Here is a 57671-nt window from a genome sequence, read left to right as displayed (position 1 = left end):
CCACCGCCGGGTACAAGGGCATCCACCAGGACGGCGCCTGGCCCTCCGCGGAGTTCCTGGCCGCCCTCGACCCGCGCTTCGCCGGCTTCGTCCGGGACAAGCTCGCCCACCCCCTCTCCCAGCTGGGCGGGCGCGCGGGCGGCCTCACCGCCCGGGCCGCGGCCTGGACGGGCCTGCCCGAGGGGCTGCCCGTCGCGGTCGGCAACATCGACGCGCACGTCACCGCGGCCACGGCCCGGACGACCGGCAACGGCCGGATGCTCGCCATCATGGGCACCAGCACCTGCCACGTCATGAACTCCGACGTCCTCGCCGAGGTCCCCGGCATGTGCGGGCTGGCGCTCGGCGGCATCACCCCCGGCGCCTGGGGCTACGAGGCGGGCCAGAGCGGCGTCGGCGACATCTTCGCCTGGTTCGCCGACTCCCTCGTGCCGCCCGACTACCACGAGGAGGCCCGCGAACGGGGCCTCTCCGTCCACGACCTGCTCTCCGAGCGGGCCTCGGGGGCTCCTGTCGGGGGCCACGGCCTCGTCGCCCTGGACTGGCACAGCGGCAACCGCTCGGTCCTGGTCGACCACGACCTGTCCGGCGTGCTCGTCGGGATGACCCTGGCCACCAGGCCGGAGGAGGTCTACCGGGCCCTGGTCGAGGCCACGGCCTTCGGCACGCGCACGATCATCGGGGCCTTCGAGGCCGCCGGGGTCCCGGTCGAGGACTTCACGGTGGGCGGCGGCATGGTCCGCAACCCGTTCGTGCTCCAGGTCTACGCCGACGTGCTCGACCGCCCGATCAGGCTGGTCGCCTCCGAGTACAGCTGCGCCGTGGGGTCCGCCATCCACGCGGCCGTCGCGGCCGGCGCCCACCCCGACATCCACGCGGCGTCGGCCGCCATGGGCCGGGTCCGGGAGGAGACCGTCGACCCCGACCCCGCGAGGGCGGCGGCCTACGACGACCTCTTCGAGGTCTACACCGAGCTCCACGACCACTTCGGCCGGGGCGGTAGCCAGAGCCTGCGCCGCCTCCGGGCCATCCGCAACGCCACCCTGGCCACCGCGGGGAACGGCACCGAGGAGGGAACACGATGACCGCCGACACGGCCCGCACCGTCCCCGAGGAGCACTGGGCGGAGGTGGAGCGCCTGCGCGAGCACCTGTGCGCGCTGCACGCCGAACTGCCCCGCTGGAAACTGGTCACCTGGACCAGCGGCAACGTCTCCGCCCGCGTCCCCGGCGCCGACCTCATGGTGATCAAGCCCAGCGGGGTCTCCTACGACGACCTGGCCCCCGCCGACATGGTCGTCTGCGACCTGGACGGCCGGGTGGTCGAGGGGGGCCGGTCCCCGTCCAGCGACACCGCCTCCCACGCCCACGTCTACCGCGCGCGCCCCGACGTGGGCGGGGTCGCGCACACCCACAGCGCGTACGCGACGGCCTGGGCCGCACGGGGGGAGTCCATCCCGTGCGTCATCACGGCGATGGCCGACGAGTTCGGCGGCGACATCCCCGTGGGACCGTTCGCCCTCATCGGCGGCGACGAGATCGGCAAGGCGGTGGTCGCCACCCTCCGGGGCCACCGCTCCCCGGCCGTCCTCATGCGCGGCCACGGCGTGTTCACCGTCGGCGCCTCCGCCCGCGCCGCGGTCAAGGCCGCGGTGATGTGCGAGGACGTCGCGCGCACCGTCCACATCGCCCGCCAGGGCGGCCCCCTCGAACGCCTGCCCCAGGAGCACATCGACGCGCTCCACGACCGGTACCAGAACGTCTACGGCCAGTAAGGAACGATCGTGCCCCTCCCCACGCCCCCGGCCACCGCCCACGCGCCCGTCGGGACCCGTGCGCCCCGTATCGGCCTCCTCGGCATCATGCAGCCCCTCTACGACGACATGATCCCCGGCATCACCGAGCACCAGGCCGCCTACGCGGGCCGGGTCGCCGAGAAGCTCTCCGGCGTCGCCGAGTGGACCGTGGCCCCTCCGGTGCGCGGACGCGCGGACGCGGAGCGCGCGATGCGCGCGTTCGAGGACGCGGACCTCGACGGGGTCCTCGTGGTCATGCTCACCTACGGGCCCTCCCTCCGCGTCACCCGCATGTTCGGCGGGGCCCGGCTGCCGATCGCCCTGGCCAACATCCAGCCCGACCCCGCGGTCTCCCCGTCCTGGGACATGGACGACATGACCTACAACCAGGGCATCCACGGCGCCCAGGACACCGCCAACGCGATGGTGCGCGCGGGGCTCCCCTTCGAGGTCGTCACCGGCGAGTGGCAGAGCCCCGAGTTCGCCGGGAGGATCGACCGCTGGGCCAGGGCGGCCCGCGCGGTCACGGCGCTGCGCGGTCTCCGGGTCGGCGTGTTCGGCTATCCCATGAACGGCATGGGCGACGCCCGGGTGGACGAGAGCTCGCTGCTGCGCAAGCTCGGGCCGGAGGTCGAGGTCATCGCGCCGGGCTCCCTCCACCGGACGATGGCCGACCTCCCGGGGGAGGAGGTCGCGGACCTCATGGCCTGGGAGGACGGGGTCTTCGAGGTGGACGGGCGCCTCTCGAAGGAGGAGCGCGAGGACCACGCCCGCATGCAGCTGGGCATCGAGAGGCTGCTGGAGGAGCGGGGGGCCGGCGCCTACTCCACCCACTTCGACGCCATCGGCGAGGACGGCCGCTTCGCGAGGCTGCCGATGGCCGCGGCCTCCACCCTGATGGCCAAGGGGTACGGGTTCGCCGGCGAGGGCGACGTGCTGGCCGCCTCGATCGTCTACGCCGGGCACCAGCTCGCCGGGGACGGCCACTTCACCGAGATGTACGCCATGGACTTCCCCAGCGACTCCATCCTCATGAGCCACATGGGCGAGGGGAACTGGCGGATCGCGCGCGAGGACGAGCCCGTCCGGCTGATCAAGCGCCCCTTGGGGATCGGCGGCCTCGACGACCCGCCCACCATCGTCTTCCGCTACCGGCCGGGCCCCGCGACCCTCGCCTCCCTGGTCTTCCTCGGCGGCGAGGACTTCCGCCTGGTGGTCGCGGAGGGCGAGGTGATCGACGCGCCCGGGCTGCCGTCGCTGGAGATGCCCTACGGACAGTTCCGCCCCGAGACGGGCGTGCGGTCGTGCATGGACGCCTGGCTCAGGTCCGGCGGCACCCACCACATGGTCATGAACACCGGCGCGAGGGCCGAGGACTGGAAGGTCCTCTGCTCGCTCGCCGGCATCGAGTACGTCCGGGTCTGACCCGGAACCCGCGGCGCCGAGGCGCCCGCTCCCCGGGGAGGGCCCGCGGGCCCTCCCCACCCCCCGGCGCAAGGAGAACACCATGCGCGTCCGACCCCCCGAACCCCCCGTTCCCCCCGAACGCCCGGCCCCGGTCCCGCGCGGCCCCGGCCGCCGGGCCTTCGCCGCCGGAGCCCTCGCCGCCGCGGGCCTGGCCGCCGCCGGGTGCGGCCCCTCCCCGGCCCTGCTCTCCGGCAGGACCCGCCTGCGCCAGTGGAACCTGTTCGCGGGCGGGGACGGCATGCGGATGATCGAGATGCACGACGCCTACGGGCGCGAGCACCCCGGCGTCGACTTCCGGGCCACCACCTTCACGTGGGGCTCCCCCTTCTACACCAAGGTCGCGATGGGCGCGGCGGGAGGGCGCGGCGCGGACATCGCCACCGTGCACGTGTCCCGGCTGGAGAGCCTGGCGCCCGGGCGGCTCCTCGACCCGATCGACCCCGTGGCGCTCGCGGAGGCGGGGATCGACGACACGGTGGTGCTCCCGCGGATCTGGGAGAAGTGCTTCTTCGACGGGGAGCTGTACGCGATCCCCATCGACACCCACGTGCTCGTCCAGTTCGTCAACCTCGACGTGTGCCGCCGGGCGGGCGTGCTCGACGCCGACGAGCGGCTCGTCGAGGTCTCCGGGCTGGACGGCTACCTCGACCTGCTCCGCGAGATCCGGGGCGCCACCGGGGAGTACGGCCTGTCCGTCGACACCTGGGCCCCCTGGCCCAACTTCTGGGCGCTCTACCGCCAGCAGGACGGCGACCTCGTCATCGGCGAGGACGACTTCGAGCTGGACGACGACAAGGCGCTGGCCGCCATGGAGGTCATGTACCGGCTCTCCGAGGAGGGGCTGTCGCCGAGGCACTCCATGCTCGCCGACACGGCGGCCAACCTCGCCAACGGCCGGGCCGGGCTGATGATCCACGGCAACTGGGAGATCCCCACCCTGGAGGCCGCCGGCACGGAGTTCACCGCGACCCAGTTCCCGGCGGTGTTCGGCAACAACCGGACCCGCGGCGACTCGCACTGCTACGTGTTCCCCCACCAGCGCGACAGGGATCCCGAGCGCACCCGCGCCGCCGTCGGGTACGCCGCCTGGATGCTGCGCCACAGCATCACCTGGGCGGCCGGAGGACACATCCCCGCCTACCTGCCGGTGGTGGAGAGCGACGACTACGACGCCCTGCACCCGCAGTCGGAGTACGCCGAGGCCGCCGAGAACGTCCAGTTCGAGCCGCAGGCCTGGTTCAGCGGTTCGGCCGGGCGCCTCCAGGAGGAGGCCACCGGCCCGCTGACCACCCTCCACCAGGGCACACAGACCCCCGAACAGGCCCTGGACCAGCTCAAGGAGGCCATCCGCACCCTGATCGCCGTCCCCTCACCGGTCTAGGGAGGAGCTCCGTGACCACTCGTGCCCCGGCGACCCCGCCGGGCGGCCGGACGGACCTCCCCGACGTGCGGCGCCGACCCGCCGTCCGGACCGGGCTCTGGTTCGTACTGCCCTTCCTCGCCTTCTACCTGGTGTTCCTGCTCTGGCCCGCGATCCTCGGGTTCGGCTACACCTTCACCGACCGCAGCCTGGCCGGCGGGCCGACCTCCTTCGTCGGCCTGGAGAACTGGGCCGAGAGCCTCACCGACCCCGCGATGTGGGAGTCGCTGTGGAACACGCTGGTCTTCACCGTGCTCAGCGTGCCGCTGATGGTGGCGCTCGCCCTCGCCCTGGCCCTGCTGACCGACCACGCCCGCAAACTGGGCTGGTTCCTGCGGTTCGGCTTCTTCGCCCCGTTCGTGCTCCCGGTCGCGGTCATGACGCTCATCTGGGGCTGGATGTACAACCCCAGCCTCGGCCTGTTCAACGGCATGCTGGGCCGGATCGGCGTGGAGGGTCCCGAGTGGCTCTTCGGCGAGGGCACCGCGATGGTCTCCGTGGTCGTCGCCACCGCCTGGTGGCAGGTCGGGTTCAACTACCTGCTCTACCTGGCCGCCATGCAGTCGATCCCGGGGGACGTCTACGAGGCGGCGGCCATCGACGGGGCCGGGGCCTGGCAGCGGATCGGCCGCATCACGCTCCCGCTGCTGGCGCGCACCACCGCCCTGATCACGGTCCTCCAGCTGATCGGGTCGCTCCGCGTGTTCGAGCAGATCTACCTGATGACGTCGGGCGGCCCGAACTTCGCCACCCGCACCGCCATCCAGTACATCTACGACTCCGGGTTCGTCGGGCTCCGCATCGGCCTGGCCTCGTCGATGGCCTACGTCTTCATGGTCATCGTCATCGCGGCCTCCGTCGCCCAGTTCCGCCTCTTCTCCCGGAAGGAGGCCTGACGCCATGGCCGCAGCCCGGTCCCCCGCAGTCCCGCCCTCCGCTGCCCGGCCCCCCGCCGAACGCCCGCGCACCCGCGGCCCCGCCCCCCGCAGGCGGCTCCCCCGCGTCACCGCCGGCTCCGCCGCCCTGTACACGGTCGCCGCCCTGGCGGCCCTCGCCTGGCTCCTCCCGCTGCTGTGGGCGATCGACACCTCGCTCAAGCCCGAGGGGGAGACGACGCTCCTCCCGGTCACCTGGTCGATCTCCGAGCCCACGCTGGAGGCCTACCGGCTGGTGCTGGCCCGGGGCGACCTCGTCCGCTGGACCGTCAACTCCACCGTGACCACCGTGATCGTCACGGTGCTCACCCTGGTCCTGTGCGTGCTGGCCGCCTACGGGTTCAGCCGGTTCGACTTCCGGGGCCGGGGGTGGCTGTTCGCGCTGGTCATCGGGGGCGTCCTCATCCCGCCGCAGACCCTGATCGTGCCGCAGTTCGTCCTGATGACCCAGCTCGGCCTGGTGGACACCTACTGGGGCGTCGCCCTGCCGCAGGTGGTCGCGCCGGTGTTCGTGTTCATCCTCAAGCGGTTCTTCGACGCCATCCCCCGCGAGTACGAGGACGCGGCGCGGATGGACGGGGCCGGTGCGGCGCGCATCCTGTGGAGCGTCGTCCTGCCCCTGTCCCGACCGGTCCTCACCGCGGTCGGCATCTTCACCTTCATCGGCGCCTGGAACAACTTCCTGTGGCCGTTCATCGTGACGACCGACCCGGAGATGATGACGCTCCCCGTGGGGCTCGGCACCGTCGCCGGGCAGTACGGGGTGCAGTACGCCCAGGTCATGGCCTCGGCCGTCCTGGGAGCGGTTCCACTCCTCCTCGTGTTCCTGCTCTTCCAGAAGAACATCGTCACCGGCGTCGCCGGTGCCGGGATCAAGGGATGACCCCCCACTCCGAAGGAAGCCCATGCTCCACGCCTCCCTGACCGCCGACCCCGCCCAGACCGTCGCCCCGGTCCACCGACGGACCTTCGGCTCGTTCGTCGAGCACATGGGCCGCTGCGTCTACACCGGCCTCTACGAACCCGGCCACCCCACGGCCGACGCGGACGGCTTCCGCGGCGACGTCGCCGACCTCGTCCGCGAGCTGGGCGTCACCACCGTGCGCTACCCCGGCGGCAACTTCGTCTCCGGCTACCGGTGGGAGGACGGCGTCGGCCCCAAGGACCGCAGGCCCGTCCGCCGCGACCTCGCCTGGCACAGCCTGGAGACCAACCAGTTCGGGCTGAACGAGTTCGCGACGTGGTGCAAACGGCTCGGCATCGAACCCATGATGGCGGTCAACCTCGGCACCCGGGGGCTCCAGGAGGCCCTGGACCTGCTGGAGTACGCCAACCACCCCGGCGGCACGCACCTGTCCGACCTGCGGGCCGAGCACGGACACCCCGACCCCCACGACATCCGCATGTGGTGCCTGGGCAACGAGATGGACGGGCCCTGGCAGATCGGCCACCTGGACGCCCGCTCCTACGGGCGCAAGGCCGCGCAGGTCGCCCGCGCCATGAGGATGGCGGACCGCGACCTCGAACTCGTCGTGTGCGGCAGCTCCGGTTCGGGCATGGCGACCTTCGGGGCGTGGGAGGCCACCGTCCTGGAGGAGGCCTACGACGCGGTCGACCACATCTCCCTGCACACCTACTACGAGGAGCACGACGGCGACCTGGCCAGCTTCCTGGGCTCGGTCGCCGACATGGACCACTTCATCGACTCGGTCGCCTCCACCGCCGACGCCGTCGGGGCCAGGCTGCGCGACACGAAGCGCATCCAGCTCTCCTTCGACGAGTGGAACGTCTGGTACCTGAGCCGCCACCGGGAGCCGGCCGAGGACCGGCCCGCCGACGACTGGAGGACCGCCCCCCGCGTCATCGAGGACCGGTACAACGTCGCCGACGCCGTCGTGGTCGGCAACATGCTCATCAGCCTCCTGCGGCACAGCGACCGCGTCACCGCCGCCAGCCAGGCGCAGCTCGCCAACGTCATCGCCCCGATCATGACGGAGCCGGGCGGACCGGCCTGGCGGCAGACCGTCTTCCACCCCTTCGCGCTCACCGCCGCGTCCGCCTCCGGCCGGGTGCTGCGCGCGGAGGTCGCCGCGCCCCTCCAGGACACCGCCAGGTACGGCGGGGTGCCCGTGGTCGACGCCGCCGTCACCCACGACGAGGAGACCGGCGCCACCGCGCTGTTCGTCGTCAACCGCTCCGTGGACCGGCCGGTCGCCCTCGACGCCGACCTGCGCGGGCTCGCCCCGTCCGTCGTCACCTCGGCGCTCACCCTCGCCGACGCCGACGCCTACGCGGCCAACAGCATGGCCGACCCCGACCGGGTCACCCCCTCGCCCACCAAGGACGCGCGACTGGAGGGCGGACGGCTCGGCCTCACGCTGCCCCCCGTCTCCTGGTCCATCGTCACCCTGTCCACCGGCCGCCGCTGAACGGCGACCACCCCCCACCGGAAGGAAAGAGGAACAAGTACATGCGAGACCACCGGAGGGCCCTCCCGGCCCTGGCAGTCATAGGGGCGTCGCTCCTGCTCACCGCCTGCGGCGGCGTAGGGGACGCCGCCCGCCCCGAGGGGGAGGCCGGAACCATCGGCATCTCCATGCCCACCCAGTCGTCGGAGCGCTGGATCGCCGACGGCGCCAACATGGTCGAGGAGTTCGAGGAGCGCGGCTTCGGCACCGACCTCCAGTTCGCCGAGGACGTGGTGCAGGACCAGATCTCCCAGATCGAGAACATGATCACCCGGGGCGTCGACGTCCTGGTGATCGCCGCGATCGACGGCGCCGCCCTGGGCGACGTCCTCGACATGGCGGCGGACAACGACATCCCCGTGATCGCCTACGACCGCCTCATCCTCGACAGCGAGCACGTCGACTACTACGCCACCTTCGACAACCTCCGGGTCGGCGAGCTCCAGGGCGACTACATCGTCGACGCCCTCGACCTGGAGAACGAGGAGGGCCCCTTCGACATCGAGTTGTTCGGCGGCCCGCTCAACGACAACAACTCCTTCTTCTTCAACGACGGCGCGATGGCCGTGCTCCAGCCCTACATCGACGACGAGACGCTGGTCGTCCGCAGCGGGCAGACCTCCATGAACCAGATCTCCACCGAGCGCTGGGACGGCGCCGTCGCCCAGGCCCGGATGGACAACCTGCTCAGCGCCCACTACTCCGACGAGGAGGTGGACGCCGTCCTGTCGCCCTTCGACGGCATCAGCCTCGGCGTGATCGAGTCCCTGAGGGCGGTCGGCTACGGGAGCGGGGACAGGCCCCTGCCCGTCATCACCGGCCAGGACGCCGAGGTGTCCTCGGTCAAGTCGATCATCGCGGGCGAGCAGACCCAGACCGTCTTCAAGGACACCCGGGCCCTGGCCGCCCAGACGGTCGACATGGTCGAGTCCCTCCTCGCCGAGGAGGACGTCGAGGTCAACGACACCGAGAGCTACGACAACGGGGTCAAGGTGGTCCCCGCCTTCCTGCTCGAGCCGGTGTCGGTGGACGTCGACAACTACGAGGAGGAACTGGTCGGCAGCGGCTACTACGAGGAGTCCGACCTCGAATGAGCGAGACGCAGACACGACCGGCCCCCACCGGCAGGCCACTGCTGCTGATGCGCGACATCCGCAAGGAGTTCCCCGGCGTGCGCGCCCTGGACGGTGTGTCGCTGAGCGTCGGACACGGGAGCGTCCACGCCCTCATGGGCGAGAACGGCGCCGGGAAGTCCACGCTGATGAAGGTGCTCAGCGGGGTCCACCCGGCGGGCTCCTACGACGGCGAGATCCTCGTCGACGGCGACCCCTGCGCCTTCGCGGGGGTCGCCGACAGCGAGCGCGCCGGGATCGCCATCATCCACCAGGAGCTGGCGCTCGTCCCCCAGCTGTCGGTCGGGGAGAACATCTTCCTCGGCCACGAGAGGGCCCGGCGCGGCATCGTCGACTGGGGGGCCACCCACGCCGAGGCGCGCGCACTCCTGCGGCGGGTCGGCCTGGACGAGGCCCCCACCACGCCGGTGTCGGCCCTCAGCGTGGGCGCGCAGCAGCTCGTGGAGATCGCCAAGGCGCTCGCCAAGCGGGTGCGGCTGCTCATCCTCGATGAGCCGACCTCCGCCCTGACCGAGGTGGAGAGCGACCGGCTCCTGGACCTGCTCCTCGGGCTCCGGGACGAGGGGGTGACCTGCATCCTCATCTCGCACAAGCTCGGCGAGGTCGTCCGGGTCAGCGACGAGATCACCATCCTGAGGGACGGCCGCGCCGTGGAGACCCTGGCCGTGGAGCGGGGCGGGGACGGGACGCCCTCCGTCGACGAGGACCGCATCATCCGGGGGATGGTCGGCCGCGACCTGGACCAGCGCTACCCCGAGCGGGTCGGCGAGATCGGAGGGACGCGCTTCGAGGTCCGCGACTGGACGGTGGCGCACCCGACCCAGCCGGGGCGGCTCATGGTCGACGGGGTCGGCCTCACCGTGCGGCGCGGGGAGGTCGTCGGGCTCGCCGGGCTCATGGGCGCGGGGCGCACCGAGTTCGCCATGAACCTGTTCGGCCGCTCCTACGGGCGCCGTGTCAGGGGCAGCCTGACCAAGGACGGGAAGGAGCTGGACACCGGCACCGTGGCCGCCGCGATCCGCGGCGGCGTCGCCTACGTCCCCGAGGACCGCAAGACGCTCGGGCTCATCCTGGACGACGACATCCGCCACAACACCACCATGGCGGCCCTGGACCGGGTCTCCTCCCGCGGGGTCCTCGACCCCGGGCTGGAGGCGGTGGAGGCGGCGCGCATGAGCGAGCGGATGCGCGTCCGCAGCCACGGCACCACCCAGGCGGTGCGCACCCTCAGCGGCGGCAACCAGCAGAAGGTCGTGCTCGGCAAGTGGCTGTTCACGCGACCCGAGCTGCTCATCCTCGACGAGCCCACCCGGGGCATCGACGTCGGGGCCAAGTACGAGATCTACCTGATCGTGCGCAGGCTCGCCGCCGAGGGCGCGTGCGTGCTGTTCATCTCCTCGGAGCTCCCCGAGCTCCTCGGCATGTGCGACCGGATCCTCACCCTGTGCGAGGGCCGGATCACCGGCGAGGTCCCGGGCGAGGAGGCCGACCAGGAGACCCTCATGAGACTCATGACACGGACCGGCGACCAGGACCGGTCCGACCCGAGGAGCCCGCGATGACCACCCGTCCGTTGACACTCGCCACGACCCTGATGCGGGCGAACGCGCGGCAGTACGGCATGGCCGTCGCCCTGGTGGCGATCATCGTGCTGTTCCAGATCCTCACCGGGGGGCTGCTGCTGACCCCGCTCAACGTCACCAACCTGATCATGCAGAACTCCTACATCCTGATCCTGGCGATCGGGATGATGCTGGTCATCGTCACCGGGCACATCGACCTGTCGGTCGGCTCGGTGGTGGCGTTCACGGGCGCGGTCTCGGCCATCATGCTCACGTCGTGGGGGCTGCCCACGGTCGTGGTCGTCCCCGCGGCACTGCTCCTGGGCGCCCTCATCGGCGCCTGGCAGGGGTTCTGGGTCGCGTACGTGCGCGTGCCCGCGTTCATCGTGACCCTCGCCGGGATGCTCGTCTTCCGCGGGGCGACCCTGGCCGTGCTGGGCGGGGAGTCCATCGCCCCGCTGCCCACCTCGCTGCGGAACATAGCGAGCGGCTTCCTGCCGGACGTCGAGGTCCTGGGCCTGCACCTGCCGACCCTCCTGCTGGGCGCGGCCGGCGCCGCGGCCGTGGTGTGGATCCAGTGGCGTTCGCGGGCGCGCGACCTCAGGCACGAGCTGCCCACGGCGCCGCGCGCGGTCACGATGCTGGTCTCGGCGGTGACCGCCGCGGTCATCATGGTGTTCGCCTACGTGCTGGCCCAGTACAACGGGCTCCCCCTGGTGGGGCTGCTGCTGGTCGCCCTCATCGCCGGCTACTCGTTCGTCATGCGGTCCACGACCGCCGGCCGCCGCGTGTACGCCGTCGGGGGCAGCGAGCAGGCCGCGGCGCTGTCGGGGATCAGGACGCGCCGCACCGCGTTCTGGGTGTTCGTCAACATGGGCGTGCTCTCCGCCCTCGCCGGCCTCGTGTTCACGGGACGGCTCAACGCGGCCACACCGGGCGCGGGGACCATGTTCGAGCTGGACGCGATCGCCGCGGCCTTCATCGGCGGGGCGTCCGCCGCCGGGGGCGTGGGCACCGTCGTCGGGGCCGTGGTCGGAGCCCTGGTCATGGGCGTGCTCAACAACGGCATGTCGCTGATCGGCCTCGGCGTGGACTGGCAGCAGCTCATCAAGGGCCTGGTGCTGCTGCTCGCGGTGGCGTTCGACATCTACAACAAGCGCCGCGTCACCGTGGGGCGCACCCTCGACGTGAGGCCCCCGGGCGGGACGGCCCGGGGAGCCGGCCCGAGGGCGGACGACCCGTCCCCGTCCGGGGAGGGAGGTGTCCGCGCGGGGCCCTGAGGACCGCCGTGCGGGGGAGCGGACCGCTTCCCCGCACGGCGCCGCCGGGCCGCCGCGGGCAGGGGCCGGGGACGCCGCCCCGCGAGCCCTACTGGTAGCCGCGGATCTCCCGGAAGATCTGCTCGAGGTCCTGTTCGCGGGCGTCGAAGACCCGGCCGCCCGTCACCTCGGCGACGCTCGACATCTCCGACTCGTCCGAGTCGCCGAACAGCACCGTGAAGACGGGCGCGGCCGCGGCCTCCGGCGACAGCCCCTCCAGGGAGAGCCGGAAGTCCTCCAGGTCCGAGCCCAGGTTCACCTCGCCGTCGGTCATCAGCACCACTGACGTCAGGTGGTCGCCGGAACCGCCCTCCAGCAGCGCGTACGCCTCCCGCAGCGCGTCGTAGGTGGCCGTCTCGCCGTCGGCCTCCAGGGACCGGACCTCCTCCGCCACGTCCTCGGCGACCGCGTCCGCCGACCCCGGCTCCATCACGAACGTGCGGGGCTCGCCGGGCTCGGTGGCGAACGGCAGCAGCGTGATCTCCTCCCGCTCCTGGAACGCCTGCGTCCGCCGGGCCAGGGACCCGCCGTCCGCCCCCGTCAGGGCCACCAGGGCCGACCGCAGCTCACGGATGCGCCCGCCCTCCATCGACCCCGACACGTCCAGCACGTACACGGTGCGCGCCGGACGGCGCAGGACGCCGACGTAGTCGGCGACCAGGTCGTCCACCACCTGCCTGTGGGCGGGGAACGGCAGCTCCACCAGGGGCGGGACCTGTGCCCGCGGCACCGCGTCCGGGGAGACCGGGCGGCGCCACGTGTCGTCGGCGATCCGCTGCTGGGTCGGGCCCGACAGCAGGTCCTCGACCAGGCGCCCGTACGCGGACACGGCGTCCTCCGAGGGGTCCGCCAGCAGAGTCAGCGGGTAGTCGGCCGTCACCGCGCCGTCCGCGGGGTGCACCAGCGCGAGCGGCTCCTCCAGCGCGCCGGAGGCGTTCAGCGACAGCAGCACCGACTCGTAGTTGATCAGGCCGTCCACCGGCCGCCCCTCGCGGGCGCGCCGCTCGAACGCCTCCGACAGCCATCCGGACGAGCCCGCGGTGACCTCCTGGCCCCCGAAGAACTCCTCCAGCTCCGGGCGGAGCCGCTCCACGTCCCGGCTCTCCAGGGCGGTGCCCGTGTCGGCCAGGGCCGAGGCCACGCCGATCAGCGCCGAGAAGCCGGAGTTGGAGGCGCCGGGGTGGGTCATCCCGTAGGTCAGACCCTCCTCCGCGACCGCCCTGCTCACGTCCGCCCAGGTCACCTCGGCGCCGCCGGTCCACCCCAGCTCGTCCGCGCGCGACCCGGTCACGCCCAGGACCACGGGGGAGACCATGACGGGGGTCTCGGTGTGCACGGCCGTCCTGCCGTCCCCGTCCAGGTGCAGGTAGCGGTTCGAGCCGAACCAGACGGCGTCGTAGCCGTCGGTGTCGCCTCCGGCGACCCGGGCGAGTCCGTCCAGGGTGCCGGTGTAGTCCAGCTCCACCGTCACGCCGGTCCGCTCGGAGACCTCCTCCAGCAGGGGTTCCAGGTCGGCGATCTCGCTGCCCGCCAGCACCCTCAGGGTGTCCGCGGACCCGCCCGGGACCGTGCACGCCCCGGCCGCCAGGACCAGGGCCAGGGCCGCGGCGCCCGCCGCGGAAGCCGTCGGGTGCCTCATCCCGCCCCTCCCGCCGCCGCGCCTCCTCCGGCGCGGCCCGCGTCCTCCCCGTCGTCCGCGGGCGGACGCATCCCGCTGCTCGTGTAGGCGTCCTCGATACCGGTCAGCAGGGCCTCCAGGGCCTCGTAGGCGGGCGGGTGGACCACGTCGGCGACCTGTGTGCGGACGGGGAGGCCGTGCTCGTCCACCAGGTCCTGGAAGTACCGGGTGTCCTCGGTGCGGAACCCGTGGCCGGCCGCCAGCGCCTGGAGCTCCGCGTCCCCGGTGAGCAGGCGCCCGACCTCGTCGCCCGCCCCGGTGAGGGGGACGACGGTGTGCTCGGCGTACACGGTCGGCCCCGGGTAGAGCACCACCGCGCCGTCCGCCGGGGCGGGGCCCTCCACCATGGCGTGGACGTACTGGGACTCGTAGACCCACACCAGCGGCGTGTGGCCCGCGCCCAGGTCCCGGAACTGCTCGAAGGGCTGCTGCGAGGACTCGGGGGGCTGGCCCTGGGCGAGGAAGAGCCGGGAGAGCGTGTCGACGATCTCCCGGTCCGCAGGGCCCGGGGACACGGCCTCCTCGCCGTTGAGCAGGTAGGAGAGGACGGCCACGTACATGGCGGCCGAGTTGGAGGTGCGCGGGTCGGTGGTCCGGATCAGGACCTCGTTGCGGTTGCTGGAGCTCACCGAGTCGCCGGGCAGGTCGCGCCAGCGGGTCCGCTCCTCCGTCAGCTCCAGGTAGGCCGCCATGTCGAACTCCCACGCGCCGTCCTCGGCCCGCCGGGCGACCCCGGCCCCCTCCAGGGCCCGGACCATCGGCTCGTAGGCGAGGAGGACCATCGGGGTGCTGAACGGCTGGTACTCGGCGGTGGCCCCGTTGAGCTCCCTGGCGCGCTCGGCCAGGTGCCGGGAGCCGGGGGAGACGAAGTCCGCGTCGCCGGGCTCCTCCGCCAGCAGGCGCGATCCGCGCGGGCGCACCCGCACCTCGTACCCCAGCTCGCCGAACCTCTCCACGACGCGCTCGTCCTCGAAGAACGCCACCTTCTCCGACCCGACGATCCCCTCGACCGGCCGGCGGTCCCCGAGGACGCGGTCGACCAGGACCGCGCCGATGGCCGCGAGCAGCGCCGCGATGACTGTTCCGGCGGCCACGACGAACAACGTCCTGGTGCGGCCGGGCCGGTGGGGGATGCCAGGCACCGCGTCGTCCCTCCTCGGTTGGACCGGTGGTGGTCGCACCCTCCCAGGCCCGACCGGCGGGGAGCCGACCCCCCGGTGTCAGGGGCGTGGACGGCGGGAGAACCCGCGGCGCCCCGGACGGCGGTCGGAACGTCCCGGGGGAGAACTACCCTGGGGACCGTGGCAGGCCGGATCAGAGACGAAGACATCGCGCTCGTACGCGAACGCGCGCCCATCGCGGACGTGATCGGCGAGTACCTCCAGCTCCGCAACGCGGGAGGCGGCTCGCTGAAGGGGCTGTGCCCCTTCCACGACGAGAAGTCCCCCTCCTTCAACGTCACCCCCTCCAAGAACCTCTGGTACTGCTTCGGCTGCGGGGAGGGCGGGGACACCATCTCCTTCCTGCAGAAGATCGACAGCCTCAGCTTCGCCGAGGCCGTCGAGTCCCTCGCCCGGCAGGTCGGCGTCACCCTGCGCTACGAGGAGGGCGGCCGCAGCACGGCGCGGCACGACTCGGGCAAACGGCAGCGCCTCCTCGACGCGCACCGCGCCGCCGCGGAGTACTTCGCCGAGCAGCTCCTCACCGCCGGGGCCGTCACCGCCCGCCGCTTCCTCGACGAGCGCGGCTTCAACCGCGTCCACGCCGAGCACTTCGGCCTGGGCTACGCGCCCGCCGGCTGGGAGAACCTCACCTCGCACCTGCGCCGCAAGGGCTTCACCGACCAGGAGCTGATCGAGGGCGGGCTGGCCAGCCAGGGGCGCCGGGGCGCCTACGACCGCTTCCGCAACCGGCTGCTGTGGCCCATCCGCGAGGTCACCGGGGAGGTCGTCGGCTTCGGCGCGCGCAAGCTCGACCCGGCCGAGGACGGGCCCAAGTACCTCAACTCCCCGGAGAGCCCCATCTTCCACAAGGGGCGGCTGCTGTACGGCCTCGACCTGGCCAAACGCGACATCTCCCAGAAGAGCCAGGCGGTCATCGTCGAGGGCTACACCGACGTCATGGCCTGCCACCTGGCCGGTGTGACCACCGCGGTCGCCACGTGCGGCACCTCCTTCGGCGAGGACCACCTCAAGATCCTGCGCCGCATGCTCCTGGGCCGCTCCAACCAGGGCGGCCGGGTGGTGTTCACGTTCGACGGCGACGCGGCCGGCCAGAAGGCCGCGGTGCGCGCCTTCGCCGAGGAGCACGGCTTCGCCTCCGAGACCTTCGTGGCCGTCCAGCCCGACGGGCTCGACCCCTGCGACCTGCGGCTCCGCCACGGGGACCAGGCGGTGGCGGACCTTGTCGACAACCCCGCGCCCCTGTACGAGTTCATGATCCGCAAGGTCATCGAGGACTACGACCTCTCCGCGCCCGAGGGCCGCATCGCCGCGCTGGACGCCGCCGCGCCGGTGGTCGCCAGCATCCGCAACGCCGGGGTGCGCAGGCTCTACGGCACGAACCTGGACCGCTGGCTCGGCATCCTGGACGAGTCCTTCGTGCTGCGCCGCGTCAACCAGCACATCCGCCGGGGAGGCGCGCAGGAGGGGCGAACGGCCGCGCCCGCGGCGCGCCCCGTTCCCACCCCCGACGCGCAGGACGCCCCGTACAACCTGAACGACCAGTCCCTGCTCCGCGAACGCCAGGCGCTCAAGATCGCCCTCCAGTACCCGTCCCTGGCCGTCGGCTTCGACAAGTTCACCGACGAGGACTTCACCGTCCCCCAGCACAAGGCGGTGCTCCAGCTCATCATCGCCGCGGGGGGAGTGGCCGCCGCGCACGACCCCGCCGCGTGGGTGAGCGCCCTGCGGGAGGCCGCTCCCAACGAGACCCAGCGGGATTTCCTCACCCGGCTGGCGGTCGAGCAGGTGGAGTTCTACGGAGAACTCGACGAGCATTACGCGCGGCAAATGCTGAGCACAATCAGAACTCATTCCATCAACCGGCGCGAGTCAAACCTGAGGTCAGAGCTGTCCCGCCTGGGATCGGGTTCCCAGGTTGAGGAACAACAGCGGGTATTGACCGAACTCATGGCGCTCCAGCAGGAAAAACGTGCTTTCCAGGACGAGTTGGCGGACGGTATGTAGCACCGGGGTGACAATAGTAGTTCTCCCTTTTCCGGTGCTCTGAAGGGCACAATGGGATGGTGTCTCCCACGGTTGCGACCAACGAAATGCCACCCATTCGCCAGGTGGCCGGACTGCTCCCCGACACCGGTGGCGGGGCGGTCAGCCGGAGCGAGGTCGCCTCGGCCCTGGAGCGACTGGACGCGCCGCCGGAGTCGCTGGACCGGACGGTCGCCCACCTCGCCCGGATCGGCATCGAGGTCTCCGACCCCGACGAGGCCGCCCAGCCCCCCGACGGCGCCCGCCGCTCAGGATCGGACCTGGTGCGCCTGTACCTGCGCGAGATCGGCCGGGTGCCGCTGCTCACCGCCGAGCAGGAGGTCGAGCTCGCCAGGGCCGTCGAGGTCGGCCTGTACGCGCAGCGCCGGTCGTGCGCCGACGGCGCGTGCTCGCCGGAGGAGCTCGCCGTCCTCGTGGAGGAGGGAGGGCGGGCCAAGAGGCGCCTGATCGAATCCAACCTCCGCCTGGTCGTGTCGATCGCCAAGCGGTACATGGGGAGGGGCCTGCTCTTCCTCGACCTCGTCCAGGAGGGCAACCTCGGCCTGATCCGCGCCGTCGAGAAGTTCGACTACGCCAAGGGGTTCAAGTTCTCCACCTACGCGACGTGGTGGATCAGGCAGGCCATCACCCGGGCCATAGCGGACCAGGCGCGCACGATCCGCATCCCCGTCCACATGGTCGAGACCATCAACAAACTCGTCCGGGTGCAGCACCAGCTCCACCAGCAGCTCGGGCGCGAACCGAGTACTGCGGAGGTCTCCTCGGCCGCCGGATGCGTCGGGGACCGGGTCCTGGAGATCCAGCGCATCGCCCGGGAGCCCGTGTCGCTCCAGGCGCCGATCGGCGACGAGGAGTCCGACTTCGGTGACTTCATAGAGGACTCCGACGCGGTCGTCCCGGTCGAGGCGGCGGCCTTCACCCTGCTCCAGGAGCAGCTGCACGCCATCCTCGGCGACCTGTCCGACCGGGAGCGGCGCATCATCCGGCTGCGCTTCGGGATGGCCGACGGGCACCCGCACACCCTGGAGGAGGTCGGCCGCGAATTCGGGGTGACCCGCGAACGCATCCGCCAGATCGAGGCCAAGACCCTGGCCAAGCTCCGGCACCCCTCCCGGGCCGGCACCCTGCGCGACTACATCACGGGCGACTGACCCCGGCGCGCCGCCCGCCCCCGCCACCCCGGACCCGAAGACCAACGCACGGGCCGCCCCCAGGGTTCCCCGCCGCGCCGGGAACGTCCTCATGTGGCCGACATGGGCCGAACCTCCGGTGCCCGCCGCCCCCGGCCCCTAACGTCGAGGGGTGACCGCCACCCCGAACCAGCCGAACACCCCGGACCTCCCCGGGCGGCGCTCCCCGCTCCTCGCCCTGGGGGCCGTCGTCACCGCCGGGGCACTGGTCACGGGCCTCTTCACCGTCGCGACCGCGAGGAACCCCGAGCGCATCGGGTACTTCGCCGACTGGAACGTGGCCAACCGCGGATACACCCTCGAGGAGTTCGAGGACAGCGGCTCCGCCGACCGCCTGACCCGGCTCATGTGGGCGTTCGGGGCGATCAGCCCCGAGGGGCTCTGCCACATCCCCGACACCCACGACCAGCCGTGGGAGCTGTACCAGCGCAGGTACGAGGGGGACGAGAGCGTCAGCGGCGAGCCCGACGAGTACGAGCAGGAGCTCGCGGGCGGACTCAACCAGCTGCGCCTGCTGCGCGAACGCCACCCGGACCTGGGGGCCAGCCTCTCCCTGGGCGGCTGGAACTGGTCGACCCACTTCTCGGTCGCGGCGCGCACCCGGGAGTCCCGCGAGGCCTTCGCGGCCTCCTGCGTGGACCTGTGGCTGCGGGGCGACCTCCCGGTCCGCGGCGGCGAGCCCCAAGGGGGCGACGGCGTGGCCGCCGGGGTCTTCGACGGCATCGACCTGGACTGGGAGTGGCCCGGGGGTGCCGGGCACCCGGACAACGTCGAGCACCCCGACGACGCCGCCAACTTCACCCTGCTGGTCGCCGAGTTCCGCCGCCGGCTCGACGAGCTGTCCGCGGAGACGGGGGAGGAGTACACCCTGTCGGTGTCCCTGTCCGGAGCGGCGGAGACCAGCGCGTCCTACGACCCCGCGATCTTCGGGCAGGTGGACTTCGCCACCGTGCAGGGCTACGACTTCGCCGGGCCGTGGAGCGACGGGACCGCCCACCACTCGAACCTGTTCGCGCCCGCCTCCCAGCCGGACGCCAACAGCGTCGACGCCGCGATACGGCGCTACCTCGACGCGGGGGCGCCGCCGGAGAAGCTGGTGATGGGCGTCCCCGCCTTCGGCCGGGGCTGGCAGGGCGTGCGCTCCGACCGGGACGGAGGGCGCGGCCAGTCCGCCGAGGGGCCCGCCGACGACCACTACGACGGCCCCACCATGGCCTTCGGCGACCTGGAGGAACTGGGGGGGCGCCGCCACCTGGACGAGGAGGCCGGCGCCTACTGGGTCCACGACGGCGACGAGTGGTGGACCTACGACAACCCCGACGTGATCGCCCTCAAGGGCGAGTACGTGCTCGACCGGGGCCTGGGCGGGCTCATGGTGTGGAACCTGGACATGGACCCCGACGGCACCCTGGTGCGCGCCATGGACGCGTCGCTCGGGGGCTGACCGCCGCCCCGGGCGAAGGCCCCGCCGCGGCGGGCGCCCGCCGCCCGCCCGGAGCCGTGCCCCGCATCCGGGCCGTGCCCTGCCCTCCGGGTGCCGCCCCGGCTCCCTGGGGCTCCGCTCCGTCGCCCGCGTGCCGCCCCGGCTCCCTGGGGCTCCGCTCCGTCGCCCGCGTGCCGCCCCGGCTCCCTGGGGCTCCGCTCCGCCGTCCGCGCCCCGCAGCCGGGCTCTGCCCCGCCCTCTGCGGTCCGCCGTCCGCGTGCCGGCCCGGCCCCCCTGAGACCCCGTCCCGCCGCCGTTCCCGGTTCCCCCCGGACTCCGCCCGCGGGCCCGTCCCCGCCGACACGGATCCGCGCGGCACGGTTGCGGGGCCGCCACCGGCCGCGCCACCCTGGGCACCATGGCCGACCCGCACAGCAGTACCAGCGCCCGAACCGACGTCGCCGGACTCCGCCGCGACCTGGAGAGCAGCATCCGGGGCACGGTCTCCTTCGACGCGGGCACCCGCGCCCTCTACACGTCCGACGCCTCCAACTACCGGCGCGTCCCCCTCGCGGTGGTCGTGCCCGAGACCGTCGACGACTGCGTGGCGGCCGTCCGCGCCTGCGCGGCGCACGGCGTACCCGTCGTCCCCAGGGGCGGCGGCACGTCCATCGCGGGCAACGCCATCGGCACCGGCGTCGTCATCGACACCTCCCGCCACCTGCGCGCCATCGAGCACATCGACCCCGAGGCCCGCACCGCCACCGTGCAGCCCGGCGTCATCCTCGACGACCTGCGCGCCGCCACCGCCGAACACGGGCTGACCTTCGCGCCCGACCCCTCCACCCACAGCCGCTGCACCATCGGCGGCATGGTCGGCAACAACGCCTGCGGCTCCCACTCCGTGGCCTGGGGGACCACCGCCGACAACATCGTCTCCCTCGACCTGCTGCTCAGCGACGGCACCCGCCTCACCGTCGGCTCCTCCGACACCGCGGAGGAGTTCGAGGCCCTCACCCGGCGGCCCGGGCGCGAGGGGGAGATCCACACCGCCCTGGCCCGCCTCGTCGACGCGCACCGGGCCGAGCTGCGCACCGCCATGCCCGAGTTCCGGCGCCGCGTCTCCGGCTACGCCCTGGACCGGCTGCTCCCGGAGAAGGGCCGCAACGTCGCCGCCGCGCTCGTCGGCACCGAGGGCACCTGCGCGTTCGTCCTCGGCGCCACGGTCCGCCTCGTCGAGTCGCCGCCCGCCCGGGCCCTGGCGGTCCTCGGCTACCCGGACGCCGCCTCGGCCGCCGACGCGGTCCCCGACCTCCTCGGCCACGCCCCGCTCACCGTCGAGGGCATCAACGACCGCATGGTCGCGGCCCTGGACCTGCACGGCTCCCGCGCCCGGGTCCCCCTCCCCGAGGGCGGCGCCTGGCTCCTGGTGGAGATCGCCGGGCCGGACCCCGGCGCAGCCGCGGAGGCCGCCGACCGCATGCTCGCCGGCCTTCCCCGGGACTCCCGCCCCCAGGACGCCGGCGTCGTCTCCGACCCGGCCCACCAGAGGGCGCTCTGGCGCATCCGCGAGGAGGGCGCCGGGCTCACCCAGCGCACCCCCGCAGGGGCGGACGCCTGGTCGGGCTGGGAGGACGCGGCGGTCCCGCCGGAGAACCTCGGCGCCTACCTGCGCGACTTCGACGCCCTCATGGAGCGCCACGGCCGGTTCGGGGTGGTCTACGGACACTTCGGCGACGGCTGCCTCCACGTGCGCATCGACTTCGAGCTCACCCACGAGCGCGGCCGGCGGGAGTACCGGGCGTTCATGGAGGAGGCCGCCGACACGGTGGTCCGGCACGGCGGATCCCTGTCCGGCGAGCACGGCGACGGCCAGGCCCGGTCCGAACTCCTGGCCCGCATGTACCCCGAGGGGCTGATCCGCGCCTTCGGGGAGTTCAAGCGCGTCTGGGACCCCGCCGGCCTCATGAACCCCGGCATCATCGTCGACCCCCTCCCGCTCGACGCCGACATCCGGGTGGCCGCCGACACCGTCCCGTCCCACCCGTCCCGGCAGGCGTCCCCGGGACGGGACGCGACACCGCTGCCGCTCCTGTCCCAGGCGACCCTGGCCTACGGCGACGACGGAGGAGACCCCGCCGGCGCGCTGCGCCGCTGCTCCGGGATCGGCAAGTGCCGCCGCCAGTCCGGACCGGGCGTCATGTGCCCCAGCTACCAGGTCACCCAGGAGGAGAAGCACTCCACGCGGGGCCGCGCCCACCTGCTGTTCGAGATGGCCAGGGGCGAGGTCGTCACGGACGGGTGGCGCTCGGAGGAGGTGCGCGAGAGCCTCGACCTGTGCCTGTCCTGCAAGGGGTGCCTGAGCGACTGCCCCGTCAACGTGGACATGGCGAGCTACAAGGCCGAGTTCCTTCACCAGCACTACCGCGGCCGGGTGCGTCCGGCCGCCCACTACTCGATGGGCTGGCTGCCGCTCTGGGCGAGGATGGCGGCCCTGGCCCCGGCCGAGGCCGACCGCGCCACCCGGCTGCCGGGGGTCTCCCGCCTGGCGAAGAGGGTCGCCGGCGTGGCGGCCGAGCGCGACCTGCCGTCGTTCGCCCGCACCACCTTCACCCGCGCCTTCCGCCGCCGGGCCGCCCGGGGGGAGGCGCGCCGCGGGGGGCCGAGGGTGGTCCTGTGGCCGGACACCTTCGGCAACCACATGAACCCGGGCGTGCCCGCCGCCGCCGTGCGGGTCCTGGAGGACGCCGGGTTCACCGTCGTCCTGCCCCGGGGACAGGTGTGCTGCGGCCTGACATGGGTGTCCACGGGGCAGCTCGACGTGGCGCGCGCCGTCATGCGCCGCGCGGTGCGCGCCCTGGCCCCGCTGGTCGAGGAGGGGCTGCCGGTGGTGGGGCTGGAGCCCAGCTGCACCGCGGCGCTCCGCCACGACCTGCTGGAGCTGCTGCCGGGACCGGAGAGCGAGCGCGTGGCCGCGTCCGTGCACACCCTGGCGGGCTTCCTGGAGGAGTACGCGCCGGACTGGCAGCCGCCCCGGGTGCCGGCCTCCGCGCTGGCCCAGGTGCACTGCCACCAGCACGCGGTCATCGGGTTCGACGCCGACCGCGCGCTCATCGCCAGGGCCGGGATCGACGGGGAGGTCCTGGACTCGGGCTGCTGCGGGCTCGCGGGGGACTTCGGGTTCACGGAGGGCCGCTACGAGGTCTCCAGGGCCATCGGGGAGCGAGAGCTGCTGCCCCGGGTGCGGGAGGCCGCCCCGGAGACGCTGGTGCTCGCCGACGGCTACAGCTGCCGCACCCAGATCGCGCAGGGCACCGGGCGCAGGGCCCTGCACCTGGCAGAGGTCCTCGCCCGGGGGCTCGACCGGCGCCCGCCCCGCCCCGGAGCCGCGCCGGAGGGCGCTTCCTAGACGCCCATCTGGTCGTGCAGGGCCGAGAGCGCCCGGGAGACGGCGTCGGACAGGCGCGGGTCGTCCGGGTCGACGCCCTCGCCCAGGTGGACGCGCCAGTCCACGTCGGCGCCGCCGGGCGGACGGCGCGCCACCAGCCGGAAGCCGGTGGTGGATCCGGCGCCGGGGAACGGCACGAAGCGGTTGACCAGGATGGTCGCGGTGACGCGCTCGGCGACGGTCTCCGCCAGGCGGCGGTAGTCGACGCCGTCGGCGGCCGGGTCGGAGCGCAGGCGGACCGTGTGCTCGCCCGCCCCCTCCTCCGTGAACCTGAAGGCGTCGGGGGTCCAGCTCGCCCGGTCGATGTCCTCCCAGGGCACGGCCCGCCCGCCGGGCAGGTACAGGGCGCGCGTGGTGGTGACGAGCACCTGCTCGCCGGCGTCCCGCCCGGCCGGAACGGCGACGGGCGCGTGCGCCAGCACGCGCTCGCCCCGCTCCAGCCCGGCGCGGACCCCCGCGGGGACGCCGCGGCGGAACAGTGTCACGGGCGGTCCGCCCCGTCGTCGTCGGAGCGCCCGCTCCCGGGCTGGGTGCCGTTGGACACCCTGGTCTCCCACTCGACGAGCTCGATCTCCTCGTCGGTGGGCCGGGCGAGGAAGTCGCGCAGCGACGTGATCGGCATCTTGTTCACGGTCTTGTCGTAGACGGTGCGACCCGCGTTGCCGACCTGGGCGCCGACGAGCCCGGCGACCTCCTGGACGACGGGGCTGTCCGCGACCCTGCGGGCCGTCCGTGCGAGCTGCTCGTAGCGGGCCCTGCCCGCTTTGGCGCCCAGGACGTATCCGATGGCGAGTCCGGCGACGAACGTGATCCGGTAGCGCATGGGTCCCTCTTCAGACCTTGGAGACGATCGGCGTGTTCCGTGCCTGGCACGTTACCCTGTCGCCGCTCCGCCACACGTGCCGACACCGGTCACGAGCACTCTCCGGGGGCGCTACGCTAGTGGTGTCGCCACGGCCCGCGGGTCGCGGGGGCGCACGATCCCGCGTAGCTCAATTGGCAGAGCAGCCGGCTGTTAACCGGCAGGTTATTGGTTCGAGTCCAATCGCGGGAGCGTACCGGGAAGGGCCCGTCGGAGAGATCCGGCGGGCCCTTCCCGCATGTCCGGACCCCGTGGCCGCCTCCCGGCGGGCGGGGCCCGCGGGGAGGCGCGGGAGCCCGGGAAACACGTCGCGAGCACCCCGGGGGAGGCGCTAGGCTTGTCCTGTCGCCACGGCCCGCGGGTCGCGGGGGCGCACGATCCCGCGTAGCTCAATTGGCAGAGCAGCCGGCTGTTAACCGGCAGGTCATTGGTTCGAGTCCAATCGCGGGAGCCCACACGAAGAGGGCCCCTCCCACGGGAGGGGCCCTCTTCCGTGTTACGGACCGTTCCGGGGGGACCGCCGCGACGCGGTCCCCGCGGACACTCGCCGCGCGGTGTCGGGGTCGACCAAACACACGGGTCCGTCCTGGTGCTCCGCCGCCTCCCGCCCTGCGGGGCGGCCCCCTCCCGCTGCCGGGCCGGCGGCTCCAGCGCGGGACAGGGGGAGCGGAGGCGGTCAGATCCTGCCGATGCCGCCGATGATGAGCCGCCGGTTGCGCTGCGGCATCTGGTAGCAGCCCGGGACCGGCGGGGCCACGGGGAGCGTGCGCCAGCGCTGGACCTCGATCAGACCGGGTTCGGGGACCTCCCAGCCCTCGAAGAACACCTCGATCTCCTTGCGCGTGCGCCAGCGGCCCGAACCGAGCCGGTCCAGGAACACCCTCTCCAGCTGTTCGGCCCGTGAGAAGTCCTTGGGGAAGAACGACTGGTCGGGACGGCAGTAGTGGCTGAGGACCATGTGACTGCCGGGCGCCAGGGAGTCCCGCAGGGCCGCGATGTGCTCGGCCGGGGCGTCGGCGTCGGACGTGTGCGCGACCACCCCGGTGAGCAGCAGCCCCACGGGGCGCTCCAGGTCGAGGAACGCCCGGGTCTCGGGGTCGTCCAGGAGCCTGCGCGGGGTGGTCAGGCCGGCCCGCACCGCGCTGGTGGTGTGTCCGTCGCGGAGCAGGGCCAGGTGGTGGGTCAGCACCACGGGGTCGTCGGTGGCGTAGAGGACGCGTGCGCCCGGCGCGTGCTCCTGAGCGATCTGGTGGGGGTCGCCGGGGGCGGGCAGGCCCGCGCCGACGTGGATGAACTGCCGGATCCCCTCGCTCTCGGCGAGGTGTCGGACGGCCCGTTGGAGGAAGGCGCGTTCACCCAGGACCAGGTCCTGGAAACCGGGTGCGGTGCGTTCGGCCCTGCTCGCCAGGTCGCGATCGACCTCGAAGTGGTCCTTGCCCTTGAGGTGGAAGGAGCGGAGCCGCGCCAGGCTCGGGCGAGCCAGGTCGACGGCGGGCGGGGGGTTGGCCCGGACGTTTTTGCCCCCCGCCTGCCTCAGGAAATCGGGGGAAGTGAATCGAGACATCGCCGTCCTCTTGTCTGAGGTGGGGAAGTTTGGTCGACCCCTGGATTCTATTCCTGGTTGACGTGGTTGTTAACCGAGTCACGGACTCGGGTGGTAAAAAACGGCGTCCGCGCGGCCCCGGGCCGACCGGGCGTGTACGTTACGGCACACTTGGGTTGGCTAGGACGTATATGCGTAATGTCCTTTATGTGAGGAATCAAGGAGGATGCTCGCTCCTTACAACCCCTGCCCCGGCGGGCTATCGGGAGGGTCCCGATCCTGATGGTGCTCCGGAGGCGCGCGGGAGGGACCCGGGGGAAGCGCCGCCGCAGGCGCCCCGGGCTCCCCGCGGCCTGTCCGGGATAAGGGATTAGTACTACGAATCGACCGCCCATTTATCGTGCGTGCCCACTGCCTGCGGAAATCAACGGAGGCGGAGAAGAATGCGGCACACTTCGCAAACGGATTGCGCCGTCGAAAAAGAGCACAGCGCCCGGCGGGGGCCTTCCCCCGGAGCGGGGCCCGAAACCCGATCCGCCGCCGGAACCGCCGGATGGCCTCTTCCGGTCCCGGCGGCGCGGCCGCTCCCGTCGCGGCGGTGCGCCCCGGGTCCCGGCGTCTCGCTAGCCTGGGGGCATGGACCGTCCCCACACCATCCTGAGCTGCGCCATGTCGGTCGACGGGCGCATCGACGACACCACCCCGGAGCGGCTCCGCCTCTCCAACGAGGCCGACTTCGCCGAGGTGGACGAGTTGCGCGCGGGATGCGACGCGATCCTCGTGGGGGCCGGCACCCTGCGTGCGGACAATCCGCGGCTCCTCGTACGCTCCCCGGCCCTGCGCGCGCGCAGACGCGGGGAGGGCCGCACCGAGAACCTGCTCAAGGTCCTGGTCACCCGCAGCGGAGAGTTCGACCCCCGGGCCCGGTTCTTCTCCACCGGTGACGCCGGCGCGGTCGTCTACACCGGCGGGCCCGGAGTGGACGCCGCCAGGGCCGGCCTGTCCGGCAGGCCCGCCTCGGACCCGCCGGCCGAGGTCGTCGACGCCGGAAGCCCGCCCACCGCCGAGGCCGTCCTGGCCGACCTCGCGAACCGCGGGGTGGGCCGGCTGCTCGTGGAGGGCGGCGGCCACATCCACACCATGTTCCTCACGTCGGGCCTGGTGGACGAGATCCGGCTGGCGGTCGCCCCGTTCTTCGTGGGGGAGGAGGACGCGCCGCGCTTCGTCCTGCCCGGCGCCTACCCGTACTCCTCCGCCGCGCCGATGCGCCTCGTGGAGGCCAGGGCCCTGGGAGACGTCGCGGTCCTGCGCTACCGCCCCGACAACCGCGGCCCGCAGGAGAGGGAGGCCGGGGGAGGACGGGCCGGGACGGACGGGAGTGCCGGGACGGGCGTGCCCCGGACCCGCGGGGAGGACCGGTGACCCCCGGGCCGCCCCCGGCCGCGGGCGGCGCGGACGCGCACTGGCTCCGCCGGACCGTCGAGCTGTCCCGGTCGTGCCCGCCCTCCGCCACCGCCTTCTCGGTCGGTTGCGTCGTGGTCGCCGGGGACGGCACGGTCCTGGGCGAGGGCTACTCACGCAGGGACGACCCGCGCGACCACGCCGAGGAGGCCGCGCTGCGCGGGACCGACCCCGGCGACCCCCGTCTGCGCGGGGCCACCCTCTACTCGTCGCTGGAGCCGTGCAGCTCCCGGGCCTCCCGGCCGATGGCGTGCAGCGCGCTCATCCTCACCACACCGATCCCGCGCGTGGTGTTCGCCTGGCGGGAGCCCGCCCTGTTCGTCGACTGCGACGGCGCCGAGCGGCTCCGGGCGGCGGGCAGGGCCGTCGTCGAGCGCCCCGACCTCGCCCAGGGGGTCCGGGAGGTCAACGCCCACCTGCTCGGCTGACCCGGGCCGTCCACGGGCGGGGAGAGGGGCCGGCGCGGCGGGCGGCGGCGCGGTTCCCCCGTCACAAGGGGGCCTCGGCGCCGACCGGCCCCGGCGTGACCGCCGCCCCGGGGGGGCACGCCCGGGGCGGCGGTCACAGCCGGTTGACGTCCACCACGTGCACGACCGCGTAGCCCTCCGCGTCGGACGCGGCCAGGTCCACCTCCGCGCTGATGCCCCAGTCGTGGTCGCCGGCCGGGTCGGCGAAGATCTGGCGCACGCGCCACAGACCGGTCTCCTCCTCGATGAGCAGCATCTTCGGTCCGCGAGCGTCGGGTCCGGTCCCGATCTCGTCGTGCTCGGCGAAGTACTCCTCCACGGCCTCGGCCCACTCCTCGCCGCTCCACTCGCCGTCCTGGGACAGCTTGCCCAGGTCCCCGTAGCGGCGGCGGGAGGCCAGCTCGACGCGGCGGAACATCTCGTTGCGCACCAGCACCCGGAAGGCCCGCGCGTTGGCCGTGACCGGCCGCACCTTCTCCTCGGCGGGCTCCTGCCCCTCCGGGGCCTCCTCCTCGGGGTTGGTCAGCTGCTCCCACTCGTCCAGCAGGCTGGAGTCGACCTGGCGGACCAGCTCGCCCAGCCACTCGATGAGGTCGCGCAGCTCCTCGGTCTTGGCGTCGTCGGGCACCGTCTGGTTGAGCGCCTTGTACGCGCTGGCCAGGTAGCGCAGGACCAGGCCCTCCGAGCGCGCCAGCTCGTAGTGGCCGACGTACTCGACGAAGTTCATCGCCCGCTCGTACATGTCGCGGGCCACGGTCTTGGGCCGGAGCGGGTGGTCGCCCACCCAGGGGTGGCCGCGCCGGTAGACCTCGTAGGCGTGGTGGAGGAGTTCCTCCAGCGGCTTGGGGTAGTCGACCTCCTCCAGCAGCTCCATGCGCTCGTCGTACTCGATGCCGTCCATCTTCATCTGCTGGACGGCCTCGCCGCGGGCCTTGTTGAGCTGGGCGCCGAGGATCTGCCTGGGGTCGTCCAGGGTCGACTCCACGACGGTGAGCACGTCGAGCGGGTAGGTCGGCGACTCCTTGTCCAGCAGGTCCAGCGAGGCCAGCGCGAACGTCGACAGAGGCTGGTTGAGCGCGAAGTCCGCCTGGAGGTCCACGGTGAGCCGGGCGGTGCGGCCCTGGTCGTCGGGTTCGGGCAGGGTCTCCACGATGCCGCCGTCGAGCAGCGACCGGTAGATGGCGATCGCCTCGTGGATGTGGCGGCGCTGCGCGGGGCGGTCGTCGTGGTTCTCGGTGAGCAGGTGGCGCATCGCGGTGAAGCAGTTGCCCGGACGGGCGATCACGCTGAGCAGCATGGCGTTGCTCACCCGGAAGCGCGAGGCCAGCGGCTCGGGGTCGGCCTCGATGAGCTTGTTGAAGGTCGCCTCGTCCCAGGAGACGAACCCCTCGGGCGCCTTCTTGCGCACCACCTTGCGGCGCTTCTTGGTGTCGTCGCCCGCCTTGGCCAGGGCCTTCTCGTTCTCGACGACGTGCTCGGGAGCCTGCGCCACCACGTGGCCGACCGTGTCGAACCCGGCGCGTCCCGCCCGTCCGGCGATCTGGTGGAACTCGCGGGCGCGCAGGCGGCGCACGCGCACCCCGTCGTACTTGCTGAGGGCGGTGAACAGCACGGTGCGGATGGGGACGTTCACCCCGACCCCCAGGGTGTCGGTGCCGCAGATGACCTTGAGCAGGCCCGCCTGGGCCAGCCGCTCGACCAGGCGCCGGTACTTGGGCAGCATGCCGGCGTGGTGCACGCCGATGCCGTGCCGCACGTACCGGGAGAGGTTGCGGCCGAACTTGGTCGTGAAGCGGAAGTTGCCGATCTCCGCCGCGATCGCCGCCTTCTCCTCCTTGGTGGACATGTTGATGCTGGTCAGCGACTGGGCGCGTTCGACGGCCTGCGCCTGCGTGAAGTGCACGATGTACACGGGCGCGTTGCCGTCGCGGAGCAGCTCCTCCAGCGTCTCGTGCAGCGGGGTCACCCGGTAGTCGTAGTAGAGGGGGACGGGGCGCTCGGCGGAGGCGACCACGGCCGTGGTGCGCCCGGTGCGCTTCTCCAGGTCCTCCTCGAACCGGCTGACGTCGCCCAGGGTGGCGGACATCAGCAGGAACTGCGCCTGCGGCATCTCCAGCAGGGGCACCTGCCACGCCCATCCCCGGTCGGGCTCGGCGTAGAAGTGGAACTCGTCCATGACGACGGTGTTGATGTCCGCGTTCGCGCCCTCGGCGAGCGCGATCTGGGCGAGGACCTCGGCGGTGCAGCACACGATGGGGGCGTCGGCGTTGACGCTGGCGTCGCCGGTCATCATGCCGACGTTCTCGGTGCCGAAGATCTTGCACAGGTCGAAGAACTTCTCCGACACCAGCGCCTTGATGGGCGCGGTGTAGAACGCGCACTCGTCGCGGGCCAGGGCGGCGAAGAGCGCGCCCGTGGCGACCATGCTCTTACCGGAGCCGGTGGGGGTGTTGAGGATGACGTTCGACCCGGAGACGACCTCGATGAGGGCCTCCTCCTGGTGCGGGTAGAGGGTGAGGCCCCGCTCCCCGGCCCACAAAGCGAACGCCTCGAAGAGGGAGTCGGGTTCTGGTTCGGCCGGAAGCACATCGATGAGACTCACAGTCTCTATACTGCCCGCTCCCGAACCCCCTTCGGGACGCGGCGGGCGCCCGCCGACCCTCCGCGGCGCCCCGCGCGCCCCGGCCGGCCCGTACACGGCGACGGGCACGCCCCCGTGGGAAGCGTGCCCGTCAGCGGCCCTGCGGCCCTCAGCGGTCCTACACGAGGCCGAGCTTCCGGACGGTGTCGCGCTCCTCGACGAGCTCGTTGACCGAGGCGTCGATGCGGGCGCGGGAGAACTCGTCGATCTCCAGGCCCTGGACGATCTCCCACTTGCCGTCGCGGGACACGACCGGGAAGGAGGAGATGAGGCCCTCGGGCACGCCGTAGGAGCCGTCGGAGGGGATGGCGGCGGAGGTCCAGTCGCCCTCCGGGGTGCCGTTCACCCAGTCGAAGACGTGGTCGATGGCGGCGTTGGCGGCGGAGGCGGCCGAGGACGCGCCACGGGCCTCGATGATCGCGGCGCCGCGCTTGGCGACGGTGGGGATGAAGTCGTTCTCCAGCCAGGCCTGGTCGCCGACGGCCTTGGCGGCGTTGCCGCCGCCGACCTCGGCGTTGAACAGGTCCGGGTACTGGGTGGCGGAGTGGTTGCCCCAGATGGTGAGCTTCTTGATGTCGTTGATCGACACGCCGAGCTTCTTGGCGAGCTGGGTGAGCGCGCGGTTGTGGTCGAGGCGGGTCATCGCGGTGAAGCGCTCGGCCGGGACGTCCGGGGCGTTGCTCTGGGCGATGAGGGCGTTGGTGTTGGCCGGGTTGCCGACCACGAGTACCCGGATGTCGTCGGCGGCGCCGGCGTTGATCGCCTCGCCCTGGGGCTTGAAGATGCCGCCGTTGGCCTGGAGCAGGTCGCCGCGCTCCATGCCCTTGCCGCGCGGTCGGGCGCCGACCAGCAGGCCGACGTTGGCACCCTCGAAGGCCTTGGCGGCGTCGTCGAAGATGTCGATGCCCTGGAGCAGGGGGAAGGCGCAGTCGTCGAGCTCCATCGCGGTGCCCTCGGCGGCCTTGACGGCCTGCGGGATCTCCAGCAGACGCAGCTTCACCGGGGTGTCGGCGCCGAGCAGCTGGCCGGACGCGATCCGGAACAGGAGGGCGTATCCGATCTGGCCGGCGGCGCCGGTGACGGTGACGTTGACGGGTGCTTTGGACATGGCGTGAACTCTCCTGACGACGATGTGCGACCCGCGATGTTACCAACGGGTCATACGCGGCGTCGGTGCCGGGCGCTGGGGTCCGTCCAGTCGCGCGCCGCACTCCACCACCCTAGACCGAGCCCCCTCGGGGCCCGGGACCCAGGTGCGGTGTTCGCGGCGCGCCCGCGCACCCGGTCCCGGCAGGGCCTGTCCTGTAACGGATTTACGGCGCGGAAACGCCGGACGCACCCTGTTAGGATGACGTTTGCCGACGACGGCGGGCCGGTAGCTCAGTTGGTTAGAGCAGGGGACTCATAATCCCTGGGTCGCGGGTTCGAGTCCTGCCCGGCCTACCCCCTCCAGGCACACCAAAAGCGCCGCCGACCTGCGGATACAGGCCAGCGGCGCTTTCTTGTGCCCTACGGACTTCTGCGGTTCCGTCCGGGTGGCCGCGCCGAATACGCGTTGGAGTTTCGGGCCCCAGAAGTCGTCGAACCCGGCCCCGGCCCCGTCCGGGCACCTCGCGTAAATCCGAAGTAGGACATCAAGGCCGCATCAGACCTATTCCGCTACTTGTGGGGGATTAGTCCATGTATCTGCCGGGCGATCCCCCGGGCGCCCCGGAGAACGGGGAGTGGGGCGGGTGCGCCGAACCCTCCTTCGGGGAGGGGAGCAGTCCCGGCCGCCCCGTGTGCGACGGAGCCGGTTCCGTGCTCCCGCGAGCCCCCGGGGGGCGGGGTGTGTCCGATGGTGGCGGGTTCCGTGGGGATAAGCGTCGAAGATCCCGGTATCCTCGGTGGCGGTAATGCCGAGGTGCGGCCATCGGGGCGCTCGTCGGGGTCGGCCGGTCCGTGACCCGCCGGTCCCCGGTCGCGGGTCCGGGCCCCTCCGCCCTCGGCCGGTGGAGAACCCCCTCGTCCGCAGGGGGTGGGGGCGGACCCGTGTCCGTCCTGGTGAACTTCGTGGACTTCCGGCGCGTATGTCGCATTCATGCGGCTTCCTCTGCGTACCGTTCGGAGAGGGGCCGTCCGGTCCCGTCGTCCGTCCGGCCGCCGGGCGGGTGTCGTGCGAGACGGGGAACCCCTGTGTCCCCCGGACTCCGGACCGCCCGGAAGTGCCCACAGGCGCGGTCCGGAACATGCTCCGAACGACCGTGGGAGCGGGGACGGCTCGTCTAAACTGGCGGCCGTTCGGGGCGCAGAGGTGTCCCACGTCTCACAACCACCGTGCTCCCGGCGTCGTCCGACACGTCGGTGGAACTTCATCGGGAAGGGCGAGCGTTGGGCGCTGATGGGACCGGGGGGCGCGGCGCGCACCGCCGCAGACGTGACGACCTCGCCCCGCACCTGCTCCGCGGCGCGGCGGCGGCCCTCGTGGCGACGGTCCTCGTGACCGCCTTCTACGTCGTGACCTCGCGCGACGGGGACGCGGGAGTCCAGGACCGGCAGGAGCAGGCGGCGCCGCGGGCCGTCGGCACCCCCTTCGCCAGCCTCGTGGACGAGATCGGCATCTCCCGGGACAACTCCGCCGCCAACGTCGACCTCGACGGCGCGGGCAACAGCCTCTCCTCGCAGGCCCTGGCCGCCGCCGGGTGGACGCCCGGCCGCGAGGTGGTGCTCCTGGGCACCGAGCTCGAGCTCCCCGACTACGCCCCCGGGCGCCCCGACCACGTGGTCTCGGACGGCCAGCTGCTCCGGTTGGACGAGGACCGCTACGGATCGCTCACCTTCCTGGCCACCGCCACCCGGGCCGGCGGCGCCGGTGGCGGCCCCGCGGTCCACGGGACGGGCCGCGTGGTCTACACGGACGGCGCGGAGCAGGAGTTCGTCCTCTCCGTCCCCGACTGGGTCGAGGGGCCCGCGGGGGACGCGGCGCTCTCGCTGCCCTACGCCAACTCCGCCGGCGTCGGCGGGCCGAGCCCCACCCTCGGCTCCGTGCGCCTGTACGCGCGCAGCGTGCCCGTCGACCCGTCCCGGGAGGTCTCCCACGTCGTCCTGCCGCGGGTGGACGGGGACGGGGGCCGCCTGCACCTGTTCTCCGTGGACGGCCGCCCCTCCTCCGGCTGGACCGGCTCCTGGGCGCGGGCCACCTCCGGGTACCTGGAGGTCGGCCCCTGGCAGGACCAGACCCTGCGCCTGTCGGTCCGCACCACCGCCGGAGGGCACGTCGCCAGGATCCGCCTCGACAACACCTTCGCCGCGGAGCCCGTCACGGTGGGCGCCGCCTCGCTGGCGCTGCAGGGGGACGCCGCCGGCACACGCGGGGCCGCGATCCCCCTCACCTTCGACGGACGGGCCGACACCGTCATCCCGGCGGGCGGACAGGTGTTCAGCGACCCGGTGGAGATCCTCCTGCCGCCGCACACCGACGTCCTGGTGAGCTTCCACCTCCCCGAACTGGTGACCGCGGCCCCCGTGCACTACGCCGCGGTGGACACCAACTACAGCAGCGAGCCCGGCAGCGGCGACCAGACGCTCGACACCACCGGGGCGCCGTTCACCGGGCGTGTGGCGCAGTGGCCGTTCCTGACCGGCATCGAGGTCGCCGACGGGCCCGGCGCGATCGTGGCCTTCGGCGACTCCCTCACCGACGGGACGCGGTCCACCCGCGACGCCCACAGCCGCTGGCCGGACGTGCTGAGCACACGCCTCGCGGCACAGCCCGGTGTGCTCAACCCCGGTGTGCTCAACGTCGGCGTGGCCGGGAACCACGTGGTCACCGACGGGTACCCGGGGGAGGGCGTGTCCACCAACCCCAGCGGGGTCGCCATGGTCCACCGGGTCCAGAGGGACGTGTTCGCGCAGAGCGGCGTGGAGACCGTGGTCGTCTTCGCGGGGATCAACGACCTCCGCTGGGGCACCTCCCCGGACGCGGTGATCAGCGGGCTCGGCCAGATCGCCCGGCTTGCCGAGGCGCGCGGCGTCCGGGTGTTCGTGGCCACGCTCGGTCCCTGCGGGGGCGAGCGGCGCTGTACTCCGGAGGTCGAGCAGGCACGGCAGCAGGTCAACGCCTACCTGCGCACGCAGATCGGTGACCCGGCGTCGCCGTTCGACGGGGTGTGGGACTTCGACGCGGTCCTGCGCGACCCGGCCGACCCCGCCCGCCTCCTGCCCGCCTACGACTCCGGTGACCACATCCACCCCGGGGACGCGGGACTGCGGGCGCTGGCCGAGTCGGTGGACCTCCAGCAGCTCATCGGCGGGTGAGCCCCGCCCCTCACCTGGGGGAGCCCAGGTGGTGGTGGACGACCAGGTCCACGTAGACGGCGCCGAGGCCGTCCAGGCTCAGCCCCGCATCCGGGTCGTACCAGTGCAGGAGCGAGTCGAGGGTCTCCAGCACCTCGTCGGCGGCCCGGCCGGGGTCGCGCACGGCGAAGGCGCCCGCGGCCGCGCCGTCCTCGATGATCCCGCGCATGTGCTCCCGGTAGAGGCGCAGGAGGGAGCCGACCTCCCTGTGGCGCGCGGGGTGGACGGCCCGCAGCACCGGCAGCAGCTCGTGTGTCAGGGCCGACGCGGCCCGGTGCCGCCAGCCGGTCTCCACATGGAGTCTGACCAGCGAGGCCATGCGCTCGACGGCGGGCAGGTCCGGCCGGTCCGCGGCCAGCTGGCCGTCGACCCGCTCGTGCGCGGACCTGAGCACGACGGCGTAGGCCAGGTCGGTGCGGGTGGGGAACGCCCTGCGGAGGGCGGCCGTGTCCGCCCCGGTCTCCAGGGCGATGCGGCGGATCAGCTCGGACACGCCCGGTCCGCGCGGGCCGTGCCGGGCGAAGAGGCGCGCGGCGCAGTCCAGGACCGGGGCGGCGGCTCGGAGCGCACGGGGCGAGGTGTGGGCCGTCATAGGGGTTCTCGTCGTCGGGAGGGCGCAGGGAAGGAGAGGGGTGCGCGGTCTTCACCCGAGGGGTCCGTCGCCTTCCAGGGTATCCGCGGGGCTGCCGGAAGCGGCGTGGAACGGCGGAACCCGACGGGGCGGGGAACGGCCGCGGGCGCCGAGCCCCCGCGGGCACGGCGGCCACGCGCCGGGACGGCCCCCGGCGGGCTCCGGGGACGTACCCTCCCGACTGCGACTGCGACTGCGACTGCGACTGCGACTGCGACTGCGACTGCGACCGGGGACCGGGGCTCAGACGGCCCCGACCGCCGTCGCCCCTCCCCGGCCCCGACCGCTCGTCAGCGACACGAGGTCGGCGATCCGCTCCGTGGCGAGCGCGTCGACGCCCATGCCGATCAGACGCGCCATCTCCGGGAACTCGTTCACGGCCCAGGCCGTGACGCGATACCCGAAGCGGTGCATCTCGTCGACCGCTTCCCGGGTCACGAGCGTGTGGTGCGCGCCCAGGAACTCCGGTTCCAGGGCGCGGACGGCCTCGTCCGGGGGCATGTCCGGCTGCTCCCAGCCCGCCAGGAGCCGGGAGCCGGGGCTCTTGGCCCGGAGCGCGCCGAGGGTCTCGGCCGAACCGGTGAAGAGCACCTGGTCGCCGAACCCGCGTTCGCGCAGGAGCGTGTCCGCGGCCAGCGCGGCCCTCGGCGTGTCCGCGCCGACGAGCAGGGGCGGGGGCCCGTGGGCGCCGAACTCGGCCAGGACCTCCATCAGGGTGGGTACGCGCCGTTCCACGTCGTCGCGCAACCCGGCGAGGTCTGCCAGGGTGAGTCCGTCCACGGGGCGGGGCGGGGAACCGGGGAGGGCCACGAGTCGTTCGTCGACCAGGACGGAGTAGCCGTCCGAGGTCAGGTGGACGTCGATCTTGACCAGATCGGCCCCGGCGCGCCAGGCTGAACGCAGGGCCGGGAGCGTGTTGCCCGGGAAGCGGGCGGTGTCTCCGCGCAGTGCGATGGACAGCGTCATGCGGTCAAGGGTGGCAAATTCCGCCGTCCCACGTGGCGCAAACAGGAAAAACATCCGCCAAGAAGGTCCGCGGCGGCGGCGGTCCGGGTCCGCCCCGGCCGGAGCGGCCGGGCCCCTTCGCCGCGATTGCGAGAGGACTCACGTCCGGAGAGCACCGTTCCGGGCGCGATGAGCTGGGAAACTTTGTTACATGGCGTCGTGATCGCACGGTGTCCCCATGGCCGGCCCCCGAGTGTGAGGCGAACGATGATCCCGGACCAGCGACGAGAGCACATCCTGAAGCTCCTCCAGGAGCGTCACGTGCTGAGTATCAACGAGCTCACGTCGATGCTGTCCGTGTCCCACATGACGGTCCGGCGCGACATCCAGGCGCTGGAGAACGACGGCAAGGTCCTGTCCGTCACCGGTGGGGTACGGCTCGCGGCGCGGCTCAAGAGCGAACCCTCCTACCTGGCCAAGGCCCAGCTGGAGGTCCCCGCCAAGCGCGCCATCGCGCGCGCCGCCGCGGAGCTGGTCAGGGAGAACTTCACCATCTACCTGGACGCGGGGACGACCACGCTCCAGATGGTGCCGCTGCTCACCGACAAGGTCGGCCTGACGGTCATCACCAGCGACTTCAACGTGGTCGGGCACCTGATGGAGTACCCGGGGATCGAACTGATCCACACCGGCGGCGTCGTCTCGCACTCCGACCACTCCTCGGTCGGCCGGTTCACCGCCGACTTCCTGCGGCAGGTGAACGTGGACCTGGCCTTCATCGCCAGCAGCTCCTGGGACGTCGACCGCGGCTCGACCACGCCCTCCGAGGCCAAGGTGGTCGCCAAGCAGGCGCTGCTGCGGATCGCCTCCAAGAGCGTGCTCACCGTCGACAGCACCAAGTACGGCAAGTTCGGCACCTTCAGGGTGGCCAGCCTGGAGGAGTTCGACCTGATCATCACGGACGACCGGCTCCCGCGCTCGGCCGTGGACGAGCTGGGCGAGCGCGACGTGCGCCTCAAGCTGGTCGAGACCGACTGACAGGGCCTTCCCGCGTGCCGGGAGGGACGGGGCCGGCGGGGGCGGATCAGTCCTCGTCGGCGTCCAGCTCCGCGGGGCAGAACAGCCCGAGCTCGGTGCCGTCCGGGTCGTAGAACAGCAGGGTGGAGCCCTCCTCGCGGTGCATGACCGGGGAGTGCTCCACGTCCATGTCCGCGAACCGCTCCTCCCACGCCTCCAGCTCGCCGAGGTTGTCGACGCCCAGGGTGAGCCGGTCCAGGCCGCAGTGCCTGCGGTCGAACCGGTTCTTGAAGTTGTCGCGGTGCTGGATGAGGGCGACCATCAGGCCCGACGCGGGGTGGCGGCACTCGCTGCGCAGCGTGCCGTCGTGGTCGCGTCGTCCGAGCACCTTGAAACCCAGGACGGAGCGGTAGAAGCGCACGCTCTCGTCGCGGTCCCGCACGGAGAGGGTGACGCGGGCGAGCCCGTTGAGCTGTGGCACGGGCACCTCTTTGCGCCGGGGATTGATGCTGGTCAGTAGTTCGAGCACGATCCACAAGCCTAGGTGGGTGTGTAGGGGGACGGGCCCCTCTTTAACGCGGGCTTAACGCCCGATGTTCCCAGGATCACCCGGCTCCGCGAGCGGCGCCGCACGGGTCCCCGCCGAGGGGGCGGCCGAGGGTCTCGCGCCGGCCCGCGGCCCGTCCCGTCCCTCGCCGGTCCGCGTGTACCAGCGGGCCCGCATCACCAGGACGGCGACGGCGAAGGAGACCAGTCCGCCGAGCGTGGCCAGGGCGAACGCCCCCTGGTGGCCGTACGCGTCGGCGACGGCGCCCGAGACCACGGATCCCAGGGCCTGGCCGAGGATCAGGCTGCTCAGGACGACGGCCATCGACTGGGAGAGGCGGCTGGGCGGGGCGGCCCGCTCGATGAGCCCGAAGAGGCTCACGATGTGCGGTCCGATCGCCGCGCCCAGCACGAAGACGGCCACCGCGAGCGTGGCCGGCCCGTGGTCCAGGTACAGGGGCAGGCTGAGCACGAACAGGCCCCCGGCCGCGACCCGCGTCCGGGCGGTCAGGGAGAACCCGGCGGGCAGGGACGCCATCATCAGCCCGGCCGCCGCGCTGCTGGCGCCCATCACCGCGTACATCAGGCCGGACAGGTCCCCGTACCCCGAGGCCGCCGCGAACGCGGTCACGCCGGTGGACATGCCGCCGAAGAACAGCCCCTGGCAGAACATGGGGGCGGTGAGCACGAGCAGGGCGGGCGTGGCGATCCGGCCCTCCGAGCCGCGCACCGGCGGCGTCCCGGCCGGGGCGGTCGGGTGGAGGGCGAACACGGCCCCGAACACGCCGATGAGAGCGGCGGCGCCCAGCACGCCGGCCGACGGGGAGAGGGCCACGGTGAGCACGCCCACGAGGGCGGGGCCGAGGACGAACGCGGCCTCGTCGAGTACGCCCTCGACCGACATGGCGGCCGACACCGAGCGCTCCCGTTCCGCGCCCCGGTCGGGGCCCCGGCGGATCAGCACCACCCACCGGGTCCTGGCCATGGGCCCCATCTGGGGCAGGCACATGCCGGTGACCGCGGCCAGCGCCGCGAGGGCGGGGGCCGGGGTCCCGGACCGGACCGCGAGGACCAGCAGGACGATCAGGACGGCGTCGACCAGCGCCATGACGAGCACGGGGGCCCGCTGCCCGTGCCGGTCGGCGAAGCGGGCGATGACCGGGCCGCCGACGGCCTCGCCGAGGGCGAAGGCGCCGGCCACCGCTCCGGCGGCCGCCACACTGCCGGTGGTGGAGGTGACGAGGGTGAGCATGCCGATCAGGGCCATGGAGATGGGCAGGCGGGCCAGGAAACTGGCGAGGAGCAGCGGCCATCCGGCGATCCGGTGCATCCGCCGCAGTGTCTCGATGGGTGACATCCCGACCCCGTCCCGCTCGTGGTTCCCGCTCCCCGGATTCCAGCACGGCGGTCCTGCGCGGGCCATCAGTGGAGACGACAAAATTCATCCCATGATATGGCCGAGAATCGTCGTGATGTCCGCTTGCGCACCGGGTGTCCGCGGGTTCCGGCCGGTGGCGGGGCCGCCCCGGCACGGTCGCCGGGGAGCCCCGCTGCGAGGCCGTGGACCCGGTGCCCGGGCACCGGTCCGCCTTCCCCGCCCACGGGGCACGGACGGCTGACGCCTCCGACAGGTGATCCGGCCGGGTGGCGACGCGTCCGGGTGGGAAGGACTGGGAGCGTCCGAGGTACCCGCGCGAACGGTGAGAGACCTTGCCACTGAACGAGGAGGAGGCGGTCCTGCTGGCCGCCGCCTGGCGGAGGCTGGCCGGGGGCGGCCCCGAGGCGGCCGCGGTCGGGGCGGAGCTCCTGGACCGCTGGAACGAGCCGCACCGCCGCTACCACACGCTCCTGCACCTGTGGGAGACGCTCCGCGCCGTCGACGTCCTCCAGGGGGAGGCGCGCGACGCCGACTGCGTCCGCTACGCGGTCTGGTTCCACGACGCGGTGTACGAGGGGCGCCCCGGCCGGGACGAGGAGGAGAGCGCCGAGCTCGCCGGGCGCCTGCTGTCCCTGATCGGCGTGGAGCCCGGGCGGGTCGGCGAGGTGGTCCGCCTGGTGGGTGTGACCGCGGCGCACCGCCCCGAGGAGGGGGACGCGGACGGCGCGGTCGTCTGCGACGCCGACCTGTCGGTCCTGGGCGCGCCGGCCGACGAGTACCTCGCCTATACGGCGGCGGTCAGGGCCGAGTACCGCCATGTCCCCGACCGGGTGTTCCGCGAGGGCCGCGCCGCGGTCCTGCGGTCCCTGCTGGACGGGCCCCACCTGTTCCACACGTCGTTCGGCCGCGAGCACTGGGAGGCCGGGGCCCGGGCCAACATGCTCGCCGAACTCGACCGGCTGGCGTCGCCGGCGCCCCTGGACGCCCCACCGCCCTGACCCCCCGGCCACGGGGAGGGGGAGCCGCGCGCCTCCCCGGGCGGGCCCTCACGGCCGCCCGCCCACCCGGGGGGCCTTGCGCCGCCGGAGCCCCGCCGCGCGCAGACGGGTGACCAGCTCGCGCCCGGTCACGTGCTCGGCGCCCAGTTCCAGCGCGCGGGCGTGCAGGTGGCCCGGGATGTCGTAGTGGTCGCGCTCGAACGCCCGCGGGTCCACCCCCATGGCGCGGGCGAAGGCGTGCAGCTCCTCGAAGGAGCTGTCGCTCACCAGGTGCGCGAAGAGCAGGCCGCGCGGCCCGGGCCAGACCGCGGAGTCGATGAGGACGCTCATGGCGTGCGGGGCGCGCTGACGGCCCGCCACGGGACCGGGCTGGACATGACCATGGTGCTGGAGGGGCGACCGTGCTCGGCGAGCTGGTCGATGACCTCCTCGAAGTGCTCCATCGAGCGGACCGCGATGAGCAGGACGCAGCAGTCGTCGCCGGTCACCCGGTGCACCTGCAGGATCTCGGGCAGCTCCAGCGAGGAGCCCTCCCGCAGCAGGCAGTGCGCGCCGAAGCACTCCATCCGGACCAGGGCGGTCACCGGCAGCCCGGCGGCGGCCGGGTCGACGTGCGCGTGGTAGCCGGTGATCACCCCGCGGTCGGTGAGGCGGCGGACGCGGTCGGCGACGGCGGGCGCCGACAGGTTGACCCTGCGGGACAGCTCGTTGAAGGACAGCCGCCCGTCCTGCTGCAGTTCGGAGAGGATGTGCTGGTCGACGCCGTCCAGCGGGGTTGCCAGTCGTGAGGCCATGCTTTGCATTCCCAAGGTCGAAGCTCGTTAACCATGACGAATGCTAGGCCAATGCCCGACTTGCGTGTTCGTCGGCCATTCCTTTCGCGGTTGTGTCTGCCCGATGATGTGACCTCACGTACACGGTGCCGTGTGCCGGGGCGGTTCCCCTCGCCGCGCGGCGCCCGCACAGCCGCTCACGCAGTACCGACAAGGGGTCGTCATGCTCTCCACCGCCGCCCAGCAGTGTCCGTTCGCCCCCGGGGAGGACGCGGACGGGGCCGAGGCGGCCCGGGCGCGCCGGGCCGCGGCCGACGGGGGGCGGCCGACGCTCTCCTTCGAGAAGAACACCCCCTATGTCGACTACGTCGGGATCGACACCCTGCTCGGCCTCCGGAGACCGCGCACCGCCGAGCCGGCCGAGTCCGCGTTCATCATCGCCACCCAGGTGATGGAGCTGCTCTTCGCGCTGGTCCAGGAGCGCTGGGAGGCGGCCCGCGACGCGCTGGAGGCGGACGACGTGCCCGGCGCGCTGGCGTGGCTGCGCCGGGCGTGCAACGCTCAGGACGTGCTCAACGACTCCTGGGGCCTGCTCGGGGACATGACCCCCACCGAGTTCAACCGCTTCCGCGACTCCTTCGGCGAGGCCTCCGGGTTCCAGTCCTACGGCTACCGCAAGCTGGAGTTCCTGCTCGGCAACAAGTCGGCCGCCATGATCCGGCCGCACAAGGCCATGGCCGGAGTGGCGGACCAGCTCAGGGCCGTGCTGGAGAGTCCCGGCCTCTACGACGCCGCGCTGCGCCTGCTCCACCGCCGCGGCCTCCCGGTTCCCGCCGACCGCGTCGAGCGGGACTGGACGCAGGGCTACGAGCCCAGCGACGGTGTCGAGGCGGCGTGGACGGCCGTCTACGCCGACGACGCGCCCGGGAACGACCTGTTCCTGCTGGCCGAGGCGCTGCTCGACGTCGCCGAGAGGGTGACGCGGTGGCGCCACCGCCACCTCGTGGCCGTCAAGCGGACGATGGGCGGCAAGCCCGGCAGCGGGGGCTCCAGCGGTCTCACCTGGCTGGCGCGCAACGCCGAGCAGGACGTCTTCCCCGAGCTGTGGTCCCTCCGCAGCTCCGTCTGACCAGTACGCCGCACCCCGCGCACGACCAGGAAGCAGGAACCGATGACGCCCACCACCCGTGAGGACTGCGTCGCGCTCGACGCCGCCGACCCCCTCGCCGCGTTCCGTGAGGAGTTCGTCCTCCCCGAGGGCGTGATCTACCTGGACGGCAACTCCCTGGGCGCGCTGCCGCGCTCCACCCCGGGCCGGGTGGCCGACATGATCGAGCGCGAGTGGGGCCAGGACCTCATCCGCAGCTGGAACGACGCGGGCTGGTGGGACAAGCCGCGCACCCTGGGCGCCAAGGTCGCGCCGCTGGTCGGCGCCGCCGCGGACGAGGTCGTCGTCGGCGACGGCACCTCCGCCAACCTCTTCAAGGTCCTGGTCGCGGCGCTGCGGATGTCCGACCGCTCCGTCGTGCTGGGCGAGGCCGGCAACTTCCCCACCGACCTGTACGTGGCCGAGGGCGCGGTCGCGCTGGCCGGGGCCGTCCAGCGCAGGGTGGACCCCGACGGCCCCGGGCTGGAGGCGGCCCTGGCCGGGGGCGACGTCGCCGTCCTGCTGCTCAGCCACGTGGACTACCGCAGCGGAACCCTGCGCGACATGCCCGGCATCACCCGCCTGGCCCACGAGAACGGGGCCCTGGTGGTGTGGGACCTGTGCCACAGCGTCGGCGCGGTCCCGGTGGACCTGTCGGGCAGCGGGGCCGACTTCGCGGTCGGGTGCACCTACAAGTACCTCAACGCCGGTCCGGGCGCCCCCGCGTTCCTGTACGCGGCCCGGCGCCACCACGCGGTGGCCGAGCAGCCCGTCAGCGGATGGCACGGGCACGCCCGCCCGTTCGACTTCTCGGGCGACTACGAGCCCGCGCCGGGGGTCTCGCGCTTCCTCAGCGGTTCGCAGCCGCTGGTCGCGGACGCGGCGCTGGAGGCCTCCCTGGACGTGTGGGCCCGGGCCGACCTGGCCCAGGTCCGCGCCAAGAGCCTGGCGATGACCGACCTGTTCCTCTCCCGGGCGGCGCAGGCGGGGATCTCCTCCATCACCCCCTCCGAGCACGCCCGGCGCGGGAGCCAGGTGGCGCTGGTGGAGCCCGAGGAGGGCGCGGGGTACGCGATCGTGCAGGCGCTCATCGCGCGCGGGGTGATCGGTGACTTCCGCGCCCCCGACGTCATGAGGTTCGGGTTCACGCCCCTGTACCTGCGCCATGTGGACGTGTGGGACGCCGCGACGGCCCTGGTCGAGGTCGTCGGGACGGGCGAGTGGCGCCAGGAGCGCTTCGCCAGGCGCGGCCAGGTCACGTGACCCCTTCTTGACACTCCGGACGGGCAACCGTCCGGAGTTCTCTTTGCCCGCAGGGGAGAGGCCCCCGTCGCCGCTGACCCCCGCCCGGGACGGGCATTGCGCGGCCTTGACCGCGCCGCCCCCGGCCGCACCGCGGGACCGCGGCGCGTGGACCGTGACCTTTTCGGCCCGTACACGGCCTCCCGTCCCACCTCTCCCGCCTCGTGTCAACTCGCGCGAGTGTATGACGCGGGCCACGGAACGGCCCCTCCGCCTTCTCCGCATGCGTCCGGGAACCCCTGTCCGGCAGGGGTTCCCGCGTTTCAGGGGCCCTTTCCCGGGTCACTGCGAGTCGTATGCGGGTAAACACGTGCTGTCATTTTACCTGGAAGACTTGCACACTTTGCTTAAACCTGGGTTAGTGTCCTCGTGATCGCTTCGTTATGAGTCTTTAGCGAGTCGATGCCGAGCCCTTGACCGGCCGAGTGCCGCAAGGGAGTCGAGACCCTCACCGGGAATCGGGCGGCGCGTATCCACGCGCTCACGCCGGAGGACCACCGAATTCCATCGGTGCTCCCGTTCCCGCCCGCCACTCGCCGCCAGCGACGCGGGAGATCCCTGACATGACGCCCTCGCGGGGCGCACGGGCGTACCCGCGTGTTCTGGAGCGTCGTGCCCACGGTCTTCTCGGCCCTGTCGTCAACCTGGCCTTTACTTTATGAGCAACGAAACTCCCATTCAGCACGGCGAAGTCACCGCGACCTACTTCTGGGACGACGGTTCCGGCATCAACGGGGACACCGGTGCACCCGCAGGCGGAGAGCCCATGCAGAAGGGGCTGTTCTCCAGCCCCAGCTGGCCGCTCGGCACCGAGGGCTACATCGTCTACGAGGGCGAGGAGTACGAGTTCTTCATCGGTGACCGCGGTCCCGGTGAGCCCTCTCAGGACTGCGACGTCCTGCTCGACATCGACGGCAAGACCTTCGCCGACATGATGGGCACGAGCTTCGACGAGAACTCCCTGACCGTCGGCGGCGGCAACGGCCACGCCGAGGTCGAGTACTACATCACCGAGTGGGGCGACGGGAACGGCACCGAGGGCGCCCCGCACCCCTTCCAGGAGCCCGGCAACAAGTGTGAGGACGCCGTCTCCCCCCTCCCCGAGGAGAAGACCGAGGAGGAGCCGAAGGAGGAGACCGCGAAGGAGACCTCCGAGGACGGCGCCGACCAGGCCGCCGAGGAGGAGCAGGCGAAGGAGCAGGAGCAGTCCGAGTCCGAGGCCGCGGCCGAGGGCCAGGACGGGAACGGCGACGGCGGCGTGACCGCCGAGACCGCCGCGAACGACCTCTCCGGAGCCGAGCTCACCGGTGCGGACGGCGTGATGAGCGGCACGGGTCTGCTGACCCTGGCCATCATCCCGGCGATCCTGATCGCGCTGTTCTTCGCCTGGACCCGCCGTCCGGCCGGCCAGCACGCCGGTGCGGCCGACAGCGAGGGCAAGGGCCTGATGGCCGAGAGCGACGGGCGCCACAGCCTGGGCTCCACGCTCAGCACCCTGTTCGACAAGCTGCGCGGCAACAAGTAGCGCGCAGGGCGCCCTCCGGGACCTCCCGGTCCCCCGACCGGTACCGGCCCGAGGCCGGACGCCCGCGCAGGAGCGGTCCCCGAAGGGCCGCGGCCGACAGGCCGCGGCCCTTCGGCGTGTCCGCGCCGGGACGCTCCCGGTGTGCGGGACGCGGGCGGGCCGCCGGTCGCCGTTGACCGCCGCGGCCCGTCCGCCCCTCGGGCGCGCCGACACGGGGTCCGCGCGCCCTGTCCCGCGCCTCGGCGGTCGGGGCGGTAGCCCTTCCTGTCGTGCCCGGGGGCTCCGTGCACGGGTGCGGGGACTCGCGGGTACGGGGGCGCGCCGGCGGCCCGGTGGTCGCCGCGCACGAGGAAGACGACGGGCGTGTTCCACACGGTGGCGAAGTCGTAGGCCTCGTCGGTGTCGCCCCCCTCACCCGTCAGGGCCAGGGCCGCCACGTCCCGGCCCTCGCGCCGGGCCGCGTAGGTGAGGCCGACCGCGTGCGAGGCGTTCGTGGCCACGGGGGTGCACTGCGGAGCGCACCGGTAGCGGCGGGGGTCGTATCCCGGACGCCAGTCGCCGCGGAAGAGCGTGAGGGCCTCCACCGGGTCCACCCCGCGGGCGACCAGGGCGACGCTGTCGCGGTACCCGGGGAAGAGCCAGTCCTGGTCTCCGACAGGGCGAGCACGCCCGCGACCTGGGACGCCTCCTGCCCCGCCGAGGACGGGTACACGGCGAGGCGGCCCTGGCCGGCGAGCGCGCGGGCCTGCCGGTCGAAGCGGCGCCCGATGACCATGGCGCGGTGGAGCCGGGCCGGCCGGGCGCCGTCGGGAGCGGTGAACCGCGGGTGCTCCACACGCAGCCCGTGCCGGTCGACGAGCCGCACGGGCTCCACCGGCGGGGGCGGAGGAGCCGGGGGAGATCGCTCATCGGTGTGCTTCATGTCTTGAATATGCGGTTAATCACCCCATATTGTCGATGTCCCCAGGCTGATGCTGGACAAAATGGCCGGTCGTTCGCCAGAGCGCCACGGATGGTCTCACGCGGGTATCGTGTGAGCGGTATGAGGTGAGACACATGGCCGTGCGGCTGGACGACACCGACCGTCGTATCATCGCCCTCCTGCGGGAGGACGGGCGCATGTCCATCCGCGCGGTCGCGGAGCAGGCCCACATCTCCAGGGCCAACGCCTACTCCCGGCTCGAACGGCTGCGGGACGAGGGCGTCATCCGCGGGTTCACCGCCGTCATCGATCCCGAGAAGTACGGCACCGCCCTCTCCGCCTACGTTTCCGTGCGCATCGAGCAGCACTCCTGGGAGAGGTTCCGGGGCTACCTGCGCGACATCCCCGAGGTGGACCACGCGGCGCTGGTGTCCGGCGACGTCGACCTGCTCCTCCTCGTCCGCGTCACCGACGCGGCCGCGCTGCGCACCTTCGTCCTCGAACGGCTCCAGCGCATCCCCGAGGTCAAGAGCACCCAGACCATGTTCATCCTCGACGAGCCGCCCCTGTGACGGCGCCGGCCGGAAGGGGCCTTTCGCCCTGCGATTGGACCTCGGCGCGGCCCCCTCCGCCCCCTAGCCTGAACCCATGCCCGAGTACCGCGTCGTCGACGCCTTCACCGACCGGCCCCTGGCCGGGAACCCCGCCGCCGTCCTGGTCCTGGACGACGCCTACCCCGACGCCTGGGCGCAGGGGGTCGCGGCCGAGTTCAACCTGTCCGAGACGGCGTTCGCGCGTCCCGTGGACGACCCCGGCGCCGACTACGAACTGCGGTGGTTCACGCCCACGGTCGAGATCGACCTCTGCGGACACGCCACCCTGGCCACAGCGCACGCGCTCGCCGAACGCGGCGAGCCCGGACCGTTCCGCTTCACCACCCGCAGCGGCGTCCTCACCGTCACGAGGGAGGACGGGCTGCTGTGGATGGACTTCCCGGCCAGGCCGCCGAAGCCGGTCGAGGCCCCGGAGGGGCTGGCCGAGGCCCTGGGGGCGCGGCCCCTGTGGGTGGGCCTGGGCGGCGCGGAGGACCTCCTCGTCGAACTCGCCGACGAGGACGCCGTCCGGGGCCTGGCCCCGGTCGCGGCGGCGGTCGCGGCCCTGCCCTTCCAGCTGGTCATCGTCACCGCCCGGGCCCGGCAGGGGCCCGACTTCGTCTCCCGCGTCTTCGCCCCCGCGGTGGGGGTGCCCGAGGACCCGGTGACCGGCAGGGCGCACACGGTCCTCACACCCTTCTGGGCCGACAGGCTGGGACGGGCGGAGCTGAGCGCCCACCAGGCCTCCGCGCGCGGCGGCGACCTCCTGCTGAAGGACCGGGGCGGCCGGGTGCTGATCGGCGGCGGGGCGGTGACGGTCGCCACCGGGACCCTGCACCTCTGAGCGTGTCCGGGGGGCGGGTCCGGACCGCGCCGTCCGGCGCGGGCGCCGGGCCCGCCGGGGTGTCGGCGGAACACGGCCGGGAACCCTCCCCCTAGGGTTCGACGGGGGCCGGGCCCGGTCCCCGGGAACAGAGAGCCGAGAGGAGCACCCCGTGGAGAAGTGGGCCACCAGGGAAGAGATCATCGCGGTCAGGGAGCGGCTGGAGGCCGCCGACCCGCGCTGGCGTCGTCCGGCCGCCTACGCCGTCGGCGTCATCCGCGACGGCCGGACCTCGTTCACCCTGACCAACCGGGACGGCAACTACCTTCCGGCGGTGATCCTGGCCAGGGCGGTCGGCCACTCCTCCGGCAGCGGCTCCTACCCCCTGTCGGTCGAGCAGCTGGAGACGGCGGAGGCCGAGCTGGCCCCGGCCGAGGCGTGCCCGGACTTCGAGCACCCGAACCTCCACCACTGGCGGGACCTCGTCGCCGAGGTCACGGGGGAGGGCGGCCAGCTGGTCGCCGTGTTCGTGGGCGACCTGGCCGACGAGCCCGTCGACGAGCACGACCGGGCCCTGCGCGCCGCCCTGGAGGGGTAGGCCCCGCCCCGGGGCGCGGACCGGCCGGACCGGATCCGGAACAACGAGCGCCCTCCGGGGCCGGGCGGCCGTCGATGGGGAACTGGGGGCCGACGGAATCACTGTTTCCCCCTCGCGGCACCCGGACTTCCGGTAGAACTGAACGCGAGGCACCTCCCCACCCCTCCCGGGGAGGTGCCCGCCACACTCCGGCCCGGGACACCCCCTTGGTACCGGGAGGACGTGTGGCCCCCCGAGAGATCGGCCCCGGCGCCCCCCGGGGCCGATCTCCACCTCCGGGCGGAGCGGCCGGGCCCGGCCCCGGACGCCTGCTCGTCGAGTACGAGCTCTTCCTGCCGGCCGCCAGACACCCTCGCCTGCGCGAGGCCGCCGACGGGTGGCTCGCCGCCGTCTCGGCGTTCGCCCGGCGGTACACGGACGACCCGGTCCGGGACCGCGTGGTCGCCGCGGTCATCGACGGGGTCCTGCTGCGCAGCCTGCTCGGGGACACCGCGCCCACGGCGGACGAGTTCGCCGCCCTCCTCGCCGACGTCCTCCCGGACCCGCCGGGGGCGGACCCGCGGACCCGGCCCCGGGGCCGCGAGACCTCCCCCGAGCAGCGCGGACACGGTCGTCCACAGGCCCTCTGCGACGCCGTCCCGAAACCCCTAACCTGGCCCGGAGGATCATCCGAACCCAGGGAGGACACCGATGGCGGGACGGCACGGGGGCGGCGGCCAGGGGCGCCGGTACGGCGGCGGGGGAGGCGGCCGGGGCGGCGGGCGCCGACCCGAGCCCGAGCCCCTCCGGGGGGTGCGGGACGACGCACGCCTCTCGGCGGAACTGCTCCGCATGGACGGCGACTCCTACGGCCGCTACAAGTCCCTGCGGGGCGACTGGGACTTCGGCGACTTCACCCTGACGGTGCAGCGCGTGCAGGCGGACCCGTTCGCCCCGCCCTCGCGCGTGCGCGTGCTCGTGCCGGACGCCGGCATCCCCAGAAGCGCGTGGGGCGATCCGGTGCGACGCCGCGCCACCGCCGACTACCTGGGCCGTCGCGCCCGCGGACTGCTCCGGGGCTCCCTGCTCAAGATCGACGCCGGGGGGCAGGAGGTCATCGAGCGCTCCTCCTGCCGCCTCACCGACGGCGGCCTCGAACTGCGCATCGGCATCGACCTCCCCGGCCACGGGCGCCGCATCGACGGCCGCACCGCCGAGCGCGAGCTGTGCACGACCCTGCCCGCGCTGGTCGACGACCTCGACTGGGAGGCGGTCGACGCGGCCGAGGCCGAGGCCTTCGCCGACAGCGTCGCCGACACGGTCGCGCTGCGCGCCGGCCTGGAGGACCGGGGGCTGGTCGCCTTCGTCGCCGACGGCGCGGTCCTCCCGCGGCTGAGCGGCGTCAGCGACGAGCCCATGGCCGACGGGGCGGTGCCCTTCGAGGCGCCGGAGAGCCTGCGGGTGGACGTGGACCTGCCGCACAGGGGCGCCGTGACCGGCATGGGCGTGCCGGAGGGCATCACGCTCATCGTCGGCGGCGGCTTCCACGGCAAGTCCACCCTGCTGCACGCGCTGGAGCGGGGGGTCTACGACCACGTCCCCGGGGACGGCCGGGAGCTGGTGGTGACCAGGGACGACGCCGTCAAGATCCGGGCGGAGGAGGGGCGGCGGGTCGAGCGCGTGGACGTGAGCCCGTTCGTCCGCAACCTCCCCACCGGCGCGGACACGAGCGACTTCCGCACGGAGAACGCCTCCGGATCCACCTCCCAGGCCGCCAACATCTGCGAGGCCGTCGAGGCCGGTTCGCGCACCCTGCTGGTGGACGAGGACTCGACCGCCACCAACCTGATGATCCGCGACGAGCGGATGCAGGCGCTCGTCCACGGCGACCGCGAGCCCCTCGTGCCCTTCATCGACCTGGTCCGGCCCCTGCGCCGCGACCACGGGGTGTCCACGGTCCTGGTCATGGGCGGCAGCGGTGACTACTTCGACGTCGCGGACCAGGTGGTCATGCTGGACGCCTACCACCCCCACGACGTCACCGAACGGGCGGCGGAGCTGGCCCGCGAGCGCACCGACGCCGACTTCGGCGCGCCGCGGGCCCGGGTGGTCGACCCCGACTCGGTGGACGACACCGCACGGGGCCGGGGGAGGATCAAGCGTCGCGACATGGACGTCCTCGTGTTCGGGGAGAGCGACGTCGACGTGCGGTCCGTGGAGCAGTTCGTGGACCCGGGGCAGCTCATCGGAGCCGGGCTGGCCCTGCGCGAGCTCGTCGCGGGCCGCCACCTGGACGGGGCGCGTACCCTGGCCGAGGCGCTCGACTCCCTGGAGGAGGCGCTGGAGGCCGAGGGCGTCACCCTGCTCGGCGACGACTTCGGGGGCGACTACGTCCTGCCGCGCCGGTTCGAGGTCGCCGCGGTCCTCAACAGACTGCGCACGCTCCGCGTCTGCGGCCAGCGTCCGGGCGGGTGAACGCGCTGCCGTTCCGGCTCCGGCCGGGGCTCCGGCCGCCGACCAGGGGCGGGAGCCGCGAGGGAGCGCGCTCCCGTCGCGCTCCCGTCGCGTCCCCCACCGGAGGGGGAGGGGCGCTGGCGCGCACCCGCGGGGACGCTCCGGCGGCCGGGGTGTGACAGGCGTCCCATCGCAGGCCTGAGGGGGATCCGGTCGGTATTGTGGGAAAGCAGGGCACAGCCTCCCAGGAGGTGCGATGCCGGGCCCTCCCCGGTCGCGCCCCGGCGGTCGGACCGCCGTGAGGACGCCGCCCTGCGAATCCGACCAGTCTTGGAGAAGAGAACCCGGTGCGTGACCCCGCAGATCTGTACGAACTCCATCCCGGCTTCGACGACATCGCCGGGCTGGCGATGCTGGTCTGTCTGGACGGCTTCGTGGACGCCGGACACACCGGACGCCAGGTCGCCGAGGCCCTTTTCGAGCGCTTCGAGGCCGAGGAGGTCGCGACGTTCGACGCCGACCGGCTCGTGGACTACCGGTCCCGCCGCCCGTCGATGACCTTCGTGGAGAACACCTGGACGGACTACGAGCCGCCCAAGCTCGCCCTGTACCGGATGCACGACGAGGAGAACGCCCCGTTCCTGGTCCTGTACGGCCCGGAGCCGGACCGGGAGTGGGAGGCCTTCGCCGCCGCCGTCGTCCAGCTGGTCGAGCGGTTCTCGGTGTCGCTGTCCATCAGCACGCACGGCGTGCCGATGGCGGTGCCGCACACCCGTCCGGTCACGGTCACGCCGCACTCCACCCGCCCCGAGCTGGTGGAGGGCCACACCCCGTGGATCGGCCGGATCGAGGTGCCCGCCAGCGCCGCGGCGATGCTGGAGTTCCGCCTGGGGGAGCGCGGCCACGACTTCGTCGGCTACGCCGTCCACGTGCCCAGCTACCTGGCCCAGTCCCAGTACCCGCGGGCGGCCATCGCCGCCGCCGGTTACGTGGCCGGGGCGACCGGGCTCGCGCTGCCCACCAGCGGGCTGGAGGAGGTGGCGGGGGCGACCGACGTCGACATCGCCGAGCAGGTGGCGGCCTCCGAGGAGGTCCAGCGTGTCGTGGCCAACCTGGAGCGGCAGTACGACGACATCATGTCCTCGCGGACCGATCCCGAGGAACGCCCCACACTCCCGCTGGCCGACGACGAGGCCGGCCTGCCCACCGCCGACGAACTCGGCGCGGAACTCGAACGCTACCTCGCCGAGCGCGAGGGCGACGGAAACGGATGACCGTGTTCTACCAGATTGTCTTCCGCTCGGTCCTGCGCCACATGGACGCCGAGAAGGTCCACAGGATGAGCTTCGCCGCGCTGCGCGGCGTGACCGCGATCCCCGGCGTGGCCTCGGCCATGGGGAGGGTCCTCGGCCCGCGTGAGCCCGAGCTCGCCGTGCGCGCCCTGGGGCAGGAGTTCCCGGGGCCGCTGGGCCTGGCGGCGGGTTTCGACAAGAACGCGGAGAGCCCGTCCGGTCTGGCCGCGCTCGGCTTCGGCTTCGTCGAGATCGGCACGGTCACCGCCCAGCCGCAGCCGGGCAACCCCGCCCCGCGCCTGTTCCGGCTGGTCGAGGACCGCGCGATCGTCAACAGGATGGGCTTCAACAACGAGGGCTCCGCCCTGGTCGCCGAGCGCCTGCACCACCAGAGGGGCGGACGCCGCCCCGTGCTGGGGGTGAACATCGGCAAGACCAAGGTGACGCCCGAGGCGGACGCGCCCGCGGACTACGCCCTCAGCGCCCGGCGCCTGGCCCGCTACGCCGACTACCTCGTGGTGAACGTCAGCTCGCCCAACACCCCGGGGCTGCGCAACCTCCAGGGCGTGGAGCAGCTGCGGCCCCTGCTCGCCGCCGTTCGCGAGGCGCTCTCCGAGGCCGGGCACCCGACCCTGCCGCTCCTGGTCAAGATCGCCCCCGACCTGGCCGACGAGGACGTCGACGCGGTCGCCGACCTGGCCCTGGCCGAGGGGCTGGACGGCATCATCGCCACCAACACCACCATCTCCCGCGAGGGGCTGGCCGCCTCCGCCGAGGAGGTGGAGGCCGCCGGGGCGGGAGGGCTGTCCGGCGCCCCGCTCAGGGAGCGGTCGCTGGAGGTCCTCCGCCGCCTCCGCGCCCGCGTCGGCGACCGCGTCACCCTGGTCGCCGTGGGCGGCATCGAGACCCCCGAGGACGCGTGGGCCCGCATCCGCGCCGGGGCGACCCTCGTGCAGGGCTACACGGGTCTGATCTACGGCGGCCCCCTCTGGCCGCGCCGCATCCAGCGCGGCCTGGCCAGGCTGGTCCGCGAGGCCGGATACCGCTCGATCGGCGAGGCGGTCGGCGCCGACGTCCACGGGGCCGGCAGCTCCCAGGAGTCCACCGCCGTCTGACGGCCGCCGCCTCCCGCGGGGCCGGGAACCCCTCCCCGGGGTTCCCGGCCCCGCGGTGATCCCGGGCGGCCCCGGCCCCGGTGCGCTCCCGATCCGCGCGCTACCAGTCCTCGGGGACGGTGACGCCCGCCGCCGGGTAGGACTCGCCGGGCTCGGGGTCGCCGACGACCTGGCTGACGGTCGCGAACTCGTAGCCCTCCTCCCGCAGCCGCTCGATGAGCCGCGGCGCGGCGGCCAGGGTCGGCGCGAGCGTGTCGTGCATGAGCACCACCGAGCCCGGCTCGACGTCGTCCATGACGCCGTCCACGATCTCCTCCGGGGACAGGCCGGTCCAGTCCTCGCTGTCCAGGTTCCAGAGGACCTGGGCCATCCCCTGCCTGCCGATCTCCTCGATCACCGGTCCGGAGGTGTCGCCGAACGGAGGCCGGAACAGTTCGACGTCCTGCCCCGTCTGCCGACTGACCATCGCGCTGACCGCCGCGACCTGCGCGGGGAGCTCCCGGTCGTCGAAGTACTCCGTCATGTGCTCGTGCAGGTCGTTGTGGCTGGCGATCTCGTGGCCCTCCGCGTAGGCGCGCCGGAGCACGCCGGGGCGGGTCAGCGCGGGGTCGCCGTTGAGGAAGAACGTCGCCGCCACCTCCTCCTCGGCCAGCAGGTCCAGGAGGGCCGCGGTCCCCTCCGCGGGCCCGTCGTCGTAGGTGAGCGCGACGCACTCGGTCCCCGGGGCCTCGCAGTCCAGGTCCGGGTCGCCGGCGGCGACCACCCCCGGCGCGGTCGGGAAGGACTCCGGGACGGCTCCGGGCGGGTCCACCGCGAGCACGGGGTCCTCCGCCGCCGACGCCTCTCGGGCGCGCTCTCCCAGGTCGGACAGGAGGGGCGCGGCCTCCTCCGACGGCACCACCGCGACGATCCGGCCCGGTTCCGACGAGGGCGGGTGGCCGACCACCACCGGGGAGAGGTGGCCGTCGTCGAACTCCACGAGCAGGTCGCCGTCGGAGTTGAACCCCATGGAGTCGTAGGTGCGCACGACGGGGTGCAGTCCCTCCGGGTCCACGTCCGGGTTCCCGGCCAGCACCTCGTGCACGATCCCGTCGAGCCTCCCCAGGGCGTCGTCGTCCGCCAGGAGCTCCGTCGAGTACGCGGTGTGCCCGGTCTCCGCGTCGTACCAGTACGTTCCGTATCCCTGGCGCCGACCGTGCAGGTCCTCCTCGGTGCGGACCAGGCGCACGCCCAGGACGCCGCTCCCGGCGCCCACGACCTCCCAGTCGACCGCCAGGCGCACGGGGTCGCGGCTGGCCCCGCGGAAGTCCCGCACCTCGCGGTCCACCTGCTCGGCCAGCCGGGAGGCGAACGGTTCGGCCCCCTCGAACACCGGGTAGGAGACGTCGATCTCCACGCCGTCCGGCCGGTGGGGGTGGTCGCCGAAGTCCGCGGCGCCACCGGTCCACTCGGCGACCTCCTCGCCGGGCTCGTCCAGGAGCACGGTCATCAGCTCCGGGTCGTCGCCCTCCGCCGCGCCGCCCGTGCCGCAGGCGGTGAACAGCAACAGCGCCGCCACCGCCGCGCCGCTCCGGTGCGCCGCGCGTCGTGCGGCCCCTCCGGGGCGCCGGGGCCCCGCCCCCCGGTCGCGTCCCCGAGGGGGAGCGGTCTGGCCAGGACGGACTCGGCTCGTCGGCAACACCGGTCTCCCTCATCCCTGCGCGGGTGCTTACGCGGTTGATGGGAGCAACATAGGGGACGCCGTACGCGCGCCTGTGGCGGTGACCACATGTGGTCACCGCCACAGGAGGGGGCGCGGGTCCGCACCCGTCCGGAGCGTCGCGGCCGGGGCCGCCGGGAACCCGTCGGCCCCGTGAGCCCGCCGGCCTCAGGCCGCCTCGTCCCCCTCCGGTTCCCCGCCGTCCCCCTCCGCGTCGGCGGGGGGCTCGGGGGCCCCGTCGACGTAGGTCTCGCCCGGCTCGGTGGCGCCGAGCAGCTGGGAGACGGTGACCATGGTGTAGCCGCGCTCGTCCAGTTCCCGGATGATCTCGCGGGAGGCGTCGACGGTCGTGTCGTGGATGTCGTGCATGAGGACGATCGCCCCGGGGGAGGCGCCGTCGACGGCGCGGTCCGCGACCACCGACGACTTGCGGTCCTTCCAGTCGTTGGTGTCGATGCTCCACAGGATCTGGGCCAGGCCCATGTCGGCGGTCACCGAGGCGACCTCCGCGTCGGTGGACCCGTAGGGGGGTCTCATGAGGTCCATGGTGTACCCGGTCTCGCGGTACACCAGGGCCTGCACGGTTTCGAGGTCCGAGCGGATCCCGCCCGCTCCGAGCCCGGCCAGGTCGGGGTGGGAGAGGGTGTGGTTGGCCAGTTCGTGGCCCTCCGCGTAGGCGCGCCTCACGGTGCGCGGATCCTCCATGACCGGGTAGCCGGTGACGAAGAACGTCGCGCGGGCGTCGTACTCGGCCAGGGTGTCCAGCAGTTCGGGAGTGCGCCCGCCCGGGCCGTCGTCGTAGGTCAGGGCCACGCACTTGGACCCGGGGGCGGAGCAGTCGACGTCCTCGCCCGCGGGCGGCAGGACCCCGGGGACGGCCGTCTCCCGGCTGTCCCCCTCCTCCCGGGGCGGGGCCGCGACGGCGAAGTCGCGGACGCCCCGGGTCGCCGAGCGCAGCGCGCGCTCGCCCAGGTCCGACAGCAGGGGGGCGGACTCCGAGGCGGCGATAACGGCGTGGGTCCTGCCCTCTTCCACGGGGGCGACCTGTCCCGCGTCGAACTCCACGACGAGGTCGCCGGCGGGGTTGAACCCCACGGAGTCGTACAGCGAGGCGATCGGGTGCACCGCGTCCGGGGCCGCGGTCCCCGGGAGGGCGTCCCGCACGAGGCCGTTCAGCTCCTCCAGTTCCGCCTGGCCGGCGATCAGGGCGGTGGAGGGGTGGGTCGAGCCGGTGAGGGTGTCGTACCAGTAGGTGGTGTATCCCTCACGGGTTCCCTCGGAGTCGGTCTCCTCACGGGTCACGCGGACCCCGACGATGTCGTCGTTGGCCGCCGTCAGGTTCCACGCGGACTCGAAGGAGACCGCTCCGGGGTTGGCCGCCTCGAAGGCGTCCACCTCGGCGGCCAGCGCGCGGTCCAGGAAGTCGCTCAGCGGGTCGGCGCCGGGGACGACCGGGTAGGAGACCTCCGCGGCCACCCCGCCCTCGCGGGCGAGTTCGGCCTCGGCCAGGTCCACCACGTCGTCGGGGTCGACCACCGTCAGCCCGTCGGGCTCGCCGGCGGCGGGCGGGCCCGCCTCCGGCCCGCCGTCCGCCGACCCGGGGTGCGTATCGCTCTCGGGTTCGGAGGCGAGCACGCCGGGCGGGGAGACGGCCAGCCAGACCAGCCCCGCGACGACCGCCAGCGCGACCGCGATCGTGGACAGGGGGTGACCGGGGGCCATGGTCGGTTGGGACTGCTTGTTCACCAGGGGTTCTCCACGTACATCTTCAAACGAGCGATCGCGGGGAGCACGGGGGAGGGCTCGGCCACGCGACGCTTCATGTCGGTTGTGACGCCGACCGCGCAACAGGGGTTCGCGCTGTTTCCGGCCGGGGGCACAGGGCAGCACGCCGGGTACAGGGGCGGAGGGGTGCTCCCTATACTTGCAGGCGTGGAAGGTACATGCTCCACCCCGGAACCCGGGCCGCGCCCGGAAGGGGAGGGGTGTGTCGCAAGAGGGAACCCGGTGCGACTCCGGGACTGCCCCGCAGCGGTATGAGGGAACGAACGTCGCCATAAGCACTGGTAATCCGGTCGGAAAGGTCGGAAACCGGGAAGCGGCGGCCAGTAGGAGGACGGTGTCCGCGCCGTCCGCGCCCCCGAGTCCGAAGACCTGCCTCCACCCGGCGGCGCACCCGTGCCGCCGGTGGTCCCGTGCCCCGAGGGAGGGCCGAGGAGCGGCGGCAGGCGCACACGCCCACGGCGTGGCCCCGGGCATGTCCGCGTCCTCGCTCGCCCCCGTGGCCGGTACCCGGCTTTCGACGAGGGAGAGAAGCTCATGCCCGACACCCCCGAGGCCTCCCGGCCGTCCGTGCGCTCCACCGTGCACGGCTACCCCAGGATCGGCCCGAACCGAGAACTCAAGCGCGCCGCCGAGTCGTACTGGAGGGGCGAGACCACCGCGGAGGAGCTGGACGGCATCGCCGCCGACCTGCGCCTGGGCGTCTACACCCAGCTGCGCGAGGCGGGCGTCGACGACATCCCGTCCAACACGTTCTCGTACTACGACCACGTCCTGGACACCGCGGTCCTGTTCGACCTGGTGCCCTCCCGGTTCGCCTCGCCGGCCGCCGCCGGCGACCGCGACGAGGAGCTGCGCCGCTACTTCGCCCTCGCCCGGGGCGAGCAGGGGGCCCAGCCGCTGGAGATGACCAAGTGGTTCGACACCAACTACCACTACCTGGTCCCCGAGCTGTCGCCGAGCACCCGTCCGCGCCTGGTCGGTGACAAGCCCCTCGCCGAGTTCCGGGAGGCGGCCGAGGCGGGTTTCCCGACCCGCCCGGTCCTGGTCGGCCCGCTCACCTTCCTCCTGCTGGCCAAGGCCGCGGACGACGCACCCGAGGGCTGGCGCCCCGTCGAGCTGCTCGACCAGCTCCTGGACGCCTACGCCCAGCTCCTCGCCGGCCTCTCCGCCGCGGGGGCCGCCGAGGTGCAGCTGGACGAGCCGATCCTGGCCACCGACGAGGGACGCGCCGCCGTCGGGCTCCTGGAGCGGGTCTACCAGCGCCTGGGCTCCCTCGCCGAGCGCCCCTCCCTCCTGGTCTCGACCTACTTCGGCTCCATCGGGGCCCCCGCGCTGCGGATCCTGAAGGACTCCCCGGTGGAGGCCGTCGGCCTGGACCTGGTCACCGACGGCGAGGGCGTCGACGACCTCGTCAAGGTCTCGGGCCTCGGCAGCACCCGCCTGGTCGCCGGGGTGGTGGAGGGCCGCAACGTCTGGCGGACCGACGTCCCGGCCGCCGTGGCCGCGCTCGGCACCCTGCTCGCCCTCACGGACGAGCTGACGGTGAGCACGTCCTGCTCGCTCCTGCACGTGCCGATCGACCTCGACGCGGAGACCTCCCTCGCCCCCGAGCTGCGCGAGGCCCTGGCCTTCGCCAAGCAGAAGGCGTATGAGACGGCCCTCCTCGGCCGCGTCCTCTCGGCGGGGGCCGAGGCCGAGTACGCGGCGGGCGGCACCGGCGGCGGTCCCGCCTTCACGGACGCCCGCGTGCGCGCCCGCCTGGACGCCCTGGGCCC

Annotated in this window: 44 protein-coding genes, 3 tRNA genes, 2 pseudogenes and 1 riboswitch (2 of these 50 cut by a window edge); of the genes and pseudogenes, 33 read left to right on the top strand and 16 right to left on the bottom strand. The window is 73.3% G+C overall.

Features of this window, described 5'->3' with window-relative positions:
- From araB to mmsB, 10 genes are all read left to right on the top strand, one after another.
- Nucleotides 1–1085, top strand: the 3' portion of a protein-coding gene (gene araB, locus ACQPYD_RS24890; RefSeq protein WP_433697928.1) for a ribulokinase. Its footprint begins 637 nt before the window's first position; 1085 of the gene's 1722 nt are visible here — the last part of the coding sequence; its start codon lies beyond the left edge, outside the window; it ends in the stop codon at nt 1083–1085.
- Nucleotides 1082–1774 carry an L-ribulose-5-phosphate 4-epimerase gene (locus tag ACQPYD_RS24885; RefSeq protein ID WP_433697927.1) on the top strand — a complete coding sequence of 231 codons (693 nt, stop codon included), beginning with the start codon at nt 1082–1084 and terminating at the stop codon, nt 1772–1774. Before araB ends, ACQPYD_RS24885 begins: the two co-directional genes overlap by 4 nt.
- Before the next feature lie 9 nt (nt 1775–1783).
- A complete protein-coding gene (locus ACQPYD_RS24880) occupies nt 1784–3220 on the top strand; it encodes an L-fucose/L-arabinose isomerase family protein (RefSeq protein WP_433697926.1) in 1437 nt (478 codons plus the stop codon).
- Nucleotides 3221–3302: 82 nt separating this feature from the next.
- Nucleotides 3303–4643, top strand: a complete 1341-nt coding sequence (locus ACQPYD_RS24875) for an extracellular solute-binding protein (RefSeq protein WP_433697925.1) — start codon at nt 3303–3305, stop codon at nt 4641–4643.
- 11 nt (nt 4644–4654) lie between these two features.
- Nucleotides 4655–5578 (top strand): carbohydrate ABC transporter permease, encoded by a 924-nt coding sequence (locus ACQPYD_RS24870; RefSeq protein ID WP_433697924.1) that lies wholly within the window; start codon nt 4655–4657, stop codon nt 5576–5578.
- Nucleotides 5579–5582: 4 nt separating this feature from the next.
- Entirely contained in the window at nt 5583–6500 is a 918-nt protein-coding gene (locus ACQPYD_RS24865; RefSeq protein WP_433697923.1) for a carbohydrate ABC transporter permease, read from the top strand.
- A gap of 22 nt (nt 6501–6522) precedes the next feature.
- Nucleotides 6523–8046, top strand: a complete 1524-nt coding sequence (locus ACQPYD_RS24860) for an alpha-N-arabinofuranosidase (protein WP_433697922.1) — start codon at nt 6523–6525, stop codon at nt 8044–8046.
- 41 nt (nt 8047–8087) lie between these two features.
- Nucleotides 8088–9179 (top strand): multiple monosaccharide ABC transporter substrate-binding protein, encoded by a 1092-nt coding sequence (gene chvE / locus ACQPYD_RS24855; protein ID WP_433697921.1) that lies wholly within the window; start codon nt 8088–8090, stop codon nt 9177–9179.
- On the top strand, nt 9176–10780 hold the full coding sequence (locus ACQPYD_RS24850) for an ATP-binding cassette domain-containing protein (protein WP_433697920.1): 1605 nt from the start codon (nt 9176–9178) through the stop codon (nt 10778–10780). Before chvE ends, ACQPYD_RS24850 begins: the two co-directional genes overlap by 4 nt.
- Nucleotides 10777–12060 carry a multiple monosaccharide ABC transporter permease gene (mmsB, locus tag ACQPYD_RS24845; RefSeq protein ID WP_433697919.1) on the top strand — a complete coding sequence of 428 codons (1284 nt, stop codon included), beginning with the start codon at nt 10777–10779 and terminating at the stop codon, nt 12058–12060. Before ACQPYD_RS24850 ends, mmsB begins: the two co-directional genes overlap by 4 nt.
- 88 nt (nt 12061–12148) lie before the next feature.
- Here mmsB and ACQPYD_RS24840 read toward each other — a convergent pair whose 3' ends face one another.
- Both ACQPYD_RS24840 and ACQPYD_RS24835 read right to left on the bottom strand, forming a co-directional pair.
- The gene (locus ACQPYD_RS24840) at nt 12149–13738 is read right to left on the bottom strand and encodes a VWA domain-containing protein (protein ID WP_433697918.1); all 1590 of its coding nucleotides are present in this window, start codon (nt 13736–13738) and stop codon (nt 12149–12151) included.
- Complete coding sequence (locus tag ACQPYD_RS24835) at nt 13735–14919, bottom strand: hypothetical protein (protein WP_433697917.1); 1185 nt, start codon at nt 14917–14919, stop codon at nt 13735–13737. The genes ACQPYD_RS24840 and ACQPYD_RS24835 overlap by 4 nt, the downstream gene beginning before the upstream one ends.
- Before the next feature lie 159 nt (nt 14920–15078).
- Between ACQPYD_RS24835 and dnaG the strand changes: the two genes are divergently transcribed.
- The 4 genes from dnaG (at nt 15079) to ACQPYD_RS24815 (ending at nt 23026) form a co-directional block, all read left to right on the top strand.
- A complete protein-coding gene (gene dnaG, locus ACQPYD_RS24830) occupies nt 15079–16965 on the top strand; it encodes a DNA primase (RefSeq protein ID WP_267945934.1) in 1887 nt (628 codons plus the stop codon).
- 86 nt (nt 16966–17051) lie between these two features.
- Complete coding sequence (gene rpoD / locus ACQPYD_RS24825) at nt 17052–18155, top strand: RNA polymerase sigma factor (protein WP_433697916.1); 1104 nt, start codon at nt 17052–17054, stop codon at nt 18153–18155.
- Between the two features lie 151 nt (nt 18156–18306).
- Nucleotides 18307–19638 (top strand): glycoside hydrolase family 18 protein, encoded by a 1332-nt coding sequence (locus ACQPYD_RS24820; RefSeq protein ID WP_433697915.1) that lies wholly within the window; start codon nt 18307–18309, stop codon nt 19636–19638.
- A 397-nt stretch (nt 19639–20035) separates the two neighbouring features.
- Nucleotides 20036–23026, top strand: a complete 2991-nt coding sequence (locus tag ACQPYD_RS24815; protein WP_433697914.1) for an FAD-binding and (Fe-S)-binding domain-containing protein — start codon at nt 20036–20038, stop codon at nt 23024–23026.
- On the opposite strand, the gene ACQPYD_RS24810 is transcribed toward ACQPYD_RS24815, so the two are convergent.
- Together ACQPYD_RS24810 and ACQPYD_RS24805 are read right to left on the bottom strand one after the other, a co-directional pair.
- Entirely contained in the window at nt 23023–23550 is a 528-nt protein-coding gene (locus tag ACQPYD_RS24810; protein WP_433697913.1) for a hypothetical protein, read from the bottom strand. The genes ACQPYD_RS24815 and ACQPYD_RS24810 overlap by 4 nt on opposite strands.
- Complete coding sequence (locus ACQPYD_RS24805) at nt 23547–23888, bottom strand: hypothetical protein (RefSeq protein ID WP_267945929.1); 342 nt, start codon at nt 23886–23888, stop codon at nt 23547–23549. The genes ACQPYD_RS24810 and ACQPYD_RS24805 overlap by 4 nt, the downstream gene beginning before the upstream one ends.
- Before the next feature lie 158 nt (nt 23889–24046).
- Here ACQPYD_RS24805 and ACQPYD_RS24800 point away from each other — a divergent pair.
- Both ACQPYD_RS24800 and ACQPYD_RS24795 read left to right on the top strand, forming a co-directional pair.
- Nucleotides 24047–24119, top strand: a tRNA-Asn gene (locus ACQPYD_RS24800).
- Nucleotides 24120–24305: 186 nt separating this feature from the next.
- A tRNA-Asn gene (locus ACQPYD_RS24795) sits at nt 24306–24378 on the top strand.
- Nucleotides 24379–24603: 225 nt separating this feature from the next.
- On the opposite strand, the gene ACQPYD_RS24790 is transcribed toward ACQPYD_RS24795, so the two are convergent.
- On the bottom strand, nt 24604–25491 hold the full coding sequence (locus tag ACQPYD_RS24790) for an SAM-dependent methyltransferase (RefSeq protein ID WP_433697912.1): 888 nt from the start codon (nt 25489–25491) through the stop codon (nt 24604–24606).
- 615 nt (nt 25492–26106) lie between these two features.
- Between ACQPYD_RS24790 and ACQPYD_RS24785 the strand changes: the two genes are divergently transcribed.
- Both ACQPYD_RS24785 and ACQPYD_RS24780 read left to right on the top strand, forming a co-directional pair.
- On the top strand, nt 26107–26892 hold the full coding sequence (locus ACQPYD_RS24785; RefSeq protein ID WP_433697911.1) for a RibD family protein: 786 nt from the start codon (nt 26107–26109) through the stop codon (nt 26890–26892).
- The gene (locus tag ACQPYD_RS24780; protein ID WP_433697910.1) at nt 26889–27359 is read left to right on the top strand and encodes a deaminase; all 471 of its coding nucleotides are present in this window, start codon (nt 26889–26891) and stop codon (nt 27357–27359) included. Before ACQPYD_RS24785 ends, ACQPYD_RS24780 begins: the two co-directional genes overlap by 4 nt.
- 133 nt (nt 27360–27492) lie before the next feature.
- Here the strand turns inward: ACQPYD_RS24780 and ACQPYD_RS24775 are convergent, their stop codons facing one another.
- Nucleotides 27493–29985 carry a DEAD/DEAH box helicase gene (locus ACQPYD_RS24775; RefSeq protein WP_433702126.1) on the bottom strand — a complete coding sequence of 831 codons (2493 nt, stop codon included), beginning with the start codon at nt 29983–29985 and terminating at the stop codon, nt 27493–27495.
- A 172-nt stretch (nt 29986–30157) separates the two neighbouring features.
- Entirely contained in the window at nt 30158–31147 is a 990-nt protein-coding gene (locus tag ACQPYD_RS24770) for a malate dehydrogenase (protein WP_433697909.1), read from the bottom strand.
- Nucleotides 31148–31408: 261 nt separating this feature from the next.
- Between ACQPYD_RS24770 and ACQPYD_RS24765 the strand changes: the two genes are divergently transcribed.
- Nucleotides 31409–31482: transfer RNA gene (locus tag ACQPYD_RS24765), tRNA-Ile, on the top strand.
- A gap of 927 nt (nt 31483–32409) precedes the next feature.
- Nucleotides 32410–34335, top strand: coding sequence for a GDSL-type esterase/lipase family protein (locus tag ACQPYD_RS24760; protein WP_433697908.1), 1926 nt, complete (start codon nt 32410–32412; stop codon nt 34333–34335).
- A gap of 10 nt (nt 34336–34345) precedes the next feature.
- Here the strand turns inward: ACQPYD_RS24760 and ACQPYD_RS24755 are convergent, their stop codons facing one another.
- Nucleotides 34346–34966: a TetR/AcrR family transcriptional regulator gene (locus ACQPYD_RS24755; RefSeq protein ID WP_433697907.1), complete on the bottom strand. Its 621-nt coding sequence runs from the start codon at nt 34964–34966 to the stop codon at nt 34346–34348.
- Nucleotides 34967–35248: 282 nt separating this feature from the next.
- Nucleotides 35249–35971 (bottom strand): glycerophosphodiester phosphodiesterase, encoded by a 723-nt coding sequence (locus ACQPYD_RS24750; protein ID WP_433697906.1) that lies wholly within the window; start codon nt 35969–35971, stop codon nt 35249–35251.
- A gap of 246 nt (nt 35972–36217) precedes the next feature.
- Between ACQPYD_RS24750 and ACQPYD_RS24745 the strand changes: the two genes are divergently transcribed.
- Nucleotides 36218–36988 (top strand): DeoR/GlpR family DNA-binding transcription regulator, encoded by a 771-nt coding sequence (locus tag ACQPYD_RS24745; protein WP_267945921.1) that lies wholly within the window; start codon nt 36218–36220, stop codon nt 36986–36988.
- 46 nt (nt 36989–37034) lie between these two features.
- On the opposite strand, the gene ACQPYD_RS24740 is transcribed toward ACQPYD_RS24745, so the two are convergent.
- Together ACQPYD_RS24740 and ACQPYD_RS24735 are read right to left on the bottom strand one after the other, a co-directional pair.
- A complete protein-coding gene (locus ACQPYD_RS24740) occupies nt 37035–37499 on the bottom strand; it encodes a VOC family protein (RefSeq protein ID WP_407942284.1) in 465 nt (154 codons plus the stop codon).
- Between the two features lie 51 nt (nt 37500–37550).
- Complete coding sequence (locus tag ACQPYD_RS24735) at nt 37551–38870, bottom strand: MFS transporter (protein WP_433697905.1); 1320 nt, start codon at nt 38868–38870, stop codon at nt 37551–37553.
- Between the two features lie 353 nt (nt 38871–39223).
- Between ACQPYD_RS24735 and ACQPYD_RS24730 the strand changes: the two genes are divergently transcribed.
- Nucleotides 39224–39889, top strand: coding sequence for an HD domain-containing protein (locus tag ACQPYD_RS24730; RefSeq protein ID WP_433697904.1), 666 nt, complete (start codon nt 39224–39226; stop codon nt 39887–39889).
- A gap of 48 nt (nt 39890–39937) precedes the next feature.
- On the opposite strand, the gene ACQPYD_RS24725 is transcribed toward ACQPYD_RS24730, so the two are convergent.
- Entirely contained in the window at nt 39938–40219 is a 282-nt protein-coding gene (locus tag ACQPYD_RS24725) for a DUF4031 domain-containing protein (RefSeq protein ID WP_433702125.1), read from the bottom strand.
- The gene (locus ACQPYD_RS24720) at nt 40216–40683 is read right to left on the bottom strand and encodes an Lrp/AsnC family transcriptional regulator (RefSeq protein ID WP_433697903.1); all 468 of its coding nucleotides are present in this window, start codon (nt 40681–40683) and stop codon (nt 40216–40218) included. The genes ACQPYD_RS24725 and ACQPYD_RS24720 overlap by 4 nt, the downstream gene beginning before the upstream one ends.
- Nucleotides 40684–40885: 202 nt before the next feature.
- Here ACQPYD_RS24720 and ACQPYD_RS24715 point away from each other — a divergent pair, with 202 nt between their 5' ends.
- From ACQPYD_RS24715 to ACQPYD_RS24705, 3 genes are all read left to right on the top strand, one after another.
- Nucleotides 40886–41791, top strand: a complete 906-nt coding sequence (locus tag ACQPYD_RS24715; RefSeq protein ID WP_433697902.1) for a tryptophan 2,3-dioxygenase — start codon at nt 40886–40888, stop codon at nt 41789–41791.
- Between the two features lie 42 nt (nt 41792–41833).
- Nucleotides 41834–43072: a kynureninase gene (gene kynU, locus ACQPYD_RS24710; RefSeq protein ID WP_433697901.1), complete on the top strand. Its 1239-nt coding sequence runs from the start codon at nt 41834–41836 to the stop codon at nt 43070–43072.
- Between the two features lie 697 nt (nt 43073–43769).
- Nucleotides 43770–44636 (top strand): hypothetical protein, encoded by an 867-nt coding sequence (locus tag ACQPYD_RS24705; RefSeq protein ID WP_433697900.1) that lies wholly within the window; start codon nt 43770–43772, stop codon nt 44634–44636.
- Nucleotides 44637–45028: 392 nt separating this feature from the next.
- Here the strand turns inward: ACQPYD_RS24705 and ACQPYD_RS24700 are convergent.
- A pseudogene (locus tag ACQPYD_RS24700) lies at nt 45029–45229 on the bottom strand (pyruvate dehydrogenase (acetyl-transferring) E1 component subunit alpha); the annotation flags it as partial.
- Nucleotides 45230–45692: 463 nt separating this feature from the next.
- Between ACQPYD_RS24700 and ACQPYD_RS24695 the strand changes: the two are divergent.
- From ACQPYD_RS24695 to ACQPYD_RS24665, 7 genes and pseudogenes are all read left to right on the top strand, one after another.
- Nucleotides 45693–46130, top strand: coding sequence for an Lrp/AsnC family transcriptional regulator (locus tag ACQPYD_RS24695; protein WP_267945912.1), 438 nt, complete (start codon nt 45693–45695; stop codon nt 46128–46130).
- Nucleotides 46131–46206: 76 nt separating this feature from the next.
- A complete protein-coding gene (locus ACQPYD_RS24690) occupies nt 46207–46995 on the top strand; it encodes a PhzF family phenazine biosynthesis protein (RefSeq protein ID WP_433697899.1) in 789 nt (262 codons plus the stop codon).
- A gap of 151 nt (nt 46996–47146) precedes the next feature.
- Nucleotides 47147–47572, top strand: a complete 426-nt coding sequence (locus tag ACQPYD_RS24685) for a hypothetical protein (RefSeq protein WP_433697898.1) — start codon at nt 47147–47149, stop codon at nt 47570–47572.
- A gap of 74 nt (nt 47573–47646) precedes the next feature.
- Nucleotides 47647–48051: pseudogene (locus tag ACQPYD_RS24680) on the top strand (hypothetical protein); the annotation flags it as partial.
- 211 nt (nt 48052–48262) lie between these two features.
- A complete protein-coding gene (locus ACQPYD_RS24675) occupies nt 48263–50026 on the top strand; it encodes an ABC-ATPase domain-containing protein (RefSeq protein ID WP_433697897.1) in 1764 nt (587 codons plus the stop codon).
- A 326-nt stretch (nt 50027–50352) separates the two neighbouring features.
- Nucleotides 50353–51279 (top strand): proteasome assembly chaperone family protein, encoded by a 927-nt coding sequence (locus ACQPYD_RS24670; RefSeq protein ID WP_433697896.1) that lies wholly within the window; start codon nt 50353–50355, stop codon nt 51277–51279.
- Nucleotides 51276–52412, top strand: a complete 1137-nt coding sequence (locus ACQPYD_RS24665; protein WP_433697895.1) for a quinone-dependent dihydroorotate dehydrogenase — start codon at nt 51276–51278, stop codon at nt 52410–52412. Before ACQPYD_RS24670 ends, ACQPYD_RS24665 begins: the two co-directional genes overlap by 4 nt.
- Before the next feature lie 100 nt (nt 52413–52512).
- Here ACQPYD_RS24665 and ACQPYD_RS24660 read toward each other — a convergent pair whose 3' ends face one another.
- Together ACQPYD_RS24660 and ACQPYD_RS24655 are read right to left on the bottom strand one after the other, a co-directional pair.
- A complete protein-coding gene (locus tag ACQPYD_RS24660) occupies nt 52513–54090 on the bottom strand; it encodes a polysaccharide deacetylase family protein (protein ID WP_433697894.1) in 1578 nt (525 codons plus the stop codon).
- Nucleotides 54091–54279: 189 nt separating this feature from the next.
- A complete protein-coding gene (locus ACQPYD_RS24655; protein ID WP_433702124.1) occupies nt 54280–55833 on the bottom strand; it encodes a polysaccharide deacetylase family protein in 1554 nt (517 codons plus the stop codon).
- Nucleotides 55834–56095: 262 nt separating this feature from the next.
- A riboswitch (cobalamin riboswitch) is annotated at nt 56096–56270 on the top strand.
- A gap of 160 nt (nt 56271–56430) precedes the next feature.
- Here ACQPYD_RS24655 and metE point away from each other — a divergent pair.
- Nucleotides 56431–57671 carry the 5' portion of a 5-methyltetrahydropteroyltriglutamate--homocysteine S-methyltransferase gene (gene metE, locus ACQPYD_RS24650; RefSeq protein WP_433697893.1) on the top strand. Its footprint extends 1051 nt past the window's final position, so only the first 1241 of its 2292 coding nucleotides appear in the window; the start codon lies at nt 56431–56433; its stop codon lies beyond the right edge, outside the window.

Origin of the sequence: Nocardiopsis sp. CA-288880, assembly GCF_050955985.1 — a bacterium.
GTDB classification, from domain to species: domain Bacteria; phylum Actinomycetota; class Actinomycetes; order Streptosporangiales; family Streptosporangiaceae; genus Nocardiopsis; species Nocardiopsis tropica.
This window is presented reverse-complemented; position numbering and strand designations above follow the sequence as displayed.

What these genes read in the sequence shown, in the direction of transcription:
- ACQPYD_RS24755 (WP_433697907.1), bottom strand. Translation starts at nt 34,966, where the DNA reads ATGACGGCCCACACCTCGCCCCGTGCGCTCCGAGCCGCCGCCCCGGTC.
- ACQPYD_RS24695 (WP_267945912.1), top strand. Translation starts at nt 45,693, where the DNA reads ATGGCCGTGCGGCTGGACGACACCGACCGTCGTATCATCGCCCTCCTG.
- ACQPYD_RS24770 (WP_433697909.1), bottom strand. Translation starts at nt 31,147, where the DNA reads ATGTCCAAAGCACCCGTCAACGTCACCGTCACCGGCGCCGCCGGCCAG.
- ACQPYD_RS24745 (WP_267945921.1), top strand. Translation starts at nt 36,218, where the DNA reads ATGATCCCGGACCAGCGACGAGAGCACATCCTGAAGCTCCTCCAGGAG.
- ACQPYD_RS24690 (WP_433697899.1), top strand. Translation starts at nt 46,207, where the DNA reads ATGCCCGAGTACCGCGTCGTCGACGCCTTCACCGACCGGCCCCTGGCC.
- ACQPYD_RS24875 (WP_433697925.1), top strand. Translation starts at nt 3,303, where the DNA reads ATGCGCGTCCGACCCCCCGAACCCCCCGTTCCCCCCGAACGCCCGGCC.
- ACQPYD_RS24665 (WP_433697895.1), top strand. Translation starts at nt 51,276, where the DNA reads ATGACCGTGTTCTACCAGATTGTCTTCCGCTCGGTCCTGCGCCACATG.
- ACQPYD_RS24675 (WP_433697897.1), top strand. Translation starts at nt 48,263, where the DNA reads ATGGCGGGACGGCACGGGGGCGGCGGCCAGGGGCGCCGGTACGGCGGC.
- ACQPYD_RS24805 (WP_267945929.1), bottom strand. Translation starts at nt 23,888, where the DNA reads ATGCGCTACCGGATCACGTTCGTCGCCGGACTCGCCATCGGATACGTC.
- ACQPYD_RS24655 (WP_433702124.1), bottom strand. Translation starts at nt 55,833, where the DNA reads ATGGCCCCCGGTCACCCCCTGTCCACGATCGCGGTCGCGCTGGCGGTC.
- mmsB (WP_433697919.1), top strand. Translation starts at nt 10,777, where the DNA reads ATGACCACCCGTCCGTTGACACTCGCCACGACCCTGATGCGGGCGAAC.
- ACQPYD_RS24750 (WP_433697906.1), bottom strand. Translation starts at nt 35,971, where the DNA reads ATGACGCTGTCCATCGCACTGCGCGGAGACACCGCCCGCTTCCCGGGC.
- ACQPYD_RS24850 (WP_433697920.1), top strand. Translation starts at nt 9,176, where the DNA reads ATGAGCGAGACGCAGACACGACCGGCCCCCACCGGCAGGCCACTGCTG.
- kynU (WP_433697901.1), top strand. Translation starts at nt 41,834, where the DNA reads ATGACGCCCACCACCCGTGAGGACTGCGTCGCGCTCGACGCCGCCGAC.
- ACQPYD_RS24735 (WP_433697905.1), bottom strand. Translation starts at nt 38,870, where the DNA reads ATGTCACCCATCGAGACACTGCGGCGGATGCACCGGATCGCCGGATGG.
- ACQPYD_RS24840 (WP_433697918.1), bottom strand. Translation starts at nt 13,738, where the DNA reads ATGAGGCACCCGACGGCTTCCGCGGCGGGCGCCGCGGCCCTGGCCCTG.
- ACQPYD_RS24865 (WP_433697923.1), top strand. Translation starts at nt 5,583, where the DNA reads ATGGCCGCAGCCCGGTCCCCCGCAGTCCCGCCCTCCGCTGCCCGGCCC.
- ACQPYD_RS24860 (WP_433697922.1), top strand. Translation starts at nt 6,523, where the DNA reads ATGCTCCACGCCTCCCTGACCGCCGACCCCGCCCAGACCGTCGCCCCG.
- ACQPYD_RS24815 (WP_433697914.1), top strand. Translation starts at nt 20,036, where the DNA reads ATGGCCGACCCGCACAGCAGTACCAGCGCCCGAACCGACGTCGCCGGA.
- ACQPYD_RS24725 (WP_433702125.1), bottom strand. Translation starts at nt 40,219, where the DNA reads ATGAGCGTCCTCATCGACTCCGCGGTCTGGCCCGGGCCGCGCGGCCTG.
- ACQPYD_RS24885 (WP_433697927.1), top strand. Translation starts at nt 1,082, where the DNA reads ATGACCGCCGACACGGCCCGCACCGTCCCCGAGGAGCACTGGGCGGAG.
- ACQPYD_RS24715 (WP_433697902.1), top strand. Translation starts at nt 40,886, where the DNA reads ATGCTCTCCACCGCCGCCCAGCAGTGTCCGTTCGCCCCCGGGGAGGAC.
- rpoD (WP_433697916.1), top strand. Translation starts at nt 17,052, where the DNA reads ATGCCACCCATTCGCCAGGTGGCCGGACTGCTCCCCGACACCGGTGGC.
- ACQPYD_RS24705 (WP_433697900.1), top strand. Translation starts at nt 43,770, where the DNA reads ATGAGCAACGAAACTCCCATTCAGCACGGCGAAGTCACCGCGACCTAC.
- ACQPYD_RS24785 (WP_433697911.1), top strand. Translation starts at nt 26,107, where the DNA reads ATGGACCGTCCCCACACCATCCTGAGCTGCGCCATGTCGGTCGACGGG.
- ACQPYD_RS24790 (WP_433697912.1), bottom strand. Translation starts at nt 25,491, where the DNA reads ATGTCTCGATTCACTTCCCCCGATTTCCTGAGGCAGGCGGGGGGCAAA.
- ACQPYD_RS24720 (WP_433697903.1), bottom strand. Translation starts at nt 40,683, where the DNA reads ATGGCCTCACGACTGGCAACCCCGCTGGACGGCGTCGACCAGCACATC.
- chvE (WP_433697921.1), top strand. Translation starts at nt 8,088, where the DNA reads ATGCGAGACCACCGGAGGGCCCTCCCGGCCCTGGCAGTCATAGGGGCG.